This window comes from Leifsonia sp. NCR5, from assembly GCF_002105485.1.
In the GTDB taxonomy this organism is placed as follows: domain Bacteria; phylum Actinomycetota; class Actinomycetes; order Actinomycetales; family Microbacteriaceae; genus Leifsonia.
Window position 1 is genome coordinate 1 of the sequence record NZ_NCSR01000022.1, and the last position, 57,671, is coordinate 57,671.

At 65.9% G+C, this 57,671-nt stretch carries 45 protein-coding genes, 1 tRNA gene and 2 pseudogenes (1 of these 48 running past the window's edge); 23 read left to right on the forward strand and 25 right to left on the reverse strand.

The genetic code is table 11. The annotated features are described in order from the left end of the window. Positions 1-450, forward strand: a pseudogene (locus B7438_RS16090) (hypothetical protein); the annotation flags it as partial. Between the two features lie 71 nt (positions 451-521). Here B7438_RS16090 and B7438_RS16095 read toward each other — a convergent pair. Together B7438_RS16095 and B7438_RS16100 are read right to left on the reverse strand one after the other, a co-directional pair. Next, a complete protein-coding gene (locus B7438_RS16095) occupies positions 522-1,166 on the reverse strand; it encodes a DUF1992 domain-containing protein (RefSeq protein WP_085370702.1) in 645 nt (214 codons plus the stop codon). 162 nt (positions 1,167-1,328) lie between these two features. Beyond that, positions 1,329-2,873: a 2-isopropylmalate synthase gene (locus B7438_RS16100; RefSeq protein WP_085370703.1), complete on the reverse strand. Its 1,545-nt coding sequence runs from the start codon at positions 2,871-2,873 to the stop codon at positions 1,329-1,331. A 168-nt stretch (positions 2,874-3,041) separates the two neighbouring features. Between B7438_RS16100 and B7438_RS16105 the strand changes: the two genes are divergently transcribed. Beyond that, positions 3,042-3,725, forward strand: a complete 684-nt coding sequence (locus tag B7438_RS16105; protein WP_085370704.1) for a FadR/GntR family transcriptional regulator — start codon at positions 3,042-3,044, stop codon at positions 3,723-3,725. Between the two features lie 79 nt (positions 3,726-3,804). Here B7438_RS16105 and B7438_RS16110 read toward each other — a convergent pair whose 3' ends face one another. Beyond that, a complete protein-coding gene (locus B7438_RS16110) occupies positions 3,805-4,677 on the reverse strand; it encodes an aldo/keto reductase family oxidoreductase (protein ID WP_085370705.1) in 873 nt (290 codons plus the stop codon). Between the two features lie 147 nt (positions 4,678-4,824). On the opposite strand from B7438_RS16110, the gene B7438_RS16115 reads away from it, so the two are divergent. The 3 genes from B7438_RS16115 to B7438_RS16125 are packed head-to-tail and all read left to right on the forward strand — an operon-like array spanning position 4,825 to position 6,129. After that, positions 4,825-5,232, forward strand: coding sequence for a helix-turn-helix transcriptional regulator (locus tag B7438_RS16115; protein WP_085370706.1), 408 nt, complete (start codon positions 4,825-4,827; stop codon positions 5,230-5,232). Then, positions 5,229-5,684, forward strand: a complete 456-nt coding sequence (locus tag B7438_RS16120) for an SRPBCC domain-containing protein (protein ID WP_085370707.1) — start codon at positions 5,229-5,231, stop codon at positions 5,682-5,684. Before B7438_RS16115 ends, B7438_RS16120 begins: the two co-directional genes overlap by 4 nt. 1 nt (position 5,685) lies before the next feature. Beyond that, positions 5,686-6,129, forward strand: coding sequence for an SRPBCC domain-containing protein (locus B7438_RS16125; RefSeq protein WP_085370708.1), 444 nt, complete (start codon positions 5,686-5,688; stop codon positions 6,127-6,129). 105 nt (positions 6,130-6,234) lie between these two features. Here B7438_RS16125 and B7438_RS20630 read toward each other — a convergent pair whose 3' ends face one another. After that, positions 6,235-6,381, reverse strand: a complete 147-nt coding sequence (locus B7438_RS20630) for a hypothetical protein (RefSeq protein WP_179150852.1) — start codon at positions 6,379-6,381, stop codon at positions 6,235-6,237. Between the two features lie 316 nt (positions 6,382-6,697). Between B7438_RS20630 and dinB the strand changes: the two genes are divergently transcribed. Next, a complete protein-coding gene (gene dinB, locus B7438_RS16135) occupies positions 6,698-7,894 on the forward strand; it encodes a DNA polymerase IV (RefSeq protein ID WP_085370710.1) in 1,197 nt (398 codons plus the stop codon). A gap of 9 nt (positions 7,895-7,903) precedes the next feature. Here the strand turns inward: dinB and B7438_RS16140 are convergent, their stop codons facing one another. The 3 genes from B7438_RS16140 to B7438_RS16150 form a co-directional block, all read right to left on the reverse strand. After that, entirely contained in the window at positions 7,904-8,251 is a 348-nt protein-coding gene (locus B7438_RS16140) for a LysR family transcriptional regulator (RefSeq protein ID WP_085370711.1), read from the reverse strand. Between the two features lie 64 nt (positions 8,252-8,315). Beyond that, a complete protein-coding gene (locus tag B7438_RS16145) occupies positions 8,316-8,876 on the reverse strand; it encodes an MOSC domain-containing protein (protein WP_085370712.1) in 561 nt (186 codons plus the stop codon). Beyond that, positions 8,873-9,100, reverse strand: a complete 228-nt coding sequence (locus B7438_RS16150) for an RNA-binding S4 domain-containing protein (RefSeq protein ID WP_085370713.1) — start codon at positions 9,098-9,100, stop codon at positions 8,873-8,875. Before B7438_RS16150 ends, B7438_RS16145 begins: the two co-directional genes overlap by 4 nt. 106 nt (positions 9,101-9,206) lie before the next feature. On the opposite strand from B7438_RS16150, the gene B7438_RS16155 reads away from it, so the two are divergent. After that, entirely contained in the window at positions 9,207-9,767 is a 561-nt protein-coding gene (locus B7438_RS16155) for a dihydrofolate reductase family protein (protein WP_085370714.1), read from the forward strand. 36 nt (positions 9,768-9,803) lie between these two features. Then, positions 9,804-10,241: an alternative ribosome rescue aminoacyl-tRNA hydrolase ArfB gene (gene arfB / locus B7438_RS16160; protein ID WP_085370715.1), complete on the forward strand. Its 438-nt coding sequence runs from the start codon at positions 9,804-9,806 to the stop codon at positions 10,239-10,241. A gap of 427 nt (positions 10,242-10,668) precedes the next feature. On the opposite strand, the gene B7438_RS20635 is transcribed toward arfB, so the two are convergent. The 7 genes from B7438_RS20635 to B7438_RS16190 all read right to left on the reverse strand — a co-directional run bounded on the left by B7438_RS20635 (position 10,669) and on the right by B7438_RS16190 (position 22,508). Then, entirely contained in the window at positions 10,669-10,881 is a 213-nt protein-coding gene (locus B7438_RS20635) for a hypothetical protein (RefSeq protein WP_179150853.1), read from the reverse strand. An 80-nt stretch (positions 10,882-10,961) separates the two neighbouring features. Then, positions 10,962-13,013 carry a nuclease-related domain-containing DEAD/DEAH box helicase gene (locus B7438_RS16165; RefSeq protein ID WP_256922080.1) on the reverse strand — a complete coding sequence of 684 codons (2,052 nt, stop codon included), beginning with the start codon at positions 13,011-13,013 and terminating at the stop codon, positions 10,962-10,964. 170 nt (positions 13,014-13,183) lie between these two features. Next, positions 13,184-14,899 carry a hypothetical protein gene (locus B7438_RS16170; protein ID WP_143465996.1) on the reverse strand — a complete coding sequence of 572 codons (1,716 nt, stop codon included), beginning with the start codon at positions 14,897-14,899 and terminating at the stop codon, positions 13,184-13,186. A gap of 62 nt (positions 14,900-14,961) precedes the next feature. Continuing rightward, on the reverse strand, positions 14,962-18,084 hold the full coding sequence (locus B7438_RS16175; protein ID WP_085370718.1) for a DEAD/DEAH box helicase: 3,123 nt from the start codon (positions 18,082-18,084) through the stop codon (positions 14,962-14,964). Next, entirely contained in the window at positions 18,077-19,867 is a 1,791-nt protein-coding gene (locus B7438_RS16180) for a phospholipase D family protein (RefSeq protein ID WP_143465998.1), read from the reverse strand. The genes B7438_RS16175 and B7438_RS16180 overlap by 8 nt, the downstream gene beginning before the upstream one ends. Beyond that, complete coding sequence (locus B7438_RS16185; RefSeq protein ID WP_085370720.1) at positions 19,860-21,068, reverse strand: DUF6361 family protein; 1,209 nt, start codon at positions 21,066-21,068, stop codon at positions 19,860-19,862. The genes B7438_RS16180 and B7438_RS16185 overlap by 8 nt, the downstream gene beginning before the upstream one ends. A 213-nt stretch (positions 21,069-21,281) precedes the next feature. Then, positions 21,282-22,508, reverse strand: a complete 1,227-nt coding sequence (locus tag B7438_RS16190; RefSeq protein WP_085370721.1) for an HNH endonuclease — start codon at positions 22,506-22,508, stop codon at positions 21,282-21,284. A gap of 611 nt (positions 22,509-23,119) precedes the next feature. Between B7438_RS16190 and B7438_RS16195 the strand changes: the two genes are divergently transcribed. From B7438_RS16195 to B7438_RS16215, 5 genes are all read left to right on the forward strand, one after another. After that, the gene (locus B7438_RS16195; protein ID WP_085370722.1) at positions 23,120-26,488 is read left to right on the forward strand and encodes a helicase-related protein; all 3,369 of its coding nucleotides are present in this window, start codon (positions 23,120-23,122) and stop codon (positions 26,486-26,488) included. Further along, the gene (locus B7438_RS16200; RefSeq protein WP_143466000.1) at positions 26,476-29,721 is read left to right on the forward strand and encodes an Eco57I restriction-modification methylase domain-containing protein; all 3,246 of its coding nucleotides are present in this window, start codon (positions 26,476-26,478) and stop codon (positions 29,719-29,721) included. Before B7438_RS16195 ends, B7438_RS16200 begins: the two co-directional genes overlap by 13 nt. A 21-nt stretch (positions 29,722-29,742) precedes the next feature. After that, complete coding sequence (locus tag B7438_RS16205) at positions 29,743-31,284, forward strand: McrB family protein (RefSeq protein ID WP_085370724.1); 1,542 nt, start codon at positions 29,743-29,745, stop codon at positions 31,282-31,284. Further along, positions 31,253-32,737 (forward strand): hypothetical protein, encoded by a 1,485-nt coding sequence (locus B7438_RS16210; protein WP_085370725.1) that lies wholly within the window; start codon positions 31,253-31,255, stop codon positions 32,735-32,737. Before B7438_RS16205 ends, B7438_RS16210 begins: the two co-directional genes overlap by 32 nt. Positions 32,738-34,303: 1,566 nt before the next feature. Beyond that, positions 34,304-37,030, forward strand: a complete 2,727-nt coding sequence (locus tag B7438_RS16215) for an AAA family ATPase (protein WP_085370726.1) — start codon at positions 34,304-34,306, stop codon at positions 37,028-37,030. An 8-nt stretch (positions 37,031-37,038) separates the two neighbouring features. Here the strand turns inward: B7438_RS16215 and B7438_RS20380 are convergent, their stop codons facing one another. Continuing rightward, positions 37,039-37,440, reverse strand: a complete 402-nt coding sequence (locus B7438_RS20380) for a hypothetical protein (protein ID WP_143466002.1) — start codon at positions 37,438-37,440, stop codon at positions 37,039-37,041. Positions 37,441-37,536: 96 nt separating this feature from the next. Here B7438_RS20380 and B7438_RS16220 point away from each other — a divergent pair, with 96 nt between their 5' ends. From B7438_RS16220 to B7438_RS16230, 3 genes are all read left to right on the forward strand, one after another. Continuing rightward, entirely contained in the window at positions 37,537-38,700 is a 1,164-nt protein-coding gene (locus tag B7438_RS16220; protein ID WP_085370727.1) for a tyrosine-type recombinase/integrase, read from the forward strand. A 136-nt stretch (positions 38,701-38,836) separates the two neighbouring features. Further along, entirely contained in the window at positions 38,837-41,284 is a 2,448-nt protein-coding gene (locus B7438_RS20385) for an NACHT domain-containing NTPase (RefSeq protein WP_143466004.1), read from the forward strand. Continuing rightward, the gene (locus B7438_RS16230; RefSeq protein ID WP_143466006.1) at positions 41,281-42,315 is read left to right on the forward strand and encodes a hypothetical protein; all 1,035 of its coding nucleotides are present in this window, start codon (positions 41,281-41,283) and stop codon (positions 42,313-42,315) included. The genes B7438_RS20385 and B7438_RS16230 overlap by 4 nt, the downstream gene beginning before the upstream one ends. A gap of 244 nt (positions 42,316-42,559) precedes the next feature. Here B7438_RS16230 and B7438_RS16235 read toward each other — a convergent pair. From B7438_RS16235 to B7438_RS16250, 4 genes are all read right to left on the reverse strand, one after another. Further along, positions 42,560-42,631, reverse strand: a tRNA-Arg gene (locus B7438_RS16235). Between the two features lie 55 nt (positions 42,632-42,686). Beyond that, positions 42,687-43,184: an HNH endonuclease gene (locus B7438_RS16240; RefSeq protein WP_085370730.1), complete on the reverse strand. Its 498-nt coding sequence runs from the start codon at positions 43,182-43,184 to the stop codon at positions 42,687-42,689. Positions 43,185-43,632: 448 nt separating this feature from the next. Further along, positions 43,633-44,421 (reverse strand): C40 family peptidase, encoded by a 789-nt coding sequence (locus B7438_RS16245; RefSeq protein WP_256922082.1) that lies wholly within the window; start codon positions 44,419-44,421, stop codon positions 43,633-43,635. A gap of 310 nt (positions 44,422-44,731) precedes the next feature. After that, entirely contained in the window at positions 44,732-45,421 is a 690-nt protein-coding gene (locus B7438_RS16250; RefSeq protein ID WP_085370731.1) for a metal-dependent transcriptional regulator, read from the reverse strand. A 120-nt stretch (positions 45,422-45,541) separates the two neighbouring features. On the opposite strand from B7438_RS16250, the gene serC reads away from it, so the two are divergent. Next, positions 45,542-46,657, forward strand: coding sequence for a phosphoserine transaminase (gene serC, locus B7438_RS16255; protein WP_085370732.1), 1,116 nt, complete (start codon positions 45,542-45,544; stop codon positions 46,655-46,657). A 123-nt stretch (positions 46,658-46,780) separates the two neighbouring features. Continuing rightward, entirely contained in the window at positions 46,781-46,903 is a 123-nt protein-coding gene (locus tag B7438_RS20905) for a hypothetical protein (protein WP_373270204.1), read from the forward strand. A gap of 153 nt (positions 46,904-47,056) precedes the next feature. Here B7438_RS20905 and B7438_RS20910 read toward each other — a convergent pair. Further along, positions 47,057-47,527, reverse strand: a pseudogene (locus B7438_RS20910) (DUF3027 domain-containing protein); the annotation flags it as partial. Then, on the reverse strand, positions 47,520-47,900 hold the full coding sequence (locus B7438_RS16265) for a cold-shock protein (RefSeq protein ID WP_085370734.1): 381 nt from the start codon (positions 47,898-47,900) through the stop codon (positions 47,520-47,522). The pseudogene B7438_RS20910 and the gene B7438_RS16265, both read right to left, overlap by 8 nt. 56 nt (positions 47,901-47,956) lie before the next feature. Here B7438_RS16265 and B7438_RS16270 point away from each other — a divergent pair, with 56 nt between their 5' ends. The 3 genes from B7438_RS16270 to B7438_RS16280 are packed head-to-tail and all read left to right on the forward strand — an operon-like array spanning position 47,957 to position 51,825. Beyond that, positions 47,957-48,244, forward strand: coding sequence for a hypothetical protein (locus tag B7438_RS16270; RefSeq protein ID WP_085370735.1), 288 nt, complete (start codon positions 47,957-47,959; stop codon positions 48,242-48,244). Between the two features lie 31 nt (positions 48,245-48,275). Then, complete coding sequence (locus B7438_RS16275; RefSeq protein WP_085370736.1) at positions 48,276-50,138, forward strand: helicase-associated domain-containing protein; 1,863 nt, start codon at positions 48,276-48,278, stop codon at positions 50,136-50,138. Between the two features lie 46 nt (positions 50,139-50,184). After that, positions 50,185-51,825, forward strand: coding sequence for a DNA repair helicase XPB (locus tag B7438_RS16280; RefSeq protein WP_085370737.1), 1,641 nt, complete (start codon positions 50,185-50,187; stop codon positions 51,823-51,825). A gap of 35 nt (positions 51,826-51,860) precedes the next feature. On the opposite strand, the gene B7438_RS16285 is transcribed toward B7438_RS16280, so the two are convergent. Genes B7438_RS16285 through B7438_RS16300 form a run of 4 tightly spaced genes read right to left on the reverse strand, consistent with a single transcriptional unit; the run spans position 51,861 to position 55,640 of the window. Beyond that, on the reverse strand, positions 51,861-52,781 hold the full coding sequence (locus tag B7438_RS16285) for an aminoglycoside phosphotransferase family protein (protein WP_085370738.1): 921 nt from the start codon (positions 52,779-52,781) through the stop codon (positions 51,861-51,863). Continuing rightward, complete coding sequence (locus B7438_RS16290; protein WP_085370739.1) at positions 52,768-53,523, reverse strand: pyrimidine reductase family protein; 756 nt, start codon at positions 53,521-53,523, stop codon at positions 52,768-52,770. The genes B7438_RS16285 and B7438_RS16290 overlap by 14 nt, the downstream gene beginning before the upstream one ends. Beyond that, positions 53,516-54,412, reverse strand: a complete 897-nt coding sequence (gene folP / locus B7438_RS16295; protein WP_085370740.1) for a dihydropteroate synthase — start codon at positions 54,410-54,412, stop codon at positions 53,516-53,518. Before folP ends, B7438_RS16290 begins: the two co-directional genes overlap by 8 nt. A gap of 1 nt (position 54,413) precedes the next feature. Continuing rightward, positions 54,414-55,640, reverse strand: coding sequence for an NAD(P)/FAD-dependent oxidoreductase (locus tag B7438_RS16300; protein ID WP_085370741.1), 1,227 nt, complete (start codon positions 55,638-55,640; stop codon positions 54,414-54,416). A 126-nt stretch (positions 55,641-55,766) separates the two neighbouring features. On the opposite strand from B7438_RS16300, the gene B7438_RS16305 reads away from it, so the two are divergent. Both B7438_RS16305 and B7438_RS16310 read left to right on the forward strand, forming a co-directional pair. Beyond that, a complete protein-coding gene (locus B7438_RS16305) occupies positions 55,767-56,459 on the forward strand; it encodes a response regulator transcription factor (protein WP_055895214.1) in 693 nt (230 codons plus the stop codon). Positions 56,460-56,512: 53 nt separating this feature from the next. Continuing rightward, positions 56,513-57,671, forward strand: partial view of a cell wall metabolism sensor histidine kinase WalK gene (locus B7438_RS16310; protein ID WP_085370742.1) — the 5' portion only. 545 nt of this gene lie beyond the right edge of the window; the window shows 1,159 of its 1,704 coding nt (coding positions 1-1,159); the start codon lies at positions 56,513-56,515; the stop codon falls past the right edge of the window.

Sequence of the window (57,671 nt, forward strand, 5' to 3'; positions counted from 1 at the left end):
GCCGCCCCAGCGCCGCCCGCCGGCCCGGACACCGCCGCCCCGGTCTTCACCCAGCCGCCCGCGCAGCTCGGCAGCTCCTCCCTCTCGTTCGCCGGCCTGCGCTCGCTCAGCGTCGTGACCGTCCCCCTCGCCGACGGCACCCGCATCCCGGTGCTGAAGCTCGCCGCCGACGAGATCACCATCGACGGCTTCAGTCTCACCGTCCGGAAGGCGACAGGACCGATCCTGGCGACCACCGCCGACCGGATGCGCCTCCGCGGAAACGTGCAGGTCTACCTCGACTCCGTGACCGCGACCGGGAAGGACGGAAAGTCGCTCACCCTCGGCGCCAGCACGCCTCCCCCGGCCGACGGCCTCCCCCCGCAGCTCCTGAAGGTGACCCTCGGACTCGTCGGCGTCACCGCCGACCAGATCACGTTCACCAACCCGCACCAGCACCTGACGGAGTAGGGCGGGCGCCCGGCGCGGGGCGCCGGTGTCCGAGACGCGTGGTGCCCGAGACGCATGGTGTCCCAGACGCCCTATTCGCCGTCGCGTACCGCCCGCCGCCGCTCCGCGAGCCGCCGTGCCCGGCGCTCGCGCCAGGTCAGCGCCTCGGTCTCGGCCTCCTGCCGCTCCCGCTCCTGCTGCGCGGCCCGGAGGCGCGCGGCGCGTCGGTCCCGCCAGCGCGCGACCTCCGCATCCACGTCCCTGGTCGGCGTGACGACCGGTGGGCCGCCCTGCAGTTGCCGCCGCGCCTCGACGACGCGCTTGTTGAAGTCGCCGAGGATCTCGCGCACGCGTGCCTCCGACCCCGTCGCATCCAGTTTCGCGTCCAGCTGCTCGTTCTCGGTGCGCAGGGTGAGTGCTGGCGGGCCGAGGCCGGTGAGGCGTTCGCGTTCGATCTTGCGCCGGATCCACCAGTCGGGATCGTGCGTGCCGGTGAGGTTCTCGAGCGGCTTGCCGGCGCCGGGGAGGTTGTCGAACTCGCCGCGCCGGATGGCCTGCTGGATGGCGTTCTCCACGACGTGCGCACGCTGATCCATCGTCGGCGCCCCGGTGTTGCTCGGCTCCTTCTCCTCCCGCGGCTCCTCCCCCGCCTGCCGCCGCTCCTCGTCGACGAGACGGTCGACCAGGTAGCGTGCGGCCTCGACCCGGGAGTCCCCGTGCTCCTGACCTTTCGCCATGCTTCCAGCGTACGACGACCCGCGCACGCGGGCGATGGATGCCGGGGGGGCGGTGGATGCGCGCGGCCCGAGGATGCGCGGACCGATGGAAGGGCGCGGCCCGTGGGTGCGAGGCCGATGGATGCACGCCACCGCGAACGCCACGCCCCGCCACGCCCCGGCTCACATCCCGCTCGCGGCCACCAGCTCACTCGACTCCGCGCGCGGCACCGCCACCCAGCGCTCCGCCTCCCCCGTCACCACGCGAACGAACGTATAGCGCCCACCATCGACCCGCTCGACCACAGCGCCGCCCATCTCCCCCACCTCCCCCACATACATCTCCTCGAACAACCGCACGATCTCCGCGCTCGTGATCTCCACCCCGGTGGCGTCCACCCGCCGCTGCACCACGCCCGTGAACTCCACCTGCACAGCACGCGGCAGCTCGATCCCGTGGTCGGCGCTCAGCACATACGCGATCCCGCCCTTGCCGGACTGCGAGTTCACCCGCACCACCGCTTCGTAGTCGCGGCCCACATCCACCGGGTCGATGTGCAGGTATGGCACGTTCCACGCGTGCTCCGACGCATCCCGCACCGTCTCCCGCTCCGCTGCGCGGGCCGCGAAGCCCTTCTTGATCGCATCCTGGTGGGTGCCGGAGAACGCCGTGTACGCATACTCGCCGACGTACGGATGACGGGGATGCACCGGGATGCGCGTGCACTCCTCGACCACGGCCTTCACCGCATCGATGTCCGAGAAGTCGATGCCCGGGTCGACCCCCTGCGAGTACAGGTTGAGCGCCAGCGTCGCGATGTCCACGTTGCCGGTTCGCTCGCCGTTGCCGAACACGCACCCTTCGACGCGTTGCGCCCCGGCGAGCATGGCCAGTTCGGCGGCCGCCACGCCCGTTCCCCTGTCGTTGTGCGGGTGAATGGACAGGATGACACCCGAGCGCCGCTCGAGGTTGCGGTCGGCGTACTCGATCTGATCGGCGTAGAGGTTGGGCGTGCCGATCTCCATCGTGGCCGGCAGGTTGATCGTGACGGGACGTTCCGGCGACGCGTCCCAGAACGCGGTGAGGCCGTTGCACAGGTCGAGGACGAAGTCGGACTCGGTGAGGTTGAAGACCTCCGGCGAGAACTGGAACCGGGTGGACGTCCCGCACAGGCTGTCTGCACCGCGCTGCATCTCCTCCGCCGCGGCCAGCACGGTCCGGGTGAGCTCCTGTCTGCCCCGGCCGATCACGACCTCCCGCCAGAGCGGCGCCGTCGCGATGTACACGTGCACGACGACCTTCCGCAGTCCGCGCACCGACTCGATGGTGCGCCGGATGAGGTCGCTCCGTGCCGCGGTGAACACCACCACGGTGACGTCGTCCGGCACGGCATCACCGGTGGCGAGTTCGCGCACGAAACCGTAGTCGGTGGCGCTGGCCGACGGATAGCCGACCTCGATCTCCTTGTACCCCATGCGCACGTACAGGTCGAACATGCGGCGCTTCCTGGCCGCATCCATCGGGTCGGCGAGCGCTTGGTTGCCGTCACGCAGGTCGACCGGAACCCAGAGCGGCGCCTCAGTGAGCCGTGCGTCCGGCCAACGGCGGTCGGCGAGTTCCGGCAACGCCACGCGGTCGTGCGGCGAACGGTATTTGCGGTACGGCATCCCGCTGGGGGTCTGCAGGTTCCAGGTCGGGTTGGTCGTGCTGGTCGTTCTGGCATTCATGTTCTGCTGTCCTTCGAGAAGTGTCCTGCGACCGTCGCGATACCCCCACGACGGCGCTCGGTCTCGGCTAACGCGCGTCGTGGCGACGAAGGAGGAGGAGCAGCGTGAGACGGAACATGATCTGGCCAGCATAGAATTAATCAGGTCATCAGACAAGTGGAGGCAGTCATGGCTGATCGAACGCTCGACCGCGCATCTCTTCCCCTCCGGGTCGCGGACGATCTGGCAGCACGACTCGCGGACGGCGAGTGGGCGGTCGATGAGCGCCTGCCGTCGGAGAAGTCGCTCGCCGAGTCGTACGGCGTCGGCCGCTCGACGGTCCGGGAGGCGATCCGCACGCTCGCGGCGCGCGGCCTGGTGGCGCCGCGGCAGGGTGACGGCGTCTACGTCCTCGCGCTCGTCGCCGAATCCGAGGTGCAGCGCCTCCTCAGCCGCGCCGAGCTGGCCGACGTCTTCGAGGCGAGGGTCGCGCTCGAGGCGGAGGCCGCGCGCCTGGCCGCCCTCCGCATCGCGCCGGCCGCCGTGGATGCGCTGCGCACCGCCGAACGGCGTCGCACCGCAGCCCACTCCGCCGGCCCTGACGCGTTCGCCACGGCCGACGTCGAGCTGCACCGGGCGATCGTGGACGCCTCGGGGAACCCGGTCATCGTGGCGCTGTTCGAACAGTTCGCGCCGGTGCTCGACCGGGCCGCCCGCGAACTCGCGACCTTCGAGACGGGCGACGACAGCCCGATCGGCGCCGACCTCGACGAGCACGCGGCCATCGTGGATGCGATCTGCCGGGGCGACGCGGACGCCGCCGCCGCGGCGAGCAGGCGGCTCGGCGACCACCTGGTGCGCGCGCTGCGCTGACGCCGCGGGGTGCGAGGGCGGCGCGAGGACGGCGCGAGGACCACCGGAGCGCAGACCCCCCCCGCTCACCGCGCCAGCGTCAGACCCCGGCGCCGATCGCGTCCAGCTGCTCCAGCGCATCCACCGGCAGCTGCAGTCCAGCACCCGCGACGTTCTCCCGCAGGTGCGCCACCGACGACGTGCCCGGGATCAGCAGGATGTTCGGCGAGCGCTGCAGCAGCCACGCCAGCGCCACGGACATCGGCGTCGCGTCGAGCCGTGCTGCGACGTCGTCGAGCGCGTCGGACTGCAGCGGCGTGAAGCCGCCGAGCGGGAAGAACGGCACGTACGCGATGCCCTGCCTGGCCGTCTCCTCGATGAGCGCGTCGTCGTCGCGCCTGGCGATGTTGTAGAAGTTCTGGATCTCCACCACCCGCACCATCGTCTGCGCTTCCGCGAGCTGCTCGGAGCTGACCGTGCTGAGTCCGATGTGCCGGATGAGCCCCTGCTGCTGCAGTTCCGCCAGCGCTTCGACCTGAGGTGCGATGCTGCCGGGCTCCGGGGATTCGAGGCCGCCCATCCGCAGGTTGACCACATCCAGCGCATCCAGCCCGAGGGTGCGGAGGTTGTCGTGCACCTGCGTGCGCAGCTCGTCGGGGGTGCGGGCGGGCGGCCAGCCGCCCTGGGCGTCGCGCCGGGCGCCGACCTTCGTGACGATGTGCAGGTCGTCACGGTACGGCGAGAGCGCCTCCCTGATGATCTCGTTGGTGACGTGCGGTCCGTAGTACTCGGAGGTGTCGATGTGCCGGATGCCGAGCTCGACCGCCTCGCGGAGCACCGCGATCGCCTCTGCACGGTCGGCGGGCGGGCCGAAGACGCCGGGTCCTGCGAGCTGCATCGCGCCGTAGCCGACGCGGGTGAATTCGAGATCGCCGACGGTGTAGAGGCCGCCGGGGAGGGTCGAAGAGGACATGGTTCCTTTCCGCCGCGGGGCGCGCTGCCGGGCGACAGTCCTACGATGCTCCTCCTGCGCGCGCTGAGGCAGTATCCCCGTCATCCTGGGTCCAGCGGGACCAGGATGCGGTGGCGCGCATCCATCGTCGGTGCTATATTCACCCACATGGGTGAATATCAAGCAGCAACGCTCGACCGGGTGTTCGGGGCGATCTCCGACCCCACCCGGCGCGCGATCCTGAACAGGCTCGCCGCCGGAGACGAACGCGTCACGGAGGTCGCGAGCAACTTCCCGATCTCCCTCAACTCTGTCTCCAAGCACGTCCGCGTGCTCGAACAGGCCGGACTCGTGACCCGCACCATCCAGGGCCGCAACCACGTCCTCTCCCTCAACGCGGACCCGATGGCCGAAGCGGCCGAGTGGATCGACCACTACCGCGCGTTCTGGACAGACCGCCTGGCCGCGCTCGACCGCTTCGTGACCGGGGCAGGTGGGGCCACGGGGGCCACCGGCGCCACCCCCGCCGATGCCACCGACGTCACCGCCACCCCGACCCCCGAGGAGCACTCATGACCGACCAGCTCGTCGTCTCCCGCCTGATCGCCGCAGCTGCGGAACCGCTCTTCGACGCCTGGCTCGACCCCGAAGCCCTGGCCGTCTGGATGCGCCCGGGCACCGCCACCCACACCGACGTCACCGCAGACCCCCGCGTCGGCGGCGAGTTCCGCATCGTCATGCACAACCTGGATGCGCCCATCGTCCACCGCGGAACGTACCGGACCATCGACCGCCCCCGCCGCCTCGCCTTCACCTGGCGTTCGCCGGTCACGGAGGACGAGGAGACGCTGGTCACCGTCGATTTCGAGCCCCGCGCATCCGGAACGGAGGTCATCGTCACCCACGAACGCCTCCCCCACCAGGCGGCAGTGGATGCGCACACCGACGGCTGGACCGACTGCCTCACCGGCCTCGACGCATACGCAACACACCAATCACCGACGCACCACTCACCGAAAGGAAACTGACATGGTCGACATCCTGCACCAGGTCGGCGTCGAGAACGCCACCCCCGACGACGCGTACCGCGCCCTCACCACCATCGACGGACTCTCCGGCTGGTGGACGGAGAACACCTCGGGCGACCCGTCCGTCGACGGCGTCATCCACTTCCGCTTCGAGCCCGGCGACATCGACATGAAGGTGGTCGAGCTCTCCCCCGCCTCGCGCGTGCGCTGGGAGGTCGTCGACGGCCCGGCCGAATGGATCGGCACCCACGTCGACTTCTCCCTCGAACGCGACGGCGAATACACGCTCGTCCGCTTCATCCACGAGGGCTGGGCAGAGCCGGTGCCGTTCATGCACCACTGTTCAACGAAGTGGGGCGTGTTCATGCTGAGCCTGAAGTCGCTGCTCGAGACCGGGAAGGGGGCGCCGGCGCCGCGCGATCAGAAGATCGACGCGTGGAATTGAGTGGTTGACGGTATCCGCCGAACCTAGCCAGCCGATAGCACCAGTCGGCAACGCGTCGAGTCCGCGCCTGGGCGAGCACCGTCCGGGCGCGGACACGATGCGCACTTACTCGTCGCGCCGGTCTTCCTTCTTCGCCGCCACGACGAAAGCCACAACAGCAGCGCCGAAAAAGGCAAATGCGGCGATCCACGCACCGACCGCGATGGCCGGAGCCATCATGCTCGCAGCGATGGCAAGCGAGGCTGTCAGCATGAAGCCCGCACCGATCAGACGCGAAGCCCTACCCGTCACGTGCGGACGCCCATAAGGGTGGCAAGCGTTCGTAACAGCTTCATCATCTTCCGTTCGTCATTGAACGGCCGCATGGTTCACAACCGTCTCCACTCAAGCTAACACGCGTGTAATATATGAATATAGCATCTTAAGTTGTCGCCCCGCAGTCGCGTGGCGCATCTTCACGCGTCGCCTGCTTCGCCGCCTGACGAACCGCGCCGCGGCCGCATCCCGCATCCGGTGTCCGCGGTCCGTGCGACCATGCTCTCGACGCACGAGCGAGCGGAGGACCGGGATGCGGGGCGAGGCGACCGTGCTGCACGCCGACCTCGACGCCTTCTACGCCTCCGTCGAGCAACGGGATGCGCCCGAGTTGCGCGGCCGCCCGGTGATCGTCGGCGGCGGGGTGGTGCTCGCCGCCAGCTACGAGGCGAAGGCGCGCGGCGTGCGCACCGCGATGGGCGGCAGGCAGGCGCGCGAGTTGTGCCCGGATGCGGTGGTCGTCCCGCCCAGGATGGATGCGTACTCCGCCGCCAGCCGTGACGTCTTCGCCATCTTCCGCGACACGACCCCGCTCGTCGAGGGCCTGTCGATCGACGAGGCGTTCCTGGAGGTCGGCGGGCTGCGGCGCATCGCCGGCACGCCGGAGCAGATCGCGACGCGCCTGCGGGAGCGAGTGCGCGCGGAGGCCGGGCTCGCCATCTCGGTCGGCATCGCCCGCACCAAGTTCCTCGCCAAGGTCGCCAGTGCCGTCAGCAAACCCGACGGACTCCTCCTCGTCGAGCCCGACCGCGAGCAGGCCTTCCTCCTCCCCCTCCCCGTCGAACGTCTCTGGGGCGTCGGCGCCGTCACCGCCGAGAAGCTGCACCGCCTCGGCATCCGGACCGTCGGCCAGCTGGCCGAACTCGAGGGGGCGACCGCCGAGCGTCTCCTCGGCCGCGCCGCGGGCGCCCACCTGCACGCGCTCGCCCGCCTCCGCGACCCGCGCCCCGTCGACGCCACCCGGCGCCGCGGATCCATCGGCTCCCAGCGCGCCCTCGGCAGCCGCCCGCGCTCGCCCGAGGAGCTCGACACCATCCTGACCCAGATCGTCGACCGCCTCGCCCGCCGCCTCCGCGACGGCGACCGCACCTGCCGCACGGTCGTCCTCCGCCTCCGCTTCGGCGACTTCGCCAAAGCCACCCGGTCGCGTACGCTCGGCTTTCCCACCGACCGGACCTCCGTCCTGCTCGGGATCGCGCGCAGCCTCCTGGCGGCGGCTCAGCCCGAGATCACGCAGCGCGGCATCACCCTCATCGGCCTCTCTCTGTCCCAGCTGGGACGGTCGGACACCTTCCAGCCCGAACTCCCGATCGACTGGGACGACGGCGCCCGCCTCGACACCGTCCTCGACGCGGTCCGCGACCGCTTCGGGGCAGCATCCGTCGCCCGCGCAACCCAGCTCGGCCGCGACCCCGGATGGTCGACCCCGCTGCTGCCGGAGCACGAGTGAAGCGTGGGCTTACCGCCCCTGGCGCTTCTTGAACGGCTTCGGCTGCCCTTTGACCGCCGGCGCGCGCCCCTTGCCCTTCGAGGCTTTCGCTTTCCCGCCCGCCGGCGCCACCGGCTTCGCGGCCGCAGGAGGGGCCGCCGCGATCTCCTCCCGAGCGGTGGCCAGGAAGAGAACTCCGGCGCCGGTCAGCTTCGTCGGCGTCGCCCCGCGAACGAAGAGCGGAGACCCGACCTCGTCTTCCAGCTTCGCGATGGACGAGTAGAGCGACGGCAGCGGAATATCGAGCTTCCGTGCCGCGCGCGGAAAATGCAGCTCCTCGGCCACGGCGACGAACCGAACGAGCAGTGTGATGTTCATGGCTGGCCCTTCATCGGTCCTGGATGCGCGTTGCCCGCGATCCCGCCCGGGCGGTGTCGAGTTGTCATACCGGACTGAGCGGCGTGTGCTCGCCCGACGGCAGCTCGACCCGGATGCTGTCGCCCCCGCGCACGGTCCCTCCGGCGACGACGACCCCCATCACGCCGCCCTTCCGCTCGACCGAACCGTCTTCGGCCCGCCCGAGCACCTCGCGCAGCAGCCCCGGCTCGAAGCCGTTGATCTGCTGGCACGGGTTCCGCAGCCCGGTCACTCGCACGCACGCGTCGGCGCCGAGGTGCAGCAGCGTGTCCGTCGGCAGTCCGAGCAGGTCGATGCCGCGCGTCGTCACGTTCTCCCCCAGCTGCCCCGGTGCGACCTCGAACCCGGCGTCGGCGACTTCGTCGAACAGTTCGGCGTGCATCAGGTGCACCTGCCGCAGCTTCGGCTGCGACGGATCCCGGGCGACGCGGGAGCGGTGCTGCACCGTCGTCCCCGCGTGCGCATCGCCCTCCACGCCCCACCCTTCGATGAGGACGATCGCGTCGACCACCCGTTTGCCGAAGCGGTGCTCGCTGTCCGTGCTCACCGCGACGACGTGCGCCCGCGCATCCTGTGTCTCGGTCACGAGCTGACGCGGACCCTGCGTCCTTCGAACCCGACGATGTCGCCCACACGCAGCTGCCGTCCGCGGCGCCGGTCGACCTCACCGTTCACGGTCACGAACCCGTCGATGATGGCCTCCTTGACGTCCCCGCCGGAGTCCAGCAGCCCGGCGAATTTCAGGAACTGCCCCAGCCGAACGACGTCGCCGTCGATCGGAACATCGTCGATCGGTGCCGGTTTCGTCATTCGAAAATGCTAACCCACCACATCCCGGAGCGGGCACCGGCGGTAGTTTGGGTGCGGACCGGTATCCGGAGTCCGGCGACCGGCGTGCATCAAGGGAGAGCGCAGGATGAGACCACTTCGCTACGCCATCAACGTCACCCTCGACGGCTGCTGCCACCACGAGGCCGGCCTCCCACCCGACGAGGAGTCGATGCGCTTCTGGACCGCCGAGCTGCAGCGAGCAGACGCCCTCCTCTTCGGCCGGACCACCTACGAGATGATGGAGTCGGCCTGGCGCAAGCCCGCCTCTGGCGCCTGGCCCGACTGGATGGACGACTGGCAACTCCCCTTCGCGTCAACCATCGACGGCGCGCCAAAATACGTCGTGTCGAGCACGCTCACCGACGTCGACTGGAACGCCGAGCTCCTCCCCGGCGACCTCCGGGATGCGGTCACGCGGCTCAAGCAGCAGCCCGGCAACGGCCTCTTCGTCGGCGGCGTCACGCTCCCCCTTGAGCTGGCGAACCTGGGCCTGATCGACGAGTACGTCTTCGTCGTGCAGCCCCTCCTCGCCGGCCACGGCCCGACCTTGCTTTCCGGCCTGCACGATCACCTCCGCCTGGACCTCGTCGAGCGTCACGACTTCCGCTCCGGCGTCTCCGCGCTGCGCTACCGCCCCATCCCGTAGCGGCCCGGCGCCATCGGACAAGAGGATGATGGACCCATGCCCGCAGCTCACCGCCCCGGCCTCCGGGTCACCTCCGGCCTCACCATCCCGGACTCCGAGCTGTCCTGGCGCTTCTCCCGCTCCTCCGGCCCAGGCGGCCAAGGCGTGAACACCGCCGACTCCCGAGCAGAACTCGTCTGGGACGTCGCCCACTCCACCGCCCTCACCCCCATCCAGCGAGAGCGCCTCCTCGACCGCCTGGGCACCCGCCTCGTCGACGGAACCCTGACAATCGCGGCCTCCGAACACCGAGCCCAACTCCGCAACCGCGAAGCCGCCCTCTCCCGCGTCGCCGACCTCGTCGCCGACGCCCTCCGTCCGCCGGCCCCCGCCCGCCGACCCACGCGCCCAACCCACGGCGCCAAGCAGCGACGCCTGGACGCGAAGAAGCACCGCACCGACGTGAAGCGCCTGCGGCGGCCCCCGCAGGATTGATTTAGGAGCCACGCGGATTGGGCGGTCTTGAGACCTAGACGTACCTGCACGGTCCCCTGGAGGGACTCGAAAACTGCGACCACCCTTTAAGCGCCGTTCGCATGACGCCAAGAAGCGCGGAATTCCGCGCTCTTTGACCCCATGGAGATGACTGCGATCACATAGGAACTCACCCGATTGTGGGCAAATTGTGGGCAAATCTCGCCGTCCATGAAATCTAAAATCTAAACTTTTCCCAATGAGCCATACCGCATCACCGTTTCGATGGTACGTCCGCCGCGCGATCCCCGCGCCCAAATCGGGGTGCATCTTGACTTGTTGGACCAGCTGAACCAAAGTTCAATCGCGGCTCTCCGAAGTGCACATCCCTCACACGCGCGCTGTTAGCTTGGGTATTAGTTCTAAAACTTCCTTTGGCTGCTGCAGCTCAAAAGCCGCGTGGATTCCGCCGGTGCAGGAGATAACCGCGCCGCGAACACAACTCCTGCCAGGCTTCTTCGTCTACTGATCGATAGTTCCGTCCGCGCACCTGACAAAGGAGCTTCCACGCGTCCCGGTTTACGAGGTTTGACTCGTCGATCGACCGCTCATTGATACCGCGGACAATCTCGCGCTCTGACGCCTTCATTGCGTCAACCATGAAACTCCTTCTTCGAATCCGCACCTTGATCGCAACGCTTCGTCCGCGTGCTGTGCGGCGCGACGGAGAACGACCTGCCTTTAGCCGCACACACCAACCCAAAGACCGTCACGTGCACGAGTCATGCCGACGTACAGCTCGCGACGGTGAATCGTGAGGGCTTCATCATCCTGGTCAGCGCCTTCGAGTAGCGATGCTGGCACGCGAGGAAGGATTACGTGTTTGAACTCGAGTCCCTTCGCACGCTTAATGGTTCCGACCTTGACCGCATCCACAGGAAGCCCGGCGTAGTCGGTGAGCTCTAGGACAGGAATTCCCGCGGAACTGAGCGCTTGGACCGCGTCCCGAACCCCTTGATTCGTCAAGCACAGGACTCCGATGTCACCTGGTGCGCACGGCAGAGTCGCAAAGTACTGAATGAACTCCTTGTCGTGTGCCGCCCTGCTCGAAAATCTCTGAGAGACCGGGACCGGACCCGACCTTGGTATGTCGCTCATCGCGTCCCTGCTATGGACGTCGCCCTCGATGTCCGCGAACTCGTCGCCATCGACCACTGTGGAGGCGAACTCGACGATCTCGCGCGTGTTCCGGTAGTTGGTGGACATCACGACACCGCGCCCCGCAATCGACACTCCCGCCTCCGTGAGAGAGAAGCCGCCCGGATAAATCGTCTGCTGCCCATCGCCGATCAGAGTGAGCCCATCAGCCTTGTCCCCGACCAGCAAATGAAGCATTCGCACCATGGCGCACGTGAGATCCTGGGCCTCGTCAATGATGACCCCGGCGTAGCCTTCGATCGGCATAGCTCGAAGGGATGCATCGGCCCGGAGGATCACATCGTCGAAATCATGGACTTTGCGACGCTCAAGCTCTTCTTGATAGGCCAGAAACAGCTTCCAAACCTCGCGACGCTGATCGATACCCAGTGGGCGACGCCGACCAGTCCGAGTGAGGTCCGCGTACTGGTCGAACCGCGTCAGCCCCCGACCCTTGATCACATAGCTGATCTCGTCCCGCCAATACTGGGGGTTGGCGTCGATTGCAGCGAGCGGACCGCCGGCCGCGGAGCGAAGCCACGCTGATCCGAAGGCCAGATCAAGCTCTGACTTCTTTACGTTCATCTTCAGACCACGCTGTTGAAGCAAGCGCAAAGCGAATGCGTGAACGCCGACGAACTCCACAAGTTCGGTTACATCGGGGGCGAGCCGGCTCAGTAGATTGCCGAGTACGTCGGGAAGTGTCCTTACGAAGGAGGTCACCAGGATCTTGCTTCGCTGCGAACGGGCTAGATACGCCGCACGGTGGAGGCCGACAACGGTTTTGCCCGTGCCGGCAGCTCCGCGGATTCGCGCCGGCCCGTTGAACCCGCGCCTGACCAGTTTCGCTTGACTTGGATGCAGGAAAGCCATCCACTCTTCGATGGGCGCAGCCAGGAGACCCGCGAGGAGGATATCTGTGACGTCGTCGACCTCGAGCAAGGGTTCTAGTGCGGCCTCCGCGAGCACAGGTTCCGAAATGGTCGTCTCGATTGGGACTGGTGCGGCGTTCAAGACGGGAAAGTGGTTGAGCGCTGCGCCGAGAACCGCGTTGATCTGGATGTCGGTAAGCCGACGACCGTGTGAGTTGATGTGTTTTGCTGCCTGCTTCTCGCCCACCACGACGACTCCACCCACTTCGGTTGGGGGCATGGGTTTACCGGCCAGCACAACGACAACGTGAACCTCGCCGGGCGCCAAACCCAAATCCGCCATGACAGCTTCGGTCCCGTAACCGACATCTGCTAGCCCGTCGAGATCATCCGTGACATCGGCTTGGCCGCGGAAGATTCGGCCTGCTGCGATCTCGACGCCGGCCCATGCCTTGGTGTCGACGATGAACAATCCCCCGGGACCCACAAGTACGTGATCGATCTGCGCGCGCGAGCGTGAACCCGGCCAGCCCCGGTCGTGTAGAAAGGAGTATCCCGCGGCCGATAGAGGCGCGAGGCTGCCTGCGACTTGTCGCTCGGTACGGTGTGCAATCATCCACCGTTCCGCGGCTTCCCTAGCCTCGGCCGCAAGTCGCTCATGCTCAGCAGCCATGGCTATCAGACGGCGGCTCTCCTCGCCCGCCGAGTAACCTGCGGAACTCACAGCGAAATCCCCCCGACTCGAACCAGTAGTCACCTAGAAGCCGAATCCAGCTTCGCCGCAACAGGTTCGAGCTCGAAACACCCAGTAAGAGGCACTCTTACGCGCGGCTGAGTCCCGATCGACGCAGTTCTTTCTGCAGCCATCGCGAAGCTCAAGCGAAGCGGCGAGGGCTACTCCACCAGTTGCTTGGCGCCGGCTGCACTGGACGGCGGAGCAAACGAGAGAGCGATCCGCTCGGACTCAGGGATGCTCATCCGCTCAGCCATAAGGGACGCCACGGCCTTGATGCTCTCGCCCGACCCCGTCCGCGCAGCGAAGCGCCACGTGAAGTTCTCCCGCTTAGTGATGAGGTCGACTCCCCCTCGGCTGCCAGAACTCTCGGTGTGGTGACGTACATAGCGGATGTCCGCGTTCGAGATCGACCGCCGAAGCACGCCCCGAGTGTGAAACTCGCTGCGGTTCGCGACCAGAACTCGCGCGTCCGTCACCGCAACGATGAGGTCCCCTTGCTCGTACCCGGTCGTGGCCGCTTCCAGGATGTCCTGGCGGCGGAGGGTCGCCTCGACAGCGGCGGCGACAGAATCCATCCTGCGCCCTACCTTGTTGCCGAATTGCTCGAGCGCGCCGTCCATCATTCCATGTGCGGTACAGATCGCGAGCAGTCGCTCGTCGCCAGAAAGATGCCAGCGCAGGATCCTGAGATCTTTGTCAAGCTGTTCGTCTTTGTCTACGAGGACGACGTCGGGGCGCACAACAGGAGCGGGTTCCAGGTGGATCGAGTCAGAGATTTGCTCCACGGCGGCGACCAGCTGTTGCGCCATCTTCGCGACCTCGCCGGCGCTTCGGCGCGCCCCTGTGAACGGGATCGTCCGTTTTCCCGGGAGCTCGGCGAGAATGGCCAACTCACGGTGAACCGATCCGAGAATCGTCGCCATCTCGTCAACGACCTTGTCGTGCTCGGCCCGGGCGCTGTCGACGATCGCTTCCAGGAGTCTGGCGTCGGCCGGATCGTTCCCAGCGTTCAGACGAGCACGGCCGGCGCGGATGGCTTGGTATTCGAACCATGATTTGTGAGCCACGACGAGACAGTGAAGATCGAGCAGGATCGCCTCACCGTTCTTTTCGATGTACTGGCGACGCTCCTGGTGCCCGTTCAGCTTCGACAGCTCGGCCGCGTGGGTCAGCGTGTTGCGTCGGAAGAGGTCTCGTTGTTTGCTGAGTTCAGCCTCGTAGCCGGCGATGTTCTCCCAGATCAAAGGAGTGACTTCACCGACCCTGGTCGCCTCTGCCAGCGCCTTCGACACAGCCTGCTCGAGACCGGTGAGCTCCGCCCACTGCCCATTGCGGACGGACTTGAGCACGGACTCGGTGAGTGCCATGTTCTGCCGAACCAGCGATGACACCTCGCTGAGCTGCAATTGGATCGCGATCATGGCGATCGCGGGCCCAACGCTTGCCAGGACGCCAGCCATTGTCGGTGCTGAGGCCGGCAACCAACGGACCGAGTTGGAGAAGTGGTTGCCGACACGCAATGTTCCGAGGTAGTAGCCACCACTCTTGATTGGCTCGGCACCAGCTTGGAGTGCCTTCAAGGTCTCGGGGGCGAGCCGCACAAGTCCCTGGGCCTGCGCTAGCGCGTTCGCAGCCTGTGCTCCCACGTTCAGGATCGAGCTGGACGCCGCGAAGGCGCTCACGATCGCACGTTGATCGGCGGAGGAGATCAGCTTGAAGGGAACGAGATCCAGACCGTCGGGAACGTCACCGAAGACGAGTGCCTGACCTGGTGCAATCTCGACCAACGCAGTACCCGGATTCACATCTACGCCGCCTGCGTCGGCAGAACCACTGTCTGCATGGTCGTCTTGGTGTTCAGCAGCGTCGCTCACTGTTCTCCTGTCCCGAGTGCTCGAGAACTGAGATTACCCGGCAGCACCGACGCGCCACGGGCTCAACGCGCGGGCGATCGTGGCGGGTGTAGGTCGATCGTGGGCACACGGGCGCCGTCGACGCCGCGCTTGTGCAGCAGCTCGACCATGTCCTCCTGTCGGGGTTGCCCGAGCGTCAAACGGTAGAGCGCCAGGTCGTCGCGAAGCCGCTCGTATCGCTCCTGGTCGCGGCTCAGTGGAAAGCGCGCGAGAATTCGCTCCACGCGTGCTGATCCCGGGTAAATCCACCAGGGCGCGAACTCGCCGTACTCCTCGACGGCGGCCGACGAGGAAGCAGCGCTGAAGGCGGCCGCCCATGGATCGTCGCTGTCATCTGCGAGAACATCGCCCCAGTGCGCATCCGCTACATTCCGACGGATGGCGTGACCCGCGAAGCGATTCACCCGCCCCTCACGTTGCTCGAAATCGACGGGGTTTCGTGGGAGGTTCCAATGCACGACGGCGTGGCACCACCAGTGGAAGTCGATGCCCTCCTGACCGACGCTCGTCGACACGAGGACGAAGGGAGCGAACGGACTGTTGAAGGCGGCGCGCACAGCGCCATCTCGAACATCCGCGTTGTCGCCGAAGCGCGCCCCGTACCTCAGTGCGAATCGCGCATGGAACGGGATCGGTGCGCGACTCTGTGTGGTGTCGTAGCCGAGGTAACGCGCGGGGCGAAGGCGTAGCACTTCGGAGGCGTGCCTTGCGATCTGAAGCAGCTGCGAGTCACCGATGTCGGCGCCGCCGAGGTCGCTTCGGAGCTGGAAGACGTACTCGTCGAGGACCGCCTGGAGGTTGCCATCCGCGCAGTAGGACAGTACCGACGACCAGTAGGGCTGGTCGGCACGGTCGCCATAGATTCCGACGATGGTGGCGACGCTCTCGATCCGGTCGAAGAGCCGACGCAGACCATCGGCGAGCGCAAACGCAGCCGCCCATATTCCCTCAGGAGTCGTATCCGCGCCTGCGATGCGCAGGAGGGCTCGATACGCGATGTTGCCCGGCGCGTGCACTGCGAGTCGGGCAAGGTCGGGATGTCCAGACTCCGCACGAGAGGCCTCGAACCTGTTCATCGCTTCCTCGACATGGCGCAGTACGCCCGAATCCGGGACATCGTTTGCGGCTTCTTCGCTCGTCTCGTCGCCAAGCGCGATGCGCACCAGGCTTCGCGCGTCACTGTTCTTCGGCAACAGTCCGTCGATCGAGAAGAAGGCGTCCCATGCGTTGTCCGCGACGCTGGCCGGGAAGCCCCGCTCGGCGTACTGCTCGGCGTCGGCTGCGGCCATTCGTTGCCCCGCCGTTCGTGCGGCGGCGAGAGGGTCACCCGCGCGCGCCAGCGACGGGTGGGGCCAGAAGAGCGCGAGGGTCGACAGGGCGCCAACTTCGCCCGCTTTGGTCCGATACGTGAAGCGATCGGCGACTCGGAGCCGCGCCTGCGGGGTGTTCTCGGTGAGGAATCCCCCGGACGCTTCCGCGATGGCTCGGTCCGCCTCGTATGAGAGCAGCGAAGCGACCGAGGTCGGCACTCCGGACCAGGCCGAGAACACGAGCCGTTTTGTGACATCGCCGATCGCGGCGTAGATCGGACCCGGCTGGAGGTACGGCATAGAGGGCGGCGTCCAGAGCATCCGCCACCAGCCGGAGTCCACGGTCTGGCCTTTCAGGGCTGCGAGGTATCCGTTGGCCGGTGCGACCGGCGCAAACTTCTCCACGTCGGTCGGATCCATCGACCGCATCGAGGCAAGTATGGCCTCGGCACGTCGCCCCTCAGGCAGACCGAACGTCTCGCGCGCCGTCACACCGGGCTTGTAACCCTCCATGAAGTTCGCGAAGTACGGGATGGACTTCCAATACTCGATATCGATCGGCGCGCCGATTTCCTCGCCGAAGGTACGCAGGTGGACGAAGTCGATGATGTCGGCGGGCTCGGGCACGTCGACAGGCAGCTCGCTGATCACGAAGCTGTGGCTGAGTTGCGGGCGCTCCGACCTCGTCATATACGGAAGCAAGGCATCCCGGACAGCTCCGGCCGCGGCGTGGGCATCCCCGCCCCGGATCAGTGCGTCGCGGTAGCCCTCGAGTGCACCATGAACGCGAGCGACCGGTTCGTCCTGCCAACCGGTGAGGAATCGGACTGTGTCGAGGAATTCCGTGTAGTGGTCGTCCTCGACGTCGTCGGCTCGTGTGAACGGCGAATACGGGGTTGCCGACAGGAGCAGCACGCGGGCGCTCTCGTGAGTGAACATCGCGTGGGCGAGTTCAGCGGCCTCACTCGTGCCGGGGTCGGCGAGCAGCTCGCGGAACCTCTGGAACTCGTCGAGAATGACCAGGTCCGGCTCGAGTGCGTTCACGCTCGCCTTCGCGAGAGCCTGGCGAAGGCTGCCGACGACGGACGCAATGCGATCCCCGTGCACGTCCGCGCCGGATGCCCGCTCCCTCACGAGTGCCCGTACGCGTCCGAGCACCGACGACGCGTCATCGTCGGCGCTCCCGCCGTCCTGGATGAACGACTCGAATGCGCCCTGGATGGCCGGGTCGACGTCGCCTCCCATCTGCCGGGCCAGGTCGTTCACCCCGTCTCGGAATCTATCGATTCCCTTGGTCGCCTTCATCAGATCGGTGAGCGCGTCCCAGTCCCTGTCCTCGGTCACGGCAAGGGGTCTGAGGAGAAGACAGAGGAGGGCTCGTTCCTCCCATCTGCCGGTGCGCCATCCGCCGCCGGTCATCCCGGACGTCGCCGGAGTGAACGAGATCAGATTGATCTTCTTACCGCCGCTTTCCGACGGAGCGGATAGCCGCGGCAGAACGGTCGCGAGAAGAGTCAGGCGTGTAGCGAGCGGGAGTTCGCGCTCACCAGTGACGTTGAGACGTTGAAGGTTCTGTTGCGCGAGGTCCTGATTGGAGCAGATGTAGACAATATCGATCCGCTTGACGCTCGGATCTACTTCGAGCTTTTCGATCGATCGCGCGATCGCGCCGCGCGCCACGATGCTCTTTCCCAAGCCTGTCTCGTCGGCGATCAGGAACCGACGAGAGGCGGGTTCGTCGCCATCGGGGTAGAACTGTGCGATGAGGTGGTCGACCGCGTCGCGTTGGAAGCCTTTGAGTCCGCGTAGAACGCCGGCAACGTCGAGGTCAGCCATGCTCGTTCTTCCTCGCCAAGGTCTGCTGCGCTGCCCAGATCGATGCCCACAGCGCTTCGAAACCTTCCGGAAGGACAGACGTGCCGTCCGGCTGCCTTCCGAGGTATTCGATGAGCCGTTGCACGTCGTCGAGACCGGTTCGGTCCGGGCCGACCGCGCGCACCAGCGCTTCGAACAGGCCCGCCGTATGCGCGCCTTCTGCGGCGATCGGCTGCCAGCTTCCTCCGGCTCCGCGACCGGGAAGCGCAAGGCCACCCAACTCCAGCAGGAGCATGAGGAAGCGCACGAACGCCGCGCGGTCGGTGAGATGCGCGGCGATCACCGCGTCTCGGCGATCGGCTGGGTCGTCGTGGAGCTCGGCGAGGACGACGGTTTGCTGAGCGAACCTCTCGCCCCGCGCGTCCCTTGCCGTCACGATGATGAACGGCGTGATGTCTGTGAGACTCAAATTGCCAACGATCGACGGCGCGCCCTGCTCGTTTGGCAGACCCGGAATGACGAGACCGGTGCGGGTGATCGGGTGCCACGACAGTTCCACATCCGGCGGAACCGCGACCTCCCCCTCTCGCCAGACGTGCAGTTCGTACGACACGCCTTGAACCACCCGCGCATGCAGTCGGATTCCCGCGACCCGTCTCAACACTGCGGAGAGGTCACGATCCGCCCGGTCGTCCTCGGTCTCCGCGACACCGCCGGTGTACTCGTACTCCTGAAGGAACTCGGTGAGGCCTTCGAGCGTCTTCTCCACCCCGAACGTGTTCACCTTTCCGACGGCCTCAACCATGACTTCGACGTTCTCGTGCAGCGCCGGACCGGTGGCATTGAGCGATCCCATGAAGACATGGGCCCCGTCCTGACGGTCGAATACGTACGTCTTGGCGTGGAGCCCGGTGAGAGGAGACCGACGATTCTTCCGGAGGTCGTCCTCCGACGCGAAGTCGGCTGCGTCGTCGAGGACATAGGCCTGGCGCAGTTTCCTGTCGAAGGTCGTCGGCGAGAGGGAGTCGATGCTCGTCGGCCGAGACACCAGGTACGCATCGCCGTAGGCCCCCCTTTTGAGCTCGATCAGGCCGGCGTCAGTTAAGAACGGCGACATGAAGAGTCCCCGGACACCCCAGAACTCCGGGTGCGGGCGATCTCCCACACCCCAGACATGGAACTGGACATCGTGCATACCCGCGGGCGCCGTCCAGACCACATCGCGAATGCTCGACGCTAAGCGCTCGATGCGGGATCGCCGCGCGGGAGGCAACGGCCGAACCGCTAGGTCCGGCAGAGCACGGAGCAGGCGCGCGAGAGGTTCGTTGATCGTCCGTGCTGCGGCACGCTCCGGCGGCAGCGCCTTTGCTCCGTCGAGGGAGATCACGACATCCCAGCTCCGGTCCGCGGTGAGGTTGCGGCTGGCGCAGACGAATCGATAGGCGCGCTCCGTCCCGCGCTCGTACTCGAGGAACCACACCTTCGGGTGGAAGATCCCTCGCGCGACCTCGACGAGATGCACCATGGGCTCCAGAAACGACACCAGCGCACTAGGCGGGATCTCGATGCCGACCTGCCCCGCCTGCGCGAAAACGTCGACTTTGTCAGCGACACGGCGAACCGCGTCGAGGATCCCGATCGGGTCGTCGTCCGCGGTGACCCGGTGCGCCGCGAACGAAAGGGGAACCGTCAGCGCGGTGTCGAGATCGAGGGTGAAGGTCGTCGCGACGGCGTGGGACAGCGCGAAGCCCGTCGGAGGGCGCAGCATGTCCGTCAGCGCTGCGCGCGCCTGCGGCTCAAGCATCGCGGCCCAAACCCGCGTGGATGTCGAGGGCGAGTGCGCGCACCGTCTCCCAGCGGAACGTGAGGGCTCCGGCACCGGCTGCGCCGGACCACGCACTGAGTCGCTTCGGGTTGCCCAGCCGCGCCAGCGCCCCCTTCTGGCGGCGCTCCCGCTCGCGGACGAGACCCTTCGCGACACTGTCATTCGCGATCGTTCGCGGGTCGGCGCGTTTGACGTGTTCGACCCAATCGGAGATGAAGCGCTGCGAACCGGGCGCGATCGTCGCCTTCGCGGTGCCGTGCACCCAGTGCCAGAGCTCCCCGATGTCCCACCGATCAATCCGCGTCCGCTCGACCCGGTCGGCCCACTCGGCCAGTTCGCCTCGATAGTGGTCTACTGCCGCGGGATGCCTGCGTCGGTCCTCCGGGACGATGCATTCGTACTCTTCGGCCAGCAGAAGGTTGTAGAGCAGTGCAGCCCCGTGCATCGCTGTCGAGAAGGCCTCCGCGTTGCGCAGCAATGTCGCCGCGTCTCCCTCGATCCCGAGCACGGCAGGATCAGCCCATGGGCTCCTGCTGTCCTTCAGCGGCGCATGGTCCATGAGGTGCGACATGACCGTGTCGGGTGCGTGCTCCAGCACGCGTTCCCGCAGCCAACTGGCCTCCTCCCGCGAGAGGGCGAACACGTCATCTATCTGGTGCGGGAACTCGGGCGGAATCTGCGGAAGGGTGGGAGCCCATCCCGAGCTCCGTTTGCGAACACTTTCATCGTCGCCGTCCTCGACGCGTGCCACCGAGTCGAACACGCCGGATTTTGCGGTGCTCTCCTCGCGGACAATGCCGTATCGGCGCAACGTTCCCCAGTAGATCGTCGACGGCAGCGTCTGAAGGGCTTGACCGGCGCGCGCACCGAGCAGACCGGTGAGATCTTCACTACCCGATGCGCGAAGAGTGGAGATCAGCTGCCGCTCGTTCTTCTCCGCCAGCGCTATAGGATCGGCTGCGCCTTCGGCAAGCTGGAAACACCACGGGACGAACAGCAGATACCGCGCACGAGTTAGAAGCACGGTCGTCCCGGGAAACAACCCGTCCGAAATCGCGTCACGCACTTGCCCGAGTCCAAGCTCATCACGACTATCGCGATCGGTGAATAGCTTGATGATGTCCCGCATACGCGCCTGATCGTCGGTGTCGGCATCGAGCCAGGCGAGGAGTGAGGTCACTCTCCAACGCTAGCGCGAGAGAATCTATTGGTTCCCCTTTGCTGGCGCGTTGGTCCAGAGGGAAATCAGCGCGGTCGAGGCCACGCGAGCGACCACCCTTTAGCCACCGTCGCCCGGGATGTTAGAGCTCCGGAGTCCCGCCCCTAGAGCAACCTCCACGACTCGGAGCGCATGTGGCTAGGTCCAGGGCCCAAGAAGCTGATCGATGTCGAATCAGGTGGCCCGAATATCCGCCGCCGGTATCGGGGTGTTCTGGTGGGCCAGCCAAGCCGCCCAGGCGTCCCGCATAGCATCCTGATGCGGGAGCGCAGGCAGGTGAGTCAGATCGCTCATTGTGATGCCGAGAACTTCCGCGCTGTAAGCCCTGTGGATGTTTACGCTAAGGTTTCTTGGATCTACGGCCCACAGGAATGCGTCGAACATTCGGTGGTGGTTTCTGCACAATGGGAGACCGTTGCGAGGGTCATCGCTTCCCATTTTCGACTTCGGGCGCAAGTGGGCGGCCTCGAGAGCCTCGCTGACTGTCAGGCCACATACAGCGCACGCGGGTCCGTACCGGCGCATCACATCGAAAGAGAAGCGAGCCTGGTGCGGCCAGGACCATCGCTCTGTCGCGGCCATTTCTACCAAGTCGAAAGCTGATCCGTCCTCGATTGGAGGCGCAGGTGGCAATTCCGAGTCCCCGATGAAGGTGATGAGAGCGGTGCCGCTTCTTGGATCGATGTCCTCGACAAAGGAACGTAAAACATGTCTGTGTTTGTAGGACCCTGAAGCTACGGCGATGACAAACACGGGAAGTCCTAGAGCGAAGGCAGCCTCCGTTGCCTCGATTTCGGCTCGGTCGCGGCCCGGGCGCTTCGTCTTCGGAAAGTGGTAAACGACCCCACCATCCGACAGCTCATTGTCGTAGCGCTCCCCGAGGTGCAGGAAACTCAGCGCGACGCCAGCTGGGGAGTATTCGCTTCGGGTGCGCTCAACGTCAACGTATATACCTCGCGCGCCCGCGTAGATCCCGATCGAGCGCAGCAAACTCGGCTGCACGAGCGAGGCCGATGAGCGGCCGACCAGAGAAGCCCAAAGCGCTTCCCGGCGAGCAAGCTCCTTATATCGCCAGGTCGCCTTCGACGTGTCAATCGATAACAGCGACTGGCGCCCACGGCTAGTTAACTCCCATACCCCGTCATTTCTGGCTTCCAACAAGCCTTGCTCAACGAGCCGCATTCGCTCGAAGCTCGTGCGATTGCGCCATTTTGACTCGAATTGTCGCGTATCTTGCGGACTTCGATCGTCAGCTGTCCACTCGTCGCGGTAGGCGTCCTCCATTGCACTGAGAAGATCGGCTCGTCGGGCGGAACCTCCTAACTGCTCGAGAAGGGTGAGAAGCCTGAATCGAAGTACGGAGTGGGGGGTTAGAGCCATGACACCAGTTTGCTGTGGCATCGATTGTCGTGCAGGCCGCCAGCCGGCGATCCTTATGGCACCGGCGCCTTGTTCGCATGCGGGCCACTACACCGACTCCCTCTAAGGACAGTTCCGGGACCTTAGTATTTGCTCTCGTCGAGGGAGTCCGGCGGCCATGAAGCACGAACGTCGCGTCGTCGACGAGCGCATCGCGACGGCGACCGAGTGTTGGACCAGTGGGGTGCCCGTTCATGCTTTGAAGCGGTCGTGGTCAATGTGGCCCTCGATCCGCTCCATGGTTAACCCGCCGCCAGCTCGTCCTGAGCCCGAGTGCTGAAGCCCCTTCCCCTGTACGGCCACTCCCGAGTCCCGAGACCGCCGCGCCAGTCGTCTGCGCCGAACCTCAAAGCAGGCAAGGAACGGAGCCGAGTTCGGCATTTCCCTCTCGCCGCCCGGCCGATGTCAGCGATTGCCGGTACCGTAGCGATTGCCACTACCGTTGAGAGCGGAGCGTCGCCGCGGGTCGCAACCCTCGGCGACGACTTGTTCATCGAGCGCGCGCACATTGTCGAGCGCGTTGGGTGGTCCGCCCGGACCAGTGATTCACCGGGCATTAGAGCGCACACGTCGGGCCCCGGAGAAAGCAACGTATGAGCAGGATCGTCGACAACGAGGACATCAGCCTCGTTGATGCTCTGAATGCTGTGCTGCCGCACGCCCACGCCTTCGACGCCTGCGTCGGCTACTTTAACCTCCGTGGCTGGAGACTGCTGCGCGAGGCTATCGGCACCATGCAGCAGCCGACTCCTGAGGGCCGCAAGCGGGTACGTCTCCTAGTCGGAATGTCGGTCTCGACAGAGGATTCGGTCCGACGCTCCGTCGAGGGCGGCCAGCAGCTGGTGGACATGAGCACTGCCGTAAATCGGGCAAACCAGGCAGTTCTCGGCTTCGCGCGTCAACTCACCTGGAGCGTGCCTTCGAGGGCTGAGGTCGTCGGGCTTCGCCAGCTCCAAAGGGACCTCGCCGATGGCCTGCTCCAGGTGAAGTTCTCGGCTCGCGAGCCGCTGCACGCCAAGCTCTATCTCACGCACGAAGCCTGGGGAATGCAGAATCGACGCGCCATCGTCGGTTCGTCGAACTTCACGGCTGCCGGACTCGTCAAGCAGGGCGAGCTCAGTCTTGAGGAAACCGACCAACAGGTCGCGGACGAGCTGTCCGAGTGGTTCGACGCCCGCTGGGACGACCACTTCTCTGTTGACATAACTCACGAGCTGGAGAGGGTGCTCGAAGAGTCGTGCATTCGCCTGGAGCAGCCGAGCCCCTATCACGTCTACCTGCGCCTCGCGTTTGAGCTCTCACGTGATGCCCGGGAAGGCGTCACCCTGGACATTCCCCCTGAGCTCAGGAATGTGCTGCTGCCGCACCAGATCAGCGCCGTCCAGGTGGCGACACGACTGCTCGAGCGCAAGGGCATCGCTGTCGTTGGCGATGTCGTCGGTCTCGGCAAGACACTTACCGGCACTGCGATCGCTGCAACCGTAGGCGAGAGTGTCCTTGTCATCGCGCCAAAAAACCTCGTCAAGATGTGGGAGGAGCACCTGCACCGCTTCCACATCCCGGGGAAGGTTGTCAGCCTCAGTATGGTCAGCCGCGAGCTCCCGGACTTGCGGCGGTATCGCATTGTCCTCATCGACGAGTCACACAACCTGAGAAATCGACTCCGCAAGGCATGGGACGCTATTCACACCTACGTCGCCGACAACGACAGCAAGGTCGTCCTACTCACTGCAACCATGTTTAACGCTCGCCATAAGGACATCAGCGGCCAGCTCGGTCTGAGGCTCGACTGGGACGAGCCGCTCGGCATCCGCCCAGACATGCATATCGCCGAGCTAGACGCGATCAGGGGGCCGGGCAAGGGGGCGCAGGAGCTAGCCAAGAAGACGGGCGGTCGCCTCGACAGCCTGGCTGCCTTCGATCAGTCAGAACACAATGAGGACTGGCAGCGTCTTTTGAGCGAGTTCCTCGTCCGCCGCACCCGCAAGTTCTTGGAGACGACCTACGGGCAGAAGGACGAGAAGACCGGCGATAGTGTCCTGAAGTTCCCCGACGGTACCACCTTCCGCTTCCCGCGGCGCATCCCGGAGGGGCTCAAGTACCCGGGCGGAGCAAAGGACCCGAACGATGCGATCGCGACCGAGAACACGTTTGATGCGGTCGAGCATCTCACCTATGCCCGTTACCAGCTCGGCAAATACCTGAAGGATGACGTCGAGGGCAAGGACAAGGCGGAGAAGGAACTAGTCGCCGACCTGGAGAAGTCGATCCAGGCGGCGGCGGGCTTTATCCGTACCACCGCACTCAAGCGCCTCACCTCAAGCGCCCATGCGTTCATCCTCACGGTCAAGCGGATGATCGCTCGGAACGCAGTGCTGGACTACGCGCTGTCGAACGACCTGAAGGTCCCACTCGGCAACTTCTCCGACCAGTACTTTGACCTGGACGACGTTGACTACGACGTCGACGCTGACGACGAGCTCTCAGATGCTGCGTCTTCGGCGTGGGGCATCAGGTGGACTTCCCAGCAGTGGGATGACTACGCCGAGGGTGCGTACAAGGAACTCGCACAAAAAGGACCCGCCGGCATCAGGTGGGTAAGGCCGCAACTCTTCAAGAAGGATCTACTCCTCAGTCACGTCCGCGAGGACTCCGACATTCTTCAGGGCCTTCTCGATGCCCTCGGTGTCTGGAGGCCCGAGGATGACACCAAGCTGAAGGCGCTTGCCGGCCTGATTAACGGGCTTCCTCCAGGCGAGAAAGTGCTGGTCTTCAGCGAGTACAAGGACACCGTGGATTACATCACGGAGCACCTGCCATTGTGGACGCATCGTTCGATCGCGTCAGCCAGCGGACAGTCTGGCGACGCACTCAAGGTTGCCCGCCGGTTCGCACCGAAGGCAAACGAGCACCTCGGCGGTCTTCCTGCGGGCGAGACCGAAGTAGATGTCTTGGTCACAACCGATGTCCTTAGTGAGGGGCAAAACCTCCAAGACTCGGCGATTGTCGTCAACTGGGACCTGCCGTGGACGATCATCAAGGTCATCCAGCGCGCGGGTCGCGTTGACCGTGTGGGCCAGAAGGCTGACACGATCCGCGTCGTATCCTTCCTGCCGCAGGAAGGAGTCGAGGCGATCATTAAGCTCCGCGAACGGCTGCAGAAGCGCCTTAAGAACGCACATCAGATCCTCGGCGGCGGCGAACAATTTTTCGAGGACGACGACTTCACCGTCGACGTATCCGGCCTTTTCAATGGCAACGCCAATCTCAGCGAAGACGAAGGGGAAGTCGATGCCTCGTCCTATGCGCTCGGCATCTGGGATAAGGCGGGACCGCGGGACCGTGAGATCGCGAAGACGCTGAAAGACCTCGTTTACTCGACCAAGGCGGTCCGTCTTAATGAATCGGCGAGTGCAATCACTTACGGACGTACTGATGCCGGCACCGACCTGTTGATCCGCACGACCAGCACGGAGACGAAATTGCTCACCCCGATGGAGGCGCTCAGGGCGACCGAAAGTTCTTACGGAGAGGCCGCCGCCGATGCGTTGAGCGACCAGCTCACCTTTATGCAGCTCGCCGCCGACACCATGACGGAGCAGGTAAAGCAGAACACCGTGCTGTTGAATCACGGCCTGCGGAAACAGCTCTACGACTTCCTCAGGCGTCAGGTCGACCGCATCGACATCGCTACCATTACTCGCGCCCGCGTCAGCGAGCTCATCGACGCGGTCAACGTCAGCCCGATCCGTGAGGCGGCGAAGAAGGATGTGGTCGGCATCCTCCGTGCTGCACGCATCCTCGGCGATCCGGACGACCTGATAGATCGGCTCCTCATGATGAATGACGACAAGCTGCTGCTCGACGTTCGTGATTTGGGCGTCGAGCGCGTCCAGGTCGTCACCTCGATGGGCTTCAACCCTGTCGGGCTTTCCGAAGGGGCCGAACCGTGGCAGCAGTGACGACGAAGGCGGCAGCGCTGCAGAAGCGCTTCGAGACCGACGGCCTAACCGGGATCTTCGTCTCAGAGCTCTTTTGGGACTCGCCGACCGGCGCCGTTGGCCCCGTCGAGGTTGAGGACGTGACGTTCATCCCAGAGGTCGCGGCTCAGCTAAAGGGCTTCCGCGTCTACAGCGTCAAGAGCGAGACCAAACCGACCCCGAAGGAGATGAAGGCAGTGCACAATGCCCTCGCCCCGCTCTCCGCGGAGTGCATGGAACTGTTCCAAGCTCCGGACTACTGGTACTGGCACTGGCCCCGGACGACCCCAGCCGGCACGACGACCTTCGAGCGTGTGGCGACTACGCCGGGCACGCTTCCGGCGTTCATGGCGCAGCGCCTAGCCGGGCTCGTGTTCACGCAGGAGGATCACCAGAGGGGCTTCCACCTCACCGACGTCCTTGATCGCATCCACGGCCACTTCGATGCCTCGAGTGTCACCAAGAAGTTCTACGACCGCTTCGCATCGGAGCATCAGAACCTCGCGCAGGAGATCGCCGGGCTCACCGAAAACTTCGCCAAGGCGTATTCGACGACGCTGCTCAACCGGCTGATGTTCCTCTACTTCATGCAGAAGAAGGAGTTTCTGAACGGCGACCTCTGGTACCTGGAGCACACCCTTGAAGCCGTTCAGCAGCTTCGAGGCCGCGACCAGTACTACGGCTTTTACCGCGACACGCTCCTCCCCCTATTCTTCGAAAAGCTCAATGACAAAGACAAGGCCGTAGCCGATCCCGATATCGAACGCATCCTTGGCAAGGTGCCCTATGTAAATGGCGGACTCTTCGGCCCGACACCGATCGAGGAGGAGTTCGGCGGCCAGATCGCGATCCCTGACAGCGCCTTCGCGCGCATCCTCCGGTTCTTCTCCGAATACACCTGGCACCTTGATACGGCACCATCCGCGACCGATGAGATCAACCCGGATGTCCTCGGTTACATCTTCGAGCAGTTCGTCAACTCAAAGCAGATGGGCGCGTACTACACGAAGGAGGACGTGACCCACTTTATGACCCGGTCGGCGCTCCTCCCGGTAATCGTCTCGCGGCTGGAGAAGATCGGCGTAGCGGTATGGGACCTCCTACCGACAGACCCCGAGCGGTACATATGGGATTCGCTCCGCCATGGGATCGAGCACCCGATGCCGTCGGGCATCGAGGCCGAGCGAATCTCGCACCGGCGCCCCTCATGGCTCGGCGAGGTTGGCAGCCAATACGCACTGCCTGGCGAAAGCTGGTGGGAGATCGACGCCCGGCGTGACTACCTCGCAGGTACCCGCGATCTTCTGGCTACTGGCAAGATTACGACGGTCGACGCCGCGGTGTCAGCGAACATCAACATCGAGGCGATCGCAGTTGACGCGATCAAGCGGGTAACCGACCCGTCAAAGCTGCGATCGATCTGGGTCGCGCTGACGGAGTTGCACGTTATCGACCCAACCTGCGGGTCGGGCGCGTTCCTCTTCGCGGCCCTGAATCTGCTCGTACCGGTCTACGCAGCACTGCTCGAGACCGTCGACCTCGTCGAACGTGGCGTCGACGCCGAGCTCGACGCGCTCCGCGACGACGTGGACGGCCACAAGGGTGGCCGGGACTACTACCTGCTCAAACACGCTTGCCTGGCAAACCTGTACGGCGTGGACATCATGCCGGAGGCGGTCGAAGTCGCGCGCCTGCGCCTCTTCCTGAAGCTTGCGTCCGCGATCTCCGATCCGAAGAAGATCGAGCCGCTCCCGGACCTCGACTTCAACATCAAGGCGGGGAACATGCTTGTTGGCGCACGCACCCCGGACGAGATCGATATCGCGAGCGAGGGGCTGCTCCTTGTCGATGACAACTCCTCTCGGGCCCGCGAGTCGTCAGAGCTGGTCAAGGCCGCCTACAGCGACTTCCGTCAGGCCCAGGAAGCGGACGACGCGGCTGCAGTGAAGGTGCGCCGGGCCCACTTGAAGTCCGTGCTGCAGAAAGCTCGCGCGGAGACGAACCAGCAGTACTACGCCATCGAAAAGCGCAAGGTCAACTTCGATGAGTGGGTGGTCGACACGCGGCCATTCCACTGGTTCATCGAGTTCCCAGAGGTCTTCGATCGCGATGGATTCGACGTGGTCATCGGCAACCCGCCTTACATCCAGAAGAAGGACATTACCGAGTACACCTATAAGGGATTTAGAACAGACGCGTTGCCGGACATCTACGCGCCGTGCACCGAGCGGGCCTCGCAGATCACAGGGCCTGACGGTCGTATGGCCCTGATCATCCCGATCTCGGCGAGCTTTAGTGTCGACTTCGCGAAGCTGCGGGAAGTCGTGGAATCCCGCTTTGGCCGGCTCTGGGTGAGCAACTTCTCCCGGAACCCCGCGGCGCTGTTTAGCGCCGGCCTTGGGGTGCGGAGCACGATACTCGTCGGCCACCGAGGCAGCGGCGAGAAGGAGCTCTACGTCACCAAGACCCATCGTTGGTACGACGCCTACCGCCCTGCGCTGTTCGAGACGTTGCAGTACATTGCCCTCCCCTCCCAGATTCGCAATAAGTACGGATGGGTGCGGCTGCCCTCGAACGCCTACGGTCAAATTATTGAAATTGCTGGTGCAACGCCGGGATCACTGGCGAACCTCGAACGACCTCGAAGCGGAATCGCCTCTGTTGGGTTTAAGCAGACCGCGCTCTACTGGCTCGCGGTGTTCCTTGATAACCCCCCGGCCTATGAGCGCGACGGTCGCGTCGCCCTACAGACAAAGATCGGGCGCATCTCGACCGAGTCACTCAGGGCTGCCAAGCTACTTCTGGCGGTCGCAGCCTCGAAGTTCGCGTTCGTTTGGTGGTACGCAACGGGCGACGACTTTGACGTCACGTCCGGTGGCATCAAGTCGACACCAGTCGATCCCACAATATTTTCGCCTGCGGCCCAAGACAAGCTCGTTACCCTTGCGACCGATCTCGTCGATAGCTTCCCAAAGCACGTCCTGTTCACGCCTTACGCAGGCAAGTTCATGGGCACTTACGTTCTTTCAGAGATGCGGGAGACCACGGACGCTATTGATCAGGTCATCGCCGAGGAGCTCGGGTTCGTCGGACTTCTCCCGGCCCTCGAGCACGCTTATGCCTGCGTTTACAAGCCAACTGGTGACCGTCCCGGCACCCTTCGTAGGGACCCATTCGCCGATGCAGCGGGCCAGCCGGTCGCTAGTCTGTTGTGACACGGATCGGAAGGGTGACGAATGACCACTACCGATGAGGCCATCGCGGCTCTTCGTCTCTTCAAGAACGTCATCCTCGAAGGCCCGCCAGGTACTGGCAAGTCCTTCTCGGTCGCAGAAATCGCGACTGAATGGCCTCAGGGCATGCTCGGCGCCGACTTGAAGGGAAACAGGGCGGACGGTCGCGGCGCGTGGGCGATCACCTTCCACCCAAGCACTGGATACGAGGAGTTTGTCGAAGGGATCCGCTACAACCCGAGCGGCAACCCAAAGGGCTTCGAACTGATGCCTGGCGTTTTCCGTGAATGGGCCGACGCCGCCCGAAGGAACCCCGAAAAGGACTTCCTTGTCCTGATTGACGAGATCAACCGGGCAAATGTTTCGAAAGTGCTCGGCGACCTCCTCCTCTGTCTGGAGTCTTCGAAGCGGCTCCGGCACAGCGCGGCATGCACCGGCGCGGACCCCGACCATGCGGACTGCTGGTCTGGTGGCGCTACAACGCGCCTGCCGTACTCCGGCATCGTCCTCGGGGTACCAGACAACCTGTATGTGCTCGGCACCATGAACTCCTCAGATCGCTCGATTGCACCTCTCGATGCGGCACTTCGTCGTAGATTCGCGTTCGTGCGCGTGAACCCGCTCGCCGGTGACGAATTGAAAGGGCGCCTGGAGTCGTCGTTGCCTGCCGTCGGTGACGAGGTTATCGCCCGATCCGTCGCGGCGCTTGACGGTCTGAACTCGGCACTCGAAAACGCTCTCGGGCCCGACAGCACTCTCGGTCACAGCTATTTATTCGATCTTGGCGATGCAGGGTCTTCCAGCTTCTGGATCGAGGTAAACAGCGGCTCGGTTGCGACCGGCTCGCAGTTCCAGGTGATCCAAGAGTGGGCCACTTCACTCCTTGGGGCGGTGGCACCGGGCGAGAGTATCAAGGCGCCGGGAACTTCGGTGGACTTAGAGGTCTTCTTCGAGGAATCCCGATTTGACGTCAAGCTGGAGCACCCGCAGAGTAAGCCGAACACGCAGTTCTCATCCTCGGGGATTGGGTTCGAGAGAAGGATGAAGGACGGCGGAGTCACGATTTGGACGCCTCTTGGCCTCAGAAAGCTCCGCCTTGAATTCGTGCCCGCCAACGGCGACGCCCCAGCACTCGTGCAGCAATACCTGGATCGCTCGGCCCCAGGGAAGAGCACCTCTGGCCGTGGATACGGTCGCATCGACGCCACCGAACGTCGTGGCGACCGTGATGAACGCACCGTATGGCGCTATTCGATCCTTCCGCAGCTGATCGACACGGTGACGCAGGCGTTCGTTCCCGAGATCCTGATTGCAGGGCTCCGTGAGGCGTGGGTGCGCGATAACCTGCCTGCGGGTGTCCAGGCAAAGGTGCGCGGGGGCTTTGCTGATTTCGAGCAATTCCTGAATCGGAACCTCGGCTTGCGGATCACCCAAGCAGGGTTCGGCCTCACCAGCGGGCTGACGATCGAGGAGTACGCGACAGCGGCTCCCACCACAGGGCGCGCCAAGGACGGTGAAGACGACGACCAGTCCGCTGGCGAGTAGCGTCAGCATCGCTATCAAGGCGAGTGCCCGCGGCACCCGTGCGGGATTCGCTGTCTTGGACGACGGCGCGGGCGGTGCGGTGACCTTCACCGTCTTGCCGAAGCCCTGGGCCGACGGTCGCCGAACTGTTTGGGCGAACGGGCACCTCCCTGGCTCATCGACGCACGTCACATTGTTCGAGCTCGACACTGTAGTGATCGCAACCGAGCCGGCCGTCCGGGATCGGATCGCGCAGGGCTTGCTGGAGACGGCTAGTACGGAACTGAGGAGCGGCTCACAGGACGGCTACCTGCTCGAGCGGGTGCGCCTGGCGCCAGCCGATGAGGACGCAGCGGCAACGGCCACTGCGGGTACTTTGGAGGACGTCGTCCGACTGATGCTGCTGGTGAAGCGGCAACGCTCGTCGTTCGGAGGTGCCGCATACCAAGGGACCCCGGAGGCTTCGCTGCTGCGGATCGTCACCCAACAGATGTTCCTCGACGAAGTCGGCCGAGTGATCGGCCGGGCTCGGCCCCGATACCGGACCTGGACTGAGACGCTGACGACGCCGCGCGGAAAACTTTCAGCGCAGAGCATCGCACTGGCGATTCTCACCGGACGTCCCACGGCGGAGTCGACCTTCGACGAGCTGTCTACCGACACTGATGTCCTGCGGATCGTCCTCGCCGCTCTCCGCGTCGTCGCCACTGACCCGGCGCCGAGTGCTCTCGCCGCGATTGCCGCGCCGCTTCAGTCACGCGCCATCGGCTTTGCGCGGCGCCTGGACACCGTCACAATAATCGATCGCGAACGCGCGCTCCTCGCCTTCCGGCGCCTCGCACTGTCGCCACTCGACCACCCGTGGAAACCAGCGCTCGACCTGGCCGCAGAGATCCTGAGTCGGAAGGCAATCATGCCCGAGGGTCGGGAAGCCTCGGCCTCGCACTCGCTCACCATCAGCCTCTACATGGAGAAGTGGTGGGAGCAGGTGCTCGCCGACGCCCTTCGCATCTGTGCCGACCACGGGACCGTCACCGAGCAGCTTCCGGTCCAATCCCCCTGGGCGGGCGGAGAGGGCGGGAACGCGGACCTATACTTCGACCTCGGCGGCCAGACGATCCTGGCCGACGCGAAGTACAAGCTCGACGAATCTGGCATAGGAGCCTCCGACGGCTACCAGCTCTTCGCATACAGCTACATGGCGGACGGCCCCAGCATTGGGAAGCCAGAGATCGCCGCCGTGTTCTATCCGGTACGCGGGGCTGCCACTGGCGGGACACGGTCGGTGCTGGTTCGGGCGACGAAGCCCGACTTTCATCTGCGTCTGATCGAGCTGACCTTCCCGAGCAAGGACGATGTGGCGACTGACCTCGCCTGGCGCTCGTACCTGGAACGCCTCGCGTCGCAGATCGCCGGTGCGCTGCGGCCCATCGCCGCGGTCGAAATGGTGTCGGCGCGTCAAGCGACCGTTTGAGTCTCGGAGTTGGCGCCGGTTGCCCGATCATGCGGCAAGTCCGCGTCGGCAACTCAAACAACAAGGCCCTGTCCACTCGACCATCTGCAGCGCGTCGACGACGAGGTCAGACATCAAGACCTATCGCCGGGTGGCTGTTGTGCGATCCTCCAAGTTCGAGCTCGGGCTAATGCCACCTAAGGGAGAGCCCAATGAAGAGTAACCAGAGGAAAGTGACCAAGGACCAATGAAGAACAGAGATAGAAACCAAGACATAGATTGACAAGCCAGGGCCAAAGGAGATACGAGGGAGATTAGACCAAGAGCGAATGCACGTAGGCACTTAAGTGGAGCGACCCGCGCAGGGCCGGTTCCGAAGGGGTCCTGTGTCAACCTGGTTGCAGCTGATCGCACGATGCTCGGAGTTCGATCTTCCGCCCTACAGTGCCGCCTGCACGAGGACGAAAGCGTCTGCTTGCGGGCTGCAGACTCGCGCCTGACGGCCATCATCGACTCTCCGTGCGCGACCCAGATGCCGCATCCATCTCGTCCCAGGGCTCTGATCGAGGACGCCGCTCGCGGCGCTGCCCTACTGAGCTTTGAGGGCCTTTCCGTCGCCCGATCGTAGCTCGTGTCCGGTGCTCCGTGCCGGGCTTTCGCGGCGTAGCCTCCTCCGCTGCGCTCCCCCGTTACTCCACGGTCCCGGCACTACACGCCTCCCACGCGCTCTCGATCACTCGCCGGAAAGGCGCTCAAAAACGATCGACCTTGGGAGTGAGTGGGATGCGGGAATTCATCATCGACACCAGCAACATGGCAAGGGAGCTGGAGCGCGGACTCCTCGGCGTGGAAGGGTCCTCCTACCGACCGCAGCGGAGAAGCAGGAATGCGTTGAGACAGTCAGCACTTACGTGATGGACGGGTGGGCGATCGCGGCCGACCCGAACACTGCTATCGGTTGGCTCGCCGCCCTCATCGCGGAGACGGCATGTGTGCCCTTCGTCAACCTCACCCGCCTCGTTAGGGAGGAGCCGGCACTGCCGTCCGCATCTGTCTGATTCATCGACCATCGAATCGGTCGCGCTGCAGGGCCGTTAGCGTGTTGGGAAGTCCGAGTGCTCGGCAGCGGGATGTGGTCGCAATTGAGCGATTTCTGCGAATTTCGGATTTGCGCGTCAAATCGGCCTTGGACACACAACGTGTAGGTATGAGGGCATTGGTTTCGGGGACAGCACCGCGTCGGATGTCGCCGTTGGTGTTTACTGACGGCTCGTCGAACTGCCCGGTCCAAGCGGCGGGTGCGCCCGGAGCCGACCCTGCCGTCTTGCTATCGAAGAAGCTGACCCGCAGCCCGCTGGAGTCCGCGTCGGTGGTTAGACGGACGATGGCACTGCGGCCAGCGGCACGGTTCAACCGAAGATTTGGCCCGATTCCGACGAATTTCTGGCGTGTTTCGGACATTCGGGCCGTTTGCGCGCCAAAGCGACATTGGAACCAGAAGTTCTAAGTAGAAGGACGTTTTTTCGAAAGGACAAGGCTGACCGGTTTCGGGAAGCCCATGACGAGGTTAGCGGGAGGTGAGTGCACGTGCGAGGCGGAGTAGCCAGATGGAAGCGAGGGCAGCAATCCCACGGGGTCAAGCAAGCGGTCAACTACGCCTTCAGTGGTGTCTGTGACGCCACCCTCACCGCCAAGACCGCCGACGGTGTCATCGCCGCCACTGGGTACGCCGACGCGGTGATGACCAGGTACATCGTCGAAGACGGTGCCATCCGTGACGACCTCCTCACCCGGGACCAGCTCAAAGCCTGGGTCGACGGACTCGACCCCCTCACCGGGGAACGTCGCGGCCGTGACCTCGAGTCCCCGGTCGCGGACCTCATTCTGGATGCGACGATCAACGCACCGAAGTCGTTCTCGATCGCCGCCATGCTCGACCCCGACCTCGCCGCCGCATACGAGGACCTCCAAGATCGACTCCGGGACCGGATCATCAAGCTCTGGCAGTCCGAGCTCAACGCCCGCCGCGGCAAAGGCGGCACGATCCGCGAGACCCTGGCCCGGATCGAGGTCGTCGAACTCCGGCACGAACGCTCCCGCTCGTTGGATCCGCACAAGCACCGCCACCTCTGGTTGAACGTCAAAGTCCAAGGGCGGGACGGCAAATGGTCGAACATCGACACCCGGGTCGCGTTGCGGTTCCAGAACGTGATCAACGCCGAAGGGGACCTAGCCTCCCGCACCGACCCCACATGGGTCGGGGCTCTCGCTGCGAAGGGGCTCACCCTCACCGCGGATGGGGAAATCGCCCAGTTGCAGCACCTGGTGCGGCCGTTGTCGAAGCGGTCCGCGCAGATCGAAGCCAACAAGATCACCCGCACCGCCTGGTGGAAGCAACATCACCCGGGCCAGGAACCGTCCCACGATGTCCTCAGTCAGATCGACCACTGGGCGTGGGCTGTCGGCCGACCCAACAAACCCGGCGACCTGGACGAAGACGGATGGGCCGAACTCGTCCGAGAAGAACTACATGCCGCCGACCCTGCGCTCCGCATGAAACGTCCTCCCGCGCTCCTAGCTCCGGCCACCGTCCAGGATCTCGACCTCGAGTTATTGGCGGCCAAGGCTGTTGTCGACGCCGACGCCCGCTCGACCGGCAGCGGTGGCCGCTTCAGCATGATGGATGTGCGGGCCGGTGCGCTCCGCGCGATCGCAGCGACCGGTGTTGTCGCCGACCGGGACGCCCTCGCCAAGCTCGCTGAGGAAGTCGTGGCACGTTCGCACACCGTGACGTTGATCTCGGAGCCGGATGCGCCGAAGCACGTCAAACACCTCATGGCGGTGTCCACCGCCACTCTGAAGGCCACCCTCGCCCACAAGGTCGACGCGTTCTCCGCGCCGGGACGGATCCTTGACACAGACGAGGTCGCTGCGATCGCTCAGGTGATTGAGCCCGATCGGACACTCGATGAGGAACAGCTCTCGGGTGCGGCCGCGATCGGTGGCACCTCCCGCAACGTCGTCATCTCCGGACCGGCCGGCACAGGTAAGACCACGATGCTCAAAGTCGCGGGCGCTGCTCTTCGGCGACGCGGCCACAACATGATCATCGTCGCGCCAACCAAGAAAGCCTCCGCCGTCGCCGGACGCGAAACAATGAGCGCGTCGTCGTCCCTCCACCAATTTCTCTACGACTACGGATGGCGTTGGGCGGCCACCGCGTCGGGCGCAACTGAGTGGCGGCGGCTCTCGATCGGCGAGCTGGACCCGGCCGATGGCGGCAGCTATCTCGGCCCGCGAGTCAGCGTTCGCCCCGGGGATCGCATCGTTGTCGACGAGGCTGGCATGCTCGACCTCGAGGCCGCCTCCGCGCTGCTCGATGTGATACGGGACACTGGGGTGGGCGTTGCATTGGTCGGAGACCAGCAACAAGCCTTGCCGGTCGGGCACTCGGGCGCCTTGGCGCTCTTCTGGCGCCGCTCGCCAGACCGGGTGGAGCTCGCGACCACCCACCGTTTCAACGATCCGGTGTGGGCGGAGCTCGCGCATCGGCTCCGGGACCCTCAAGCCGAGGATGAGATGTTCGAGGTCGCCGAGGACCTCATTCGAACTGATCACGTCCTGCTGACCGATAGCGATCACTCCGCACGCGAGGCGATGGTCGAAGGATGGTTCGACGCCACGCGTCGTCACGAGACGATCGCGCTAGTCACGGCAACGCACGCCGAAGCCCAGGAGATCAGCGAAGCGATCCAACGCCGACGGATCGACTCCGGGGCCGTCCGCCCTGGGCGTCCACTTTCCGGACAATTGGGTCAGGCGATCTTCGTCGGTGACGTTGTCCAGACCCGCCGCAATGACACTTCTGCGGATGTCCAGAACCGCCAGAACTGGATCGTGAAAGCCATCGGCAACGACCATGCGATTCTGGCATCGAGCACCGACACGACAGATCTAAGGAAAGTCAGCCTCGACTACGCCGCATCGCACATCCATCTCGCCTACGCCACAACGGTCTACGGCGTCCAGGGCGAGACGACAGATCGTGCCCTCGTTGGACCAGGTGTCGACGCTGCCGGCCTCTACGTCGGCCTCACTCGAGGAAAGCAGCACAACGCCGCGGTGCTGGTGGCTCCGACCACGGACTCCGCGAAGGCCCAGCTGGTCGAGACGATGCAACGCCATGATTTGGAAGAGACGATGGAGAAGTCGCGGGCGGCAGCGCTGACGGAACTCCGTCGGGCTGCCCAGGCGTCTGCCGGACCGATCCTCGGTACGCCGGATGGTCAACTCGCGTCGGCGGGCCTCAAGTGATCATGCCGCTAGATCTGCCGGGCGTGAGCCCATGCGAACAGTTCGCGGCCAAGCAGATTTACGCCATCGAGCGTGCCACCTCGAGGATCAAACCCGAAGATCGCGATTCCAAGTTCATCGGCCCTCACCCTTGCGGCAGGAAGCACGCCATGACGAGCGAAGATCAGGCCCCGACGACCGTCGGCAGCGACGACCGCCGCCGCATGCTCAACCTGAGCGATCTGCAGGTTCCCTCGCTTGTTTTCGACCCAGCCGAGATAGCCGGACGCATACAGGTCGCAAAGTTGGCGGGGCTCACCGGTTGCCACGACTGCGTCTGCGGCGCCAAGGTAGCGCATCCAATCCCTGCACAGCTCGACGGCTTCATCGTCCGTCGCTCCGCGCGGTCTTGGTTCAGGCGTCTCGCTCACAGGTCCAGAGTGCACCCATCCTCAGATAGTCGGCGAGCTCGCTTGCCGTCGTCTGCGCGAGCCGGCCTCGTCGGTGGCGAGAGTTAGGTTCTGCAAGTGGGAAGCATCGACGCTTACGAGTCGGCCAAGGGCCGCCGCTATCGTGTGCGCTGGCGCGACCCCGAGCACCAACAGCGCGAGAAGCGGGGATTTCGCACAAAGCGTGAAGCGGAGCTATACAACGCGACGGTCGAAGTAGCGATGATGAAGGGGACCTACCTCGAGGCATCTCAATCCAAGATCACAGTCGGCGAGCTCGCCGAAGAATGGCTCGCCAACAAGGAGCAAGCCCTCAAACCCTCCAGCTTCTCCCCCATCCGCATCGCCTGGCGCGTCTACGTCGAGCCGCGCTGGGCGGCGACACCGATCGGCGCAATTCGCCCCTCCGCGGTCGAGAAGTGGATCCGAGAACTAAGCCAGGGCAAAGCTGTCACGGTGCGGGTCCGCGTGGGCAATGCCGGTAAGCCACGATCGGCCGGCGTCGTCTTGCGCGCGGTGGGGATCCTCGCCGGGATCCTCGATGTTGCGGTACGTGATGGCAGGATTCCGGCGAATCCGGCTCGAGGTGCGAGCAACCTTCCACGTAAGGGGACCAAGAAGCGTCGCCGGTATCTAACCAACGAGGAGGTCTTCCGCTTCGCACGAGCGGTGCCCGATGACAAGCGCAGCGTGCTCGTGTTGACACTGGCCTACACCGGCATCCGGTGGGGCGAAGCTGTCGCGCTCACCGTGAACGACATCGACCTTGACCGTTGCCGTCTGGCCATCCACCAGACCGCGACAGAAGTGGACGGCCTCATCCACGTCGGACCGCCAAAGAGTTGGGAGGCTCGTTCAGTACCGTTCCCAGCATTCCTCGCTCCTCGCCTCGAGGCGCTCATCGCTGGGAAAAAGCGAAACGAGCTCGTGTTCCCCGCCCGTGCCGGCGGCTACCTTGCTCGACCAGACACAGCCTGGAACCGGCAATCCTGGTGGCTGACCGCTTTGCGCGATGCGGGACTCGAGCACATGACCCCGCACGACCTTAAGCACACCGCCGCCAGCCTGGCCGTAAGCGCCGGCGCCAACGTCAAAGCCCTCCAGCGAATGCTCGGGCACAAGTCGGCTGCGATGACGCTCGACACGTACGCGGATCTCTTCGAAGACGATCTCGGGTCGGTCGCCGATCGACTCAATGACCGTGTGCTAGAGGAAAGTAGCGGTTCGCTATGGTCCGATTGAGAGTCTCTTGCCTGGCAATGGTCGATGAAGAGCTGTGCGCAATCCCGGTGCGTTTGTGGTGGACATCAAGAGCACAAAGCCTAGAGCGCGGCTGCCATTTCATACCGACCGTTCGGGTCAATGCCATACTTGGCGGATGGCGGGCACCGACACCTTCAGAGGAATCGGGTACCAACAAGCGCAGGCCGTGCATCTCGCCCTCGACATCGTTGAAGCTGGTCTTGGACACTCACTGCGCGTCGAAGGTATGGACGACATCGTCGACCTAGAGGTGCTCGATGGTAACGGGCGCCGCTTGGAAGCGCTGCAGGCGAAGACGCGTGCTGGGACGCCCTGGACTCCTGCACTTGTTATCAGTATTTTCGAGAAATGGCTCGAAGGCGATGACGATGGGGCAATATTCACCTTCGTCACCGACGGAGTCCTCGGTCCTGGTGCCCAGAACTTTGTAGACGCGCTTGATGCAAGCCGCGACGGAAGTACCCAAGGCCTTATCAGTTTTGTCGGAGATGACAAGGCACGACGTCTTCGCAACAGCTTCGTCAAGGTTGCTCCCGACACCGTTGGCAGCCTCCTCGCGAGCGCCGATCGTCGCGCCGCGGCATTTGTTGATCCTCTAATTCGTTCGGCTGGTGTGAGCGAAGCTGCCATGCAGACAGTGAACACTCTGTTTCGAGTGTTGACCGAACGCGCCGGCCGCAAGGACCCAGAGGAACGCATCGTCTCTGAAGCCGAACTCCGGGATATCGTCGGAGGGCTCGCCGGGCAACCACCCGATTCGCGATGGCCGGGTGGCCTGGTGGGCGACCATTTCGACGCCGTGCTTAGACTTCCGATGGATCTTGTGGACCTTTCGGTGCACCGCCTTGAGGCGGGTGCAGAGTCCGCGCCAGCGTTTGCCATCGGCGAGGACTGTCCAGCGACCCTGAGCGGGGGAACGGGAACAGGAAAATCCAGCGTGACCCGATTGCTACAGAATCACGCCGCACGAGCGGGGCGCACCGTAATCCTGGCCCGGGCAGAGACATATATCGCCGGCCGCCTCGACGCACTTGCCGCAGACTCCCTCGGCTTCGCGATCGGTCGTGCGTTGCCACCTTCCACGGGACGCCAAATCCTGGCCGATTCCGCCGTGACCCTCGTCATAGACGGCGCTTCCGAGATTCCTGCCGAGGCGGCCCGGTCCCTGGCGTCCGATCTCCGAGTGCTCCTATCGCGTCCGGGTACGGCCAAGATCATCGTTGTAGGCCGCAGCATTGCGGCTCTAAGAGCTCTCCTCCCGTCCGGTGTCCGTTACGCCGAGTACGCCGTCGAACCACTCGGCCATGACAGGGCCGATGAAATCGTATGTCGACTTCTAGACAAAGCCGTTTCGGAGCACGTCCGGAGGACCGTACTGCAACGAGCCGACCATCAGCTCGGTGACGGGGCTCGGAACCCGTTCCTTCTGACTCTTTACGTCCGAAGCTTCGCGCGGAGCGGGACGGATGAACTAAACCGCTCCGAGGTGTACGCCACATTCGTCGACGAACTCGCCGCTCGCGCGGCAGGTAGTGCGAGCGGCGCGTTGTTGGCAGTTCTCGAAGAGACCTTCGCGCACCTGGTATCACTGCAGCGCCGCTATTCGGATGCGTACGAGTGGATTCAATTGACAGATTCCATCGCCGACGCTCACCCCGAGCTGAACGTTTCGGGGCGCGAAGTTAGAGAGTTCGCCTCGCATAGCGGTATCACCAACGTCCTGAATCAGTCCGGGGTTATCGTTCCGTTTCACGACTCGATCGCGGATTACCTCGCCGCCAGGGCAATCTCCCAGGGAATGATTGACCTCCCTTCACGCCTGCTCGCGAGTGACGAACAGTGGATCAGGTTCGCTACAGAGCAACGACGGTCGATGGCTATGGAGATGGGCCATCTCATCGCTCGCGACATCCCGTTTGTCGCGTTCGCCGCGTCTGTAAACGACAAGCCTGCGCTATCCGTCAAGGAGGTAGCCGCCTCTACGAGTGCACTGCTTCAAGTGCTGTTGGACGCCGACGTGTCGGTAACGCTTCGCGAGCTTCCTGACGGCCGGCGCACCGCCATGATGCAAACCGGGGGGCCTACGGTCGTACTCGATCCGGACGATGGACCTCTTGCTGCGGCGGTCCGCCTCTGGAGACTCAATCTCCGGACGCGCCTCAAACCTCCACCGTCGAGCCGGGTGCAGAGACCCACAGACGCCGACGCTGCACGCGCAGCGGTACAACTGGTAGCGAAGGAACGCCAACGTGCGCTTAGGGATTGCGTCGCGCTATTTCCCGGCATGCAGAGTCGAGCGTTGGCCGACGAGATTGGGCCCACTGGCGTACATGCGCGAGTCGGCGGCGCCGTAGACCACTTCGGTGCGTGCGACTGGACGCTGAGCTACTGGGCCGCCCCTGACGTTCACGTAACTATCGAGACCGATCCAAGCGTCGGCAATGACGATGGCGCCCGCACGACAGTTATGAACTATTGCTCAGGCGGCGGCGGTCGCGCGGCGACGGAAACGGTGCGAAGCGCGATCGAATCACTCGTTGGCAGAAGGGGCTGGCTGTCATGAGTTCCTTGCTGTGGAAGCAGATCGAGAGTTTCGCCGGGGCATGGCGCGCGGAAGAAGACGTCCGGCGGGTGCTTGCGCAAATGCCGAGCCGTCACCGGTCTCCGCGCACCGGTCTCCCTGAACGAATCGAGATGATGCAAGCCGGGGGCGGTCGCTCCGGCCCTCTCCGGGTCGCATACTTCTACCATCTCATGAGCCAGAGCCCGTTCTTAGCGGGGGCCGAAGCGCCGCCCGGCCTTGCCGAATGGCTGAGCGACGCAACCAAGGTCGCGACGACATACAGGCTGCAGCTCGGCTGGATGCGTGCACAGCTTCCGGGCTTCCCCATGTTGCGCGTACCACAACTCGTTGACGGCGCGCCTCTCGTATCGTCGGACCAAATCCACCACATCCCTTGGGCACGTCAAGACTTTGCCGCTGGCTACCAGTTGATGTCCGCGCCTCCCAGAGTTGCCGGCAGCGGGCGGGAACTTGGGGAAGCCGCTGCAAGGGTGGCCGAAGCTTTCGCTCATGAAGAGGAGTGGCGTCAATTTGAGGGTGCGCAGGCCGCTCTCACCGCGAGCGATATCGACCAGCTGCGCAGAGTGAACACGAGTCTGCGTCACGAGGTTCGCAACGAGGCAGTCGATCAATTTGAGCCGGGAAATCTAATCAGAAGGCTAGAGTTCAGACACGACAAGCTTGAAGGCGCGCTGGACTCGCTGACGGGCGACGCAGCCAACTACGCTCGATCGTTCGACGTCCTCAACGATCTGCTCCAGACAACGCTCGAAACGAGTCTGGATTACCTCGTCGAATTCGACCGGCCGAGCGTGCTCTCCGCCGTTGACGAAATCGACCTGGACGGTGACCACGCCGAGTTCTCGGTCAACGAGATGGTTCACGTCGGCGGCCTCGTGTACGTACCAGACGCCGCGATCGACGAGGTCGGAATCGTTGAGTCCACTTCTCTCACGATGGACCACGGCGAAACCCGAATTCGCGTCGGCATCAAGGTCCTCAGAGGCGCGCTGGAGGGCCTCGATCTTTGAACCCGTTCCCGGTCTTCAGGCATCTCTTTACCGGCGGTAGTTGTCCGGCTCAGCTTCACGCGACAGGCGCGCTGACCGGGTGAGAGGCGCTCTACAGGGCTGCATCCGAGGTCAGGAAGGGTTCTTAGAGTTGCTTAGAGTTTCCGGCGACCCTGTGGGCAAAATGTGGGCAAATCGTGAATATCGAGCGTTATGCAATGCTCGAATTTCGGCTCTGACCAGCACTTTTTCCGCACTCGAAAAGTGCCCCTGGAGGGACTCGAACCCCCAACCTTCTCCTTAGGACGGAGCAGCTCTTCCATTGAGCTACAGAGGCTGACCCGCACCACTCTACCGGGGGCCGCGAGTCAGCGCGAAACCGCGGCGGCGCGTCAGGCTGCTGGGGCGAGGTAGTCGCTCCAGTCGGGCTGGGCGACCTCGGTGCCGCGCACCACCCAGGATGCGTCGTGGGGCACTCGCGGGGTGAAGGCGAGGGTCCAGTTCATCTCGGCGGGGGTGTGGTTGCCTTTGACGTTGTTGCAGCGGAGGCAGCAGGCGACGAGGTTTTCCCAGCTGTCGGCACCGCCGCGGGAGCGTGGGAGAACGTGGTCGATCGTGGTGGCCGACTTTCCGCAGTATGCGCAGCGGTGCGCATCCCGGCGGAGGACGCCGCGGCGGCTTACGGGGACCGCACGACCGCGCGGGATGCGGACGTAGCGGGTGAGGAGGATGACCGACGGGCGCTCGTAGCTGGCGGAGATGCCCCAGACCGGGTGGGCCTGGTCGATCGACAGGACCGTGGCTTTCTGGTTCATCACGAGCACGATGGCGCGTTTGAAGGAGACGACCGCCAGGGGTTCGTAGCCGGCATTGAGGACCAGTGTCTTCATCGTGGACCTTCCTGGAAAACAAAAAGGGCACTGTCCGTGCGGACAGCGCCCAGTGAAACGGCGGCATGGTGGCGGCAGGCCACGAAGGGGCGGCGGCAGGCCACGGTGTGGTGACGACAGGCGAGGAAGTCGTGGTGGCGGGCTATCAGCTCGTCGACGGCGAGAGTGGATGCGGCCACAGCGGATGCGGCGACAGGAGATGCGGCGCCCGCTCCCGCGAAACGGCCGCGCTCTAGCCAGGAAGTCACCCTGCGCGGCTCGGCCATCGCACTCCCGGATCTCTCGCGGTGCGAACATCCAACGCGTGGACATTCACGGTTTCAGGGGATCAGAGTAACGCAGAAACGGCGCACCACATATTCGTGGCGCGCCGCTCGCGGTCCGCGTTACGCGGAGTTCACGTTCCGTTCGGGTCCTGGAAGCCTCAGGAACCGGTCGAAACGAGGTGTCAGATGCCCAGACGGACGATGTAGTAGTCGCTCGTCCAGATGGGGCGGATGGAGATGCTGCGGCCGGTGTCCGGCGCGTCCATGATGTTGCCGTTTCCGGCGTAGAAGCCGTCGTGGCCGGGCATGATGACCAGGTCGCCCGGCTGGGCGTCCGCGATCGAGATGCGCTTGCCCATCGCCGCCTGGCCGGAGACCGAGTGCGGCAGGGAGATCCCGAACTGGGCGTAGACGTACATGACGTAGCCCGAGCAGTCGAAGCCGGTGGGCGTCGAGCCGCCGAAGACGTACGGGGTGCCGATGTACTGCTGCGCGACCGAGAACACCTGCGGGAGGCTGAAGCTGGGGTACGGAGGGTTGGCCAGGAAGTCGGTGACCGACGGGCCGGAATAGCTGGCGTAGCTCGCGAACGAGACGGCGGCCTGCTGGCGGGCCAGCTCTGCGGCCTTGGCCGCCTTGGCTGCCGACAGCTCCTGCTCGCTGGTGGCGGTGGCCGCGTCGCGGGCGACGGCTGCCGCTGCGACGGTCTGCGGGACCTCGACGCTCTGCGGCTGGGCCTTCTTCATGCTGTCCACGGCGCTGCTCTTGAACTGCGCGGTGTCTGCACCCTGCGGGTTGAACGCATAGGCGGGGATCGCCATCGTGGCGATGAGACCGGCGGCGAGGGTCATGACGGCGACGTTGATCACGCCGCCTTTGACCTTCTTGCTCGTCTTCTTGTCCGCGGGCTTCCGGAACGCGGTTCCGGTGGTGGGCTCGACGGCCGTCTGGCGCACCGGCGCGCGGCGCACGGAGCGGCGGGACGCGAGGTCGGAGGGTGCGGGGGTCGAGCTATTCGGGTTTGCGGGGCGCTCTTCAGAGCCGGGTGTACCTAATAGTGCCAAGGTTTGAACCTCCTGCGCTCCAACAGCACTAGGTAGCTGCCCCGTCCCGGATGCTTATAGCTTGGCTTCGCGAACCAGGAGACAGGAGTGGGGGGTGGAGCGTCCCGGTTCGGGTCCTGTGGCCGGCTTCTGGCCCGTCGGACTCGTTAGAGACTACGGGACGACCCCCGCTTTGTCACATCCTTTTGCCGATATTTTAACAAGTCGGTAACGGAAATCAGGCCTCGACGAAGATGTGCGCTGCGAGTTCGTTGGGGAGTTCCAGCCCGTTCTCGTAGCCGTCGATCTGCACGGCGACGTACGAGCCTGCCGGAGTGAATGTGCCGGTCGAGCCCGGAAAAACGCCGGCCTGCTTGAGCTGCAGCAGCAGCTCGGGGTCGACCTGGGCGGGCTCGCCGAGGCGCTTGATCCTGGCAGAAACCCCCGAACTGTTGCCCACGACGACATCCACGAGGTTGGTGAGGCCCTCGGTGGTGGGCGACTCGATGTCGCCCAGCTCGTCCAGGCCAGGGATGGGGTTGCCGTACGGCGACTCGGTCGGGTGCCCGAGCATGGTGAGCAGCTTGCGCTCGACCTGCTCGCTCATCACGTGCTCCCAGCGGCAGGCCTCTTCGTGGACGTACTCCCACTCGAGCTCGATCACGTCGCTGAGCAGGCGCTCGGCCAGGCGGTGCTTGCGCATCACGTGGACGGCCTTGCGGCGCCCGTCGTCGGTGAGTTCGAGGTGGCGGTCGCCGGAGACGACGACGAGGCCGTCCCGTTCCATGCGGCCGACGGTCTGGGAGACGGTCGGGCCTGAGTGGCCGAGACGCTCCGAGATGCGCGCACGCAGCGGGACGATGTTGTCCTCTTCCAATTCCAGGATGGTGCGAAGGTACATCTCGGTCGTATCGATCAGGTCGGTCATCAACCCTCCAGCTGTTGTCACGCGTATGTCCAGTAGAGCCTACTTGGTGCCGGTGACAGCGGGCTGTAGCCACGGCAGGAGTCGACCGACAGGAGTTCCAACAGCCAATAGACTCTGGATATGCCGGATGTGACGATTCCCACTGATCTGCTGCCCGCCGACGGACGATTCGGATGCGGCCCATCCAAGGTCCGCCAGGAGCAGGTGTCCTACCTCGCCGGTGCCGGAGCGCAGCTCCTCGGCACCTCGCACCGCCAGGCTCCGATCAAGAACCTCGTCGGCCGCGTGCGCGACGGGCTCGGCGAGCTGTTCCGCATCCCGGACGGCTACGAAGTCGTCCTCGGCAACGGCGGCTCGACCGCGTTCTGGGACGCCGCGGCGTTCTCCCTGATCGAGAAGCGCAGCCAGAACCTCGTCTTCGGCGAGTTCGGCGGCAAGTTCGCCGCCGCCGCGAAGACCCCGTGGCTGGATGCCCCCCAGGTGATCGACGCCCCTGCCGGTTCGCGCAGCGAGGCGCAGGCGGCTGCGGGCATCGACGTGTACGCCTGGCCGCACAACGAGACCTCCACCGGCGTCATGGCGCCTGTGAAGCGCGTGCACGGCGACGACGGCGCCCTCACGGTGATCGACGCGACCAGTGCGGCGGGCGGCGTCGACATCGACGCAGCGGAGTCGGACATCTACTACTTCGCCCCGCAGAAGAACTTCGCGTCGGACGGCGGCCTCTGGCTCGCCCTCTTCTCCCCCGCAGCCATCGAGCGGGTCGAGCGGATCGCGGCGAGCGACAGGTACATCCCGGAGTTCCTCAGCATCAAGAACGCGATCGACAACTCGCGCCTCAACCAGACGCTGAACACCCCGGCCGTCTCCACGCTGGTGCTGCTCGAGAACCAGATCCAGTGGATGAACGACAACGGCGGTCTCGCCTGGGCAGACGCCCGCACGGCGGAGTCCTCGAACGCGCTCTACAGCTGGGCGGAGGGCGTGGACTACGCGACGCCGTTCGTCGCCGATCCTTCGCACCGCTCGCAGGTCGTCGTCACGATCGACTTCGACGACGCGGTCGACGCGTCCGCCGTCGCCAAGATCCTGCGCGCCAACGGCGTTGTCGACACGGAGCCGTACCGCAAGCTCGGCCGCAACCAGCTGCGCGTCGCGACGTTCACGGCCATCGAGCCGGACGACGTCCGCGCCCTGATCGGCTGCATCGAGTACGTCGTCGGCCAGCTGGGCTGAGCGGCAGACACAGTGCGCCTCTGGCTCCGCGACGACGAGCGACGGCCTGATCCTGTCCCCGTGAAGACGGACGACAGGAAGGCCGTGCTCGTCGGGCTAGGCCTGTGGCTGGTCGCTCTCGTCGTGACGCTGGTCTTCTTCCGTCAGCTGAGCGCCTCCGGAGACGGCTGGTGGCTCTGGACCGTCCTCGTCGGTCTCGGCCTCGGCCTCGTCGGCCTCGGATACCTCACCGTCAAACGCCGCTGAGTCGTCGTCGACGTCTGAGTCGTCGGCGTCCTCGTACGACTCGTCCGCGCTCTCGATGTCGACGCCGTCGAGGTCGTCCGGGTGCAGGTCGTGCACGTCGTGCTCGCCGTCCTCGTCCTCGTCTTCGAAGTCGTCGTCCGTCTCGTCGTCGTCGTCGACGTCGAGCTCGTCGTCCGCCTCGTCATCGTCGTCGCCCGCGTCGGCCTCCGCCGCCGCGATGGCCTCCTGGGACGCCTGGTACTCCGCGAGCCGCTCCGACCACGGCACCCAGTCCGGCGCCAGCAGGGCGCGCTCGCCCGGCATCAGCTCCGCCTCGAGCACGCTCGGCGCAGACGCGTCGTCGATGCGCGACAGCGTGACCGTCCAGTGCCAGCCCGGATACCCGGACATGGTGCACTCGAACAGCAGGGAGAGCACGTGCTCCCCCTCCACGATGTGGCCGGCGGGCGCGCCGATGGTGGCCGCCGGCGTGATCTCCTTCAGCGCATCCAGTGCCTGGGCGACGGATGCGAGGAGCACGTCGTCCGGGACGGTCCAGACGGGAGCGTCCTCGACCGGCGCCGACGCGGCCTCCGAAGACTCGGTGGTCGCGTCGACGTCCGTCTCGTTCTCGGTGTCAGGCATCCAGGTCGTCCGCAACCCGGCGCAGCACGGCGGCGATCTTCGCGCCGTGCGCCTTGTCCGGGTACTTGCCCCGCTTGAGGTTCGCGCCGATGCCGTCGAGCAGCTTCACGAGGTCTTCGACGATGATCGCCATGTCGTCCGCGGACTTGCGGCTCATCTTCACGAGGCTGGGCGGGGCGTCGAGGACGCGCACCGACAGTGCCTGGGCGCCGCGCTTGCCGTCGGCGATGCCGAACTCGAGGCGGGTTCCCGCTTTCACGACGGCACCTGCCGGCAGGGCGGAGGCGTGCAGGAAGACTTCTTGGCCGTCATCGGAGCTGATGAAGCCGAAGCCTTTCTCGTCGTCGTAGAACTTGACCTTGCCGGTTGGCATGGGAACCTCATTTCACATGGGGGATCGTATGACCAACCTCAATTATCCTTGATTTCGTGACCCAGCAGACCCCACAGGCGGCAAGCCGCCTCCAGCGCATCCTGTCGTACATCATTGCGGCACTCGTGATCATCTCTTTGGTCTGCATCGCAGCCGTCCTGATCGGCTCCGCTCTCGGCGGAATGCCGGAGCAGGGTTCGGGCCAGGGCATCTGGCCCGTGGTGTTCGTCCTGCCGATGATCGGCCTGTCCGTCTCGTTCGTGCTGGTGATCGTGCTCATCGTCATCACCGGGCGTCAGCGCAGCAAAGCGGCGAAGGCTGCAACCCGCACGGACAAGCGGTAGGCCGGCGGACGGCAGGGCTGGACCAGCGCCCATGACGAACACGCTCGCCCTGGCAGCACGCCTGCGGGCGATGCCGGACGAGTCCATCGTCCGCGTCCTGCGCGAGCGGACCATCCGCCGCGCGGGCGTCTCCGACTTCTTCGACCTCGCAGACGCCCTCCTCGACCGGGACTCCGTGCAGCGCGCGCTGTCCGGGCTCGACCGCACGAGGCTGGCCGTCCTGGTGACGCTCGGTCGCGCATCCACCCCGTTGGATGCGTCCCAGGTCGCTGCAGCGCTGTCCGGCGCAGCCGCCACCCCCGGCATCGACGTCGATGCCGCCCAGGAGGCGCTGGACGCCGTCTCCGGCCTCATCCTCGCCCATCCGGACTCCGGCGCGTTCTCGGCGTACGAGGCCGTCACGGCGCAACTGGCCGCCTGGCCCGGCCTCGGCCTGCCGTCACCGGATGCGCTCCTCGCCGAGCCGGCGCCGCCCGCGCTGGCCGCCGTCCCGGACACCGAGCGCCGGTTCACGGACCGGCTGGCCGCCGAGCGCGCCTTCGACGCCGTCACCGCCGTCTCCGAGCTGATCGCCGAACTCTTCCGCGAGGGCGCGCGCGAGCTGCAGAAGGGCGGCCTCGCTCTGCCGGCGAGCAAGCGCATCGCCGGGGCCCTGGCCGTGGACGTGTCCGTGGTCCCCACCGTGTTCTCCGTCGCATCCCGTGCGGGCCTCGTCGCGCTGGAGGACGCCGTCTGGCTGCCGACGGAGGCAGCCACCGACTGGCAGCACTCCCCCACCGCCGACCGCTGGCGCGCCCTCGCCGCCGCCTGGCAGGATGCCCTGCCCGACGACCTGCGCCGCATCCTCTCCGGACGCAGCAGGGCGGCCTGGGGCGAGAGCCTGCGCGAGTACGTCGCCTGGCTGTACCCCGCCGGCCGCGAGCTGGCCGAGGAGCGGGTCGCCGCGTACACGCGCGACGCGGAATGGCTCGGCGTGACGGCGCACCAGGCGCCGAGCACCGCCGGTTGCGCTCTGGTCGAGGACGGCCCGGATGCCGCGGCCGACACCGTGCGCGAGCTGTTCCCCGCCGAGGTGGACAAGGTCTACCTGCAGCACGACCTCACCATCGTCGCCCCCGGCCCGCTCGAACCGGCGATCGACGGACGGCTGCGCGGCATGGCCGACGTCGAGAGCAGGGCGCTCGCATCCACGTTCCGGGTGTCGGCCGCCACCATCGACCGCGCGATCACCGCGGGTGAGACGGCGGAGAGCATCCACGCGTTCCTCGCGGAGATTTCGCTGACCGGGGTGCCCCAGCCGCTCGACTACCTGGTGCGGGATGCGGCCGAACGGTACGGCCGCGTGCGCGTGCGCTCCCTCGGCGACGACGGGCGGATGCGGTCGGCGGTGGTCTCGTCCGATGCGACGCTGCTGACCACCATCCAGGTCGACCAGTCGCTCAGCGCGCTCGGGCTCGTCCGGGCGGCGGAGGACAGGCTGGAGAGCCGGTTCGCCCGGGATGTGGTGTTCTGGGCGATCAGCGACGCCCGGTATCCGGTGGCCGCGGAGGACGCGGACGGGAACGTGGAGGCGCTGCGCCGGCAGAGGGTTGCGCATCCCCGGGCCGTCGAGCGCGCCGACCAGGAGGCGGCACTCGTCGCCCGCCTGCGCGAGGCGGACGACACCGCCGACGAGAGTACGGGAGAGCAGTGGCTGACCCGGCAGCTCGACCTGGCCATCCGGGGCAGGCAACTGGTGGTGGTCGAGGTGACGATGCCCGACGGCCGCGTGGTGGACTACCTGCTGGAGCCGACCGGCGTGGGCGGCGGGCGCCTCCGCGGCCGCGACCGCGCCGCGGACATCGAGCGCACGCTCCCCCTCTCCAGCGTCACCGGCCTCCGCCCCGCAGACTGACCCAGCTGGGAAGGGCGCAAGGAAAGCGGGCGTAGACTCAGCGGTTATGTCAGATGGCCCCCTGATCGTCCAGAGCGACCGCACCGTCCTGCTGGAGGTCGCGCATCCATCGGCCGAAGACGCACGGCACGACCTCGCCGTGTTCGCTGAGCTGGAACGCGCACCCGAGCACATCCACACGTACCGGATCACCCGCCTCGGGCTGTGGAACGCCCGCGCGGCCGGGCACACGGCAGAGGACATGCTCGGCACGCTGGAGCGGTACTCGAAGTTCCCCATCCCGCAGACCGTGTCCGTCGACATGGCGGAGACCGTCGCACGCTACGGCAGGCTCGTGATCGAGCGCGACGACGACGGCGTGCTGCTGCTGCGCTCCACCGACCTGCCGGTGCTCACCGAGGTGGCCGGGGCGAAGCGGATCGCGCCGCTGCTGCTCGAACGACGCGATGCAGACACCTTCGTGGTCGAGGCGTGGGCGCGCGGCCAGCTCAAGCAGGAGCTGGTGAAGCTCGGCTGGCCGGCAGAGGACCTCGCCGGATACACGCCGGGCACCCCGCATCCGATCGACCTGCTGGAGGACGGCTGGAAGCTGCGCGACTACCAGCACAAGGCGGTCGACAACTTTTTCGACGGCGGGTCCGGCGTGGTCGTGCTGCCCTGCGGCGCAGGCAAGACCCTCGTCGGCGCCGGCGCGATGGCGACCGCGAAGACCACGACGCTCATCCTGGTCACCAACACCGTCTCCGCCCGCCAGTGGCGCGACGAACTGCTCAAGCGCACCACGCTGACCGCCGAAGAGATCGGCGAATACTCGGGTCAGGTGAAAGAGGTCAAGCCGGTCACCATCGCCACCTACCAGATCCTCACGGCCAAGCGGAAAGGCGAGTACGCGCACCTCGCGCTGCTCGACGCGATGGACTGGGGCCTCGTGGTCTACGACGAGGTGCACCTGCTGCCCGCCCCGGTGTTCAAGCTCACCGCCGAACTGCAGGCCCGCCGCCGCCTCGGCCTCACGGCAACGCTGGTGCGCGAGGACGGCAGGGAGGGCGACGTATTCAGCCTCATCGGCCCGAAGCGCTTCGACGCCCCGTGGAAGGAGATCGAGGCCCAGGGCTTCATCTCCCCCGCCGCCTGCTACGAGGTGCGCATCGACCTGCCCGCCTCCGACCGCCTCAGCTACGCCGCTGCCGCCGACGACGAGCGCTACCGCCTCGCGGCCACGGCCCCCGCCAAACTGGATGTGGTGCGCCAGCTGGTCGAGCGCCACAAGGGCGAGCGCATCCTAGTCATCGGCCAGTACCTCGACCAGATCGACGAGCTGGCGGAGGCCCTGGATGCTCCGTCGCTCACGGGCGCGACCCCAGTGGACGAGCGCGAACGGCTCTACCAGGAGTTCCGCGAGGGCACGACGGAGGTGCTGGTGGTGAGCAAGGTCGCCAACTTCTCGGTCGACCTGCCCGAGGCGACGGTCGCCATCCAGGTGTCAGGCTCCTACGGCTCCCGCCAGGAGGAGGCGCAGCGCCTCGGACGGCTGCTGCGGCCGAAGGAGTCCGGCCTCTCCGCCAACTTCTACACGCTGGTGTCGCGCGACACAGTCGACCAGGACTTCGCACAGAATCGGCAGCGGTTCCTGGCGGAGCAGGGGTACTCGTACACGATCCTGGATGCGCACGCGCTGGCGGCGTAGGCGGGGGTAGCCGGGTGCAGGGGCGGTAGGGCGGCTCACGCCAGCACCCGCTCCGCGGTCCCCCGCGCCCCCGCATCCCGCGGGTCGTCGCGCAGCATGATCAGCGCCTTCCACAGCGCCCACCCTTTCCCGCGCGCCCACATCGCGTCGTCCACGCCGAGCACGCGGCGGTACGCATCCCTCGCCTCGCCATCCAGCGTCGTCCACGCCAGCGCCAGGTCGCACGCCGGGTCACCGACACCCGAGGTGCCGAAGTCGATCACCGCTGCCAGCGCGCCGTCGTGCATCAGCAGGTTGCCGAGCGCGATGTCGCCGTGGAACCACACCGGGTCGCCGTGCCAGGTCGCGTCCGCCGCCTCGGCCCAGACGCGGGTGGCTGCCGCCACGTCGATCGGATCGCCCGCGGCGGCGAGCGCTGCGATGGCCGCCCGCGTCTCGTCGCCGTAGACCGACGGAGAGTCGCCGCGGAAGAAGTTGTGGCGTCCCGGGCGCGGTGCCCCGTCGGTCGGGCACGACCGCAGCGCCACCAGGAACGACCCGACCGCCTCCGCGAATGCCACCGGGTGGCCGATGCCGTCGAGCGCCGCCGGGCGTCCGTCGAGCCAGCGGTAGACCGACCACGGGTACGGGTAGCCGAAGTCCGGGTCGCCCGCAGCGACCGGCACCGGGATGGGCAGCGGCAGCAGGGGCGCGAGGCGCGGGAGCCACTGCTGCTCCTTGGCCACCTGCTCTGCATACCACGGGCCGCTCGGCAACCGGATGCTCAGCGCATCCCCCAGCCTGAAGGTGCGGTTGTCCCAGCCGTCCAGCTCCACCGGCCGGATGGGCAGGGCGGCCCACGCGGGAAACTGGCTGTCGATCAGCCGCCGCGCGAGGGCGGCGTCCACGACAGGCGGCTCAGCGGCGGGCTGCTCAGCGGCGGGCTGCTCAGCGCCTGGCGGCTCAGCGCCTGACATAGCGCAGCAGGAGCGTGTCGCCGGAGACGAGCGTGTGGGCGAGCTTCAGCCCGACCGGCACGATCGGCGACGCCCCGGAGGCGATGCGGGTCGCCACTCCCGCCTCCAGCCGCGGGCTGATCGTGAGGCACAGCTCGTCCAGCTCGCCGGACGCGATCAGGTCGCCGAACAGGTGCGGGCCGCCCTCGCAGTGGATGCGGCCGAGGCCGCGCTCCGCGAGCACCCGCACCAGCGCATCCACCTCGACGCGCTGGCGGCCGCAGACCACTACGTCCGCCACCTCCGACAGCGCTTCGCGGGTGTCGTGCCTGGCGATCTCGGTGGTGAGCACGATGGGGCGCACCGGCGCATCCTGGAAGATCGGGCTGGCCGGGTCGAGGTCGAGGCTCGCCGAGACGATGGCGAAGACCGGATGCGCGCTCAGCCCGTGCGCAACGCGCCAGCGCTCGGAGACCGCGCCCACCCGCATCGCCGCGTATCCCTCCGCCCGCACGGTGCCCGCTCCGACGACCACCACGTCACAGAGTCGGCGCAGGATACCGAAAACGCGCTTGTCCGCCTCGTCGGAGAGCCCGCCGGACAGGCCCTGGTGCGTCGCGGCGCCGTCCACGCTGCTGACGAAGTTGACGCGCAGCCACGGCTCGTCGCCGACACCATCGCTGTAGAGGGCGGCGAGGTCGTCGTCTCCGAGTCCTTCCGCCGCGGGCAGCGGATAGACCTTGGCGATGGCTGCGTCACTCATTCACGTCTCCCATGTTGTGCGTCAGGTATGCGGGCTCGCGCAGCCCGAGGATGGCCTCCGTCATGCGCGCAGCGGCGACGGAGGCGGCCACGTCGTGCATCCGGATGATCCTGGCTCCGTTGACCATGGAGACGACCGCGGCGGCGAGGGAGCCCTCCAGGCGGGCCTCGCGCGGCGCATCCAGGGTCTCCCCGATGAAGTCCTTGTTGGAGACGGCGGCGAGGGTCGGATATCCGAGGTCGGCGATCTCGCTGAGCCTCCTGGTGAGCTCCAGCGAGTGCAGCGTGTTCTTGTTGAGGTCGTGCCCCGGATCGACGATGATCCGCTCCTCCGGGATGCCCGCGGCGAGCGCGACCTCCACCCTGCCGAGCAGGAAGGCGGCGACCTCGGCGGCGATGTCGTCGTAGTGCGGCCGCGGGTAGAACGTGCGCGGCGCGGCGAGACTGTGCGTGATGACCAGCGTGGCGTCGCTGTCCGCGACCACGGACACCAGGCGGGGGTCGCTGAGGCCGGTCGTGTCGTTCACGACGGTCGCGCCGGCTGCGATGGCGCGACGGGCGACCTCGGCGTGGAAGGTGTCCACGGAGATGACCACGTCCGACCCCGCCCGCAGCTCGGCTACCACCGGCACCACCCTGTCGGCCTCCGCCTCCACCGGGATGGGGTCGCCAGGCGCGAACGGGACGCCGCCGATGTCCACCCAATCCGCGCCGAGCTCGACGGCGCGGAAGCTGGCCTGCACAGCCTTGTCGAGGGCAAACGTCCTCCCCCGGTCGAAGAACGAGTCCGGGGTGCGATTGACGACGGCCATCACCGCGACGCGGCGGGAGAAGTCGAAGGTGCGGGCGCCGATGGTGCGGACGGGGATGCGGAGCGGGGGCAGATACATCTCAGAGCGTGGCAAGGTCCACGCTCTCGTCGGTGAGGCGTGCGGCGTCGACGCGCTCGCCGGAGCGGATCAGGCGCTGCACCTGGTCGTTCACATCCCAGACGTTGACGTTCATCCCGGCCACCACGCGGTCGTTGCGCAGCCAGAACGCGACGAACTCGCGCCTGTCGACGTCTCCGCGGTAGACGACCCTGGCGTCGGCGGCCAGCGGGCCGTATCCCGAATACTCCATCCCCAGATCGTATTGGTCGGAGTAGAAGTACGGGATGTCGTCGTAGCTCGCCGCCTCGCCGAGCACGCTGCGCGCCGCCACGGTGCCGCCGGCGATGGCGTTCGCCCAGTGCTCGTTCCGGAGGTGCCGGCCGATGACGGGGAGGAACGGGTTGGCCACGTCACCGGCCGCGAAGACGTCCTCCGCCGCCGTGCGCATCCCCTGGTCGACCGGGATGCCGTTGTCGACGGTGAGGCCGGACCGCTCGGCGATGGCGGTGTTGGGCACCGCGCCGACGCCGACGACCACCAGGTCGGCCGGGATGCGCTCCCCGGTGCCGGTGACCACCTCGCGGAGGCCGTCGTCGGCGCCGTCGATCGCGACCACCGATGCCGCGTTGCGGAACGAGACACCATTGTCGGTGTGCAGCCGCTCGAACACGCGGCCGAGCTCGGCCCCGATCGCGGAACTGAGCGGCACGGCGGAGCTGCCGACCACCGTCACGTCGTTCCCGTACCCGCGCGCCGCCGCGGCGACCTCCAGGCCGATCCAGCCGGAGCCGACGATCACCACGCGGCGGCCTCCCACCTCGAGCGCGGAGCGCAGCCACTCGCTGTCCTCGACCGTCCGCAGCGTGAACACCGCCCCGTGCCCTGCACCGGGCACGCTCAGCCTCCGCGGGCTCGCACCGGTCGCGATCACCAGGCTGTCGAACGTGATCCTCGCCCCTCCGTCGAGGAACAGCTCGTGCGCAGCCGCATCGAACGAGTTCGCGGTGGTCTCCGGCAGGAACTCGACGTCGTTCTCCGCGTACCACCCCTCCGGATGCACGTCCCCCGCCGAGCGTTCCGCCTCGCCCTTCAGGTACTCCTTCGACAGCGGCGGCCGGATGTACGGGTGGTGCTCCTCCGCGCCGAACAGCAGGATGCGGCCGTCGAATCCACGCTCGCGCAACTCGGTGGCGACGGTGGCTCCTGCCAGTCCTGCTCCGGCGATGACGACGGTGGGCTTCGACATGGGGATCCTCCTCGCGACGGCTGCTCCCAGCATCCACTGTTCCCTCGGCACCCGCCAGACCCTCACACCAATCCCACACCGAGCGCTCACAGGCAGGATTCAGCCAACGCGCAGATACTAGGAGCCATGAACGCCGGACCTCGCATCCTGATCGTCGACGACGAGCCCAACATCCGCGACCTGCTCACCACCAGCCTCCGCTTCGCAGGGTTCGCCGTGCGCGCGGTCGGCAACGGCGCGCAGGCCATCTCCGCGGTCCTCGAAGAGGAACCAGACCTCATCATCCTCGACGTGATGCTCCCCGACATGAACGGCTTCGGCGTCACCAAGCGCCTCCGCGGCGCCGGGTACACCGCGCCCATCCTGTTCCTGACGGCCAAGGACGACACGGAAGACAAGATCACCGGCCTCACGGTCGGCGGCGACGACTACGTCACCAAGCCGTTCAGCCTCGACGAGATCGTCGCCCGCATCAAGGCCATCCTGCGCCGCACGATGCAGGCGGACGAAGACGCGGTCATCCGCGCCGGCGAGCTGACGATGGACCAGGACACCCACGAGGTGTTCGTCGGCGACACCGCCATCGAGCTCAGCCCCACCGAGTTCAAGCTGCTGCGCTACCTCATGCTCAACCCCAACCGTGTGCTGTCGAAGGCGCAGATCCTCGACCACGTCTGGGAGTACGACTTCAACGGCGACGCCGGCATCGTCGAGTCCTACATCTCCTACCTGCGCCGCAAGGTGGATGCGCACTCCAGCGAGCCGCTCATCCAGACCAAGCGCGGGTTCGGCTACATGCTGAAGGCCGCAAAGGTCTGACCAGGCTCCTCCACATGCCTGGCACAGCTTCGGCTGCGTAAACTGGCGGCCTCATGCACACACGCTTACTCGATCGATGGAACGCGATCTCCCTGCGCACCAAGATCACCGGCGTGACCGTGCTGATGCTGACCCTCGGCCTGCTCGTGACGGGCATCGGCACCATGTCGATGCTGAAGCCCGTGCTGCTCGACCAGCTGGATGCGCAGCTGTCCGCCGCGTCGGGCGGCAGCTACCTCAACACCTACCTCTACGGCACCTCGGCCGACAGCGAGAAGATCGCGACGGACGCCAGCCCGTCCGACTACTTCGCCGCGCTCTACGACGCGGACGGCAACCTGGTGAGGACCAACTGGTCCAACATCCCGGAGGCCCACCGGCCCGCCGTCCCCAAGTCGCTGACGGTGCCGGAGAGCAAGCTCCTCCCCTCCGGCGGCTACCCGCTGCTCAGTAACGACGGCCACACCGCATACCGCGCGCTGGCCACGACGGTCACGCTGACCAACCCGCCCGGCGCGCTCGGCACGGCCATCGTCGCGACCACCACCTCGCAGATCGACACCGTGATGGCGAGCTTCCTCGCGATCTTCCTCGGCTTCGGCGTGATCGTCATCATCGTCGGCGCCGGTCTCACCCGGATGCTCGTGACCACGACGTTCTCCCCGCTGCGGGAGGTGGAGCAGACGGCGGCGGCCATCGCGGACGGCGACTTCAGCCAGCGCCTCGGCGGCGCCACCCCCAACACCGAGGTCGGCCGCCTCAACCGCTCCCTCAACACGATGCTGAACCGCATCGACCGCGCGTTCAACGACCGCGCGAGGACCATCGAGCAGATGCGCCGGTTCGTCGGGGACGCCAGCCACGAGCTGCGCACCCCGCTCGTCTCCGTGCGCGGCTACGCCGAGCTGTACCGGATGGGCGCCCTGCAGACCCCGGAGGACGTCGCGCAGGCGATGGACAGGATCGAGAAGGAGGCCATCCGGATGGGCGGCCTCGTGGAAGACCTGCTCGAACTCGCCCGCCTCGACGAGACCAAGCCGCTCGACCTGCATCCCGTCGACCTGGTGCGCATCGCCCAGGACGCCGCAATGGATGCGATGGCCGGTGCCCCGGGCCGCGTCGTCACCGTCATCACCCCCGACCCGATCGCCGCCCCCGAGTTCGGCCCGGAGGAACCGGGCGTGGACACGGTCCCGATGCCCATCCAGGACC

Bases quoted from the DNA above. Each gene is read 5' to 3' on its own strand.
- B7438_RS16095 (WP_085370702.1), bottom strand. From the start codon at position 1,166: ATGGCGAAAGGTCAGGAGCACGGGGACTCCCGGGTCGAGGCCGCACGC.
- B7438_RS16100 (WP_085370703.1), bottom strand. From the start codon at position 2,873: ATGAATGCCAGAACGACCAGCACGACCAACCCGACCTGGAACCTGCAG.
- B7438_RS16105 (WP_085370704.1), top strand. From the start codon at position 3,042: ATGGCTGATCGAACGCTCGACCGCGCATCTCTTCCCCTCCGGGTCGCG.
- B7438_RS16110 (WP_085370705.1), bottom strand. From the start codon at position 4,677: ATGTCCTCTTCGACCCTCCCCGGCGGCCTCTACACCGTCGGCGATCTC.
- B7438_RS16115 (WP_085370706.1), top strand. From the start codon at position 4,825: ATGGGTGAATATCAAGCAGCAACGCTCGACCGGGTGTTCGGGGCGATC.
- B7438_RS16120 (WP_085370707.1), top strand. From the start codon at position 5,229: ATGACCGACCAGCTCGTCGTCTCCCGCCTGATCGCCGCAGCTGCGGAA.
- B7438_RS16125 (WP_085370708.1), top strand. From the start codon at position 5,686: ATGGTCGACATCCTGCACCAGGTCGGCGTCGAGAACGCCACCCCCGAC.
- B7438_RS20630 (WP_179150852.1), bottom strand. From the start codon at position 6,381: ATGCTGACAGCCTCGCTTGCCATCGCTGCGAGCATGATGGCTCCGGCC.
- dinB (WP_085370710.1), top strand. From the start codon at position 6,698: ATGCGGGGCGAGGCGACCGTGCTGCACGCCGACCTCGACGCCTTCTAC.
- B7438_RS16140 (WP_085370711.1), bottom strand. From the start codon at position 8,251: ATGAACATCACACTGCTCGTTCGGTTCGTCGCCGTGGCCGAGGAGCTG.
- B7438_RS16150 (WP_085370713.1), bottom strand. From the start codon at position 9,100: ATGACGAAACCGGCACCGATCGACGATGTTCCGATCGACGGCGACGTC.
- B7438_RS16155 (WP_085370714.1), top strand. From the start codon at position 9,207: ATGAGACCACTTCGCTACGCCATCAACGTCACCCTCGACGGCTGCTGC.
- arfB (WP_085370715.1), top strand. From the start codon at position 9,804: ATGCCCGCAGCTCACCGCCCCGGCCTCCGGGTCACCTCCGGCCTCACC.
- B7438_RS20635 (WP_179150853.1), bottom strand. From the start codon at position 10,881: ATGGTTGACGCAATGAAGGCGTCAGAGCGCGAGATTGTCCGCGGTATC.
- B7438_RS16175 (WP_085370718.1), bottom strand. From the start codon at position 18,084: ATGGCTGACCTCGACGTTGCCGGCGTTCTACGCGGACTCAAAGGCTTC.
- B7438_RS16180 (WP_143465998.1), bottom strand. From the start codon at position 19,867: ATGCTTGAGCCGCAGGCGCGCGCAGCGCTGACGGACATGCTGCGCCCT.
- B7438_RS16190 (WP_085370721.1), bottom strand. From the start codon at position 22,508: ATGCCACAGCAAACTGGTGTCATGGCTCTAACCCCCCACTCCGTACTT.
- B7438_RS16195 (WP_085370722.1), top strand. From the start codon at position 23,120: ATGAGCAGGATCGTCGACAACGAGGACATCAGCCTCGTTGATGCTCTG.
- B7438_RS16205 (WP_085370724.1), top strand. From the start codon at position 29,743: ATGACCACTACCGATGAGGCCATCGCGGCTCTTCGTCTCTTCAAGAAC.
- B7438_RS20385 (WP_143466004.1), top strand. From the start codon at position 38,837: ATGGCGGGCACCGACACCTTCAGAGGAATCGGGTACCAACAAGCGCAG.
- B7438_RS16230 (WP_143466006.1), top strand. From the start codon at position 41,281: ATGAGTTCCTTGCTGTGGAAGCAGATCGAGAGTTTCGCCGGGGCATGG.
- B7438_RS16240 (WP_085370730.1), bottom strand. From the start codon at position 43,184: ATGAAGACACTGGTCCTCAATGCCGGCTACGAACCCCTGGCGGTCGTC.
- B7438_RS16250 (WP_085370731.1), bottom strand. From the start codon at position 45,421: ATGACCGACCTGATCGATACGACCGAGATGTACCTTCGCACCATCCTG.
- serC (WP_085370732.1), top strand. From the start codon at position 45,542: ATGCCGGATGTGACGATTCCCACTGATCTGCTGCCCGCCGACGGACGA.
- B7438_RS16265 (WP_085370734.1), bottom strand. From the start codon at position 47,900: ATGCCAACCGGCAAGGTCAAGTTCTACGACGACGAGAAAGGCTTCGGC.
- B7438_RS16275 (WP_085370736.1), top strand. From the start codon at position 48,276: ATGACGAACACGCTCGCCCTGGCAGCACGCCTGCGGGCGATGCCGGAC.
- B7438_RS16280 (WP_085370737.1), top strand. From the start codon at position 50,185: ATGTCAGATGGCCCCCTGATCGTCCAGAGCGACCGCACCGTCCTGCTG.
- B7438_RS16285 (WP_085370738.1), bottom strand. From the start codon at position 52,781: ATGTCAGGCGCTGAGCCGCCAGGCGCTGAGCAGCCCGCCGCTGAGCAG.
- B7438_RS16290 (WP_085370739.1), bottom strand. From the start codon at position 53,523: ATGAGTGACGCAGCCATCGCCAAGGTCTATCCGCTGCCCGCGGCGGAA.
- folP (WP_085370740.1), bottom strand. From the start codon at position 54,412: ATGTATCTGCCCCCGCTCCGCATCCCCGTCCGCACCATCGGCGCCCGC.
- B7438_RS16300 (WP_085370741.1), bottom strand. From the start codon at position 55,640: ATGTCGAAGCCCACCGTCGTCATCGCCGGAGCAGGACTGGCAGGAGCC.
- B7438_RS16305 (WP_055895214.1), top strand. From the start codon at position 55,767: ATGAACGCCGGACCTCGCATCCTGATCGTCGACGACGAGCCCAACATC.